Below are 57,671 nucleotides of genomic sequence, written 5' to 3'. Positions count from 1 at the left end.
AACTGCTCGAACGCCGGCAAAATCGGCGCTGGCGTGATCGGCTGCTTCGGCGTCGCATATTCCAGGCGTGTGGCCGCTTCCAGCAAGGCAACGGCTTCGGCGGGCTTTCCGGCCCGTTGCGCTATCCAGGCCGAGAGCGCCAGCCGGAGGATCTCTATCTCGGCAGCAAACATTTTTTCTCCTGCCCCTTCCGCTGCCGCCTGCAGGTGGCGCACGCGCTGCATGGCCTGTGCTGCCGCCTCGTCACGCCCCAGGTGCACGGCTCCGAGCCCCCGCGCAAACCACGTGACCGCCTCCGGCCACACGAACCGGTCCCAGTCGAGGTAGGCCGGCCTACGCGGAACGAATTCGGCGGCCTCCTCCCATGCTTTCCGTTCCAGCGCCACGCGGGCCTGCGTCTCGGCAAAGTGAAACGCCGCCTTGAAGGTCGGCTGTATGGTTCCGACGGCATGCAAGCGGCCGAGTTGCTTCACGGCGGCGGCATCGTCGCCGCGCTGGAGGTGTGCATAGATGAGGTAGCCCACCATGTGAGGGAATTCGTCCCAGACCACTTCATCCCGAAGGCCGGCAGGCCCGTCCAGAGCAGCAGCAGAAGCATCCATGTTCCCCAGAATGACGTTTTCCCATTCCCCGAGACGCACGTAGATATGGGTGGGCATGTGGAGGGCGTGGGGAATCCGGGGGGCCACCCGGCCATAGCTTCGGACGATCGCTCTCGACTCCCCCTCCCTCCCCTTCACGTCATTGGCGTGGATCATGTAGTGCATCGCGCCCGGATGTGCCGGATGCTCCTGAAGGACGGCCTTCAGGAGTTCAGCGGCACGCTCTTGATGCGTCAGCCCGCCATCGGCCGTGGCAAGATGGGCCAGGGCAAAAAACGCAGCACCTTCGGTATCGTCCGGCAAGAGCATGTGCAGGTTTGCCATCGCACGCTCCCATCTGCGTATCCGGCTCCAATAGTCGTCTGACTCGGGGTCCTCAAAGAAACCGGCCGTCGCGGCGAGGAACAGTTGCTCCCGCTCGGTGGGGACCTCCATCGCACCGGCCGCGAGCATGGCTTCGTATCCCCGCCGGAGCGCTTCAGGGCCGGGCCGCGTCGGCCACAGCGGCTGAAACAGCGTCATGGCCACCCCCCAGTGGGCCATCGCACAATCCGGATCCAGCTCCGCGACCCGCTCGAACCCTTCGCGGGCCTTCGGATACGTCATGTGATGCAACAGAGCAACCGCCCGGTCGAATTCCATCTGTGCCGCTTCCGAACAGGAAACGGGGAAATGTACGGTGCCCGGTTCCTGCGCCCGGAGAGCGCACGGCAAGGTAATCCAGGTGGCGAAAAGGAGGACGGAGATGCAAGATTTCATCGTCTGTTCGGGCTGATCGAGACGACGGCTTCGAATCCGCTGCGCCAGGGATACGACCTGGCCTCTACCGCGGTAACGCATCCAGGATCGTCGCGAAGTGCATTTCTGGCGGGCAATCGGGTACCCACAGGGCGTGAATCCGCCAGCACGATTTTCGGCAGGAGCACAATGTTAGCAAGACATGAACAGATCATGGCGGCTGCCTCCTGAATACCATGGGTCAGCATTCAGAAGTGACCACCCTATACGTGCCTTCCTGCCTATACAGCAGTATACATATCGTATTCCCCACATGCACGAGCATTGTGGGCAGGCGATACGGCAAGACCGGCAGCCAGCCGCGTTCCGGGTCGGGTTCTTCGCGCTCCACACGCCTTCCAGCGAACCGCCTCCAGCCGCCATAGATGGCCCCACCTCATTCCGGCATCGTGAGCAGCGCCGCATAGAGGTCGATGCCGTAAAAGAGGTTGGCCAGGCGGAGGTTCTCGTCGGGGGCGTGCTGGTTGTCGTCGTGGTTGGCGATGGGGACGATGACGAACGGCTTGCCGAGCACGTCGGAGAAGAGGTAGAGCGGGAGCGAGCCGCCGAGGGCGGGCACGAGGATGGGCGGCTCGTCGGCGGCAGCGGTCACCGCTTCGACGAGGCGCTCGGTGATGGGCTGGTCCATCGGCGTGCGCGCCGCCGGATAGCCGCCCTTCCGGTCCACGCGGACGATCTTCGGATACTGCAGGCGTGTGTCGAGGTCCGGCTCCTCATAGACGATGTGATAGCCTTCTTTGCGGAGGTGCGCCTCCACGAGGTCGAGCATGTGCCCGGGGTCGTTGCCTTTGACGAGGCGGATGCCAAGCGTGGCCGTGGCGGTCGCGGGGATGACGTTCCGCGCCAGCGCGCCCGTGTTGCCGCTCGAGAGGCCCCGGATGGTGAGCGAGGGGAGCATCAGGCGTTCGGCCAGCGGGGCATTGTGCGCCTCCGTCTCGGCCAGCCCGAGTTCGCGCCGGAGTTGATCGTCGTAGGCGGGCAGCGCGGCGAGGGCCCTTTTCTCGGCCTCGCTCAGCGGCGCGACGGTGTCGTAGAAGCCGTCGATGAGCACGTCGCCGTCCTCGGCTTTCATGCTCGCGAGGAGATGCGCCAGCCGGGCGCCGGGCACGGGCGCCCAGTTGCCGTAGTGGCCGCTGTGGAGCGAGCGCGTCGCCCCGTAGACCGTGATCTCCATCCCCGTGACGCCGCGCACGCCGAAGACGAGTTGGGGACGGCGGCTCTGATGCACCGGCCCGTCGCAGAAGAGCCATACGTCCACGTCGGCGTAGCGGTCGCCGAAGCGGGAGAGGTATTCGTCGAGATGCGGAGAGCCCATCTCCTCTTCGCCTTCGAAGAGAAGCTTGACGTTCGAGGTGAGTGTGAGACCGGCGGCTTCGAGCGCGTCGAGCGCGGGCAGGAGTGCGCCGAGGGGCGCCTTGTCGTCGCCGGCGCTGCGGGCATAAAGGTACCACCCGGGGTCGACGGCCTCGCCGGGCGCGGGCATCGGGCGGGGCGTGCCGCCCTGCTCCATGCTCGCCGTATAGAGCGTCGGCGTCCACGGGGCGTGCGTCCACCGCGTCGGGTCGGCGGGCTGTCCGTCGTAGTGCACATAGATGCCGATGGTGCGCGCGGCCCCCGGCGCGCGGCGCTCGCCGTACACGATGGGCGGCGCGCCCGGCACCGTCAGAAGCTCCACGTCGAAGCCGCGCGCGGAGAAGGCGTCGCGGATGAAACGCGCGTTCCGACGGATATTCACCGAGTCCGACCCGACGTTGGGCATCGAAAGCAGCTCGACGTAGTCGGCGAGGATCTCGGCGGCGTGCGCCGAGCGATAGGCACGGGCGGCCTCTACCCCCGTCCGTTGTGCGCGCGCGAGAACCGGAACCGTCAGCAAGGCCAGAAAGAGAAAGAGCCGTTTCATGGAAGGTGGGAGCATCTGAAACATTCGAAACGTTCGACGCTCAAAGTAGGCATCGAAGCCGTCCGGCACAACCGATTTTCCACCTCCTCTTCATTTAGGACCGTCGTATCTTTTTTGGAAAACGCTCGCCGTCGCTCGTGAAGCGCGTTATGTCCCAATCGACCCATCGCACCGTCCCCCCTTTCGTTGCGCTCCCGAGGGCGCACCGGATGGCGGCGTGGTGCCTGGCGGCGCTGATGCTGTTGCCCTACAATCCGCTGCCGCTCCTGTGGGCCGAGGCGAACGGCCCGCACGCCCCGGAGATGACGCATGAGGCGGGCATGGCGCACGAGACGGGCGCGCATCGCCACGGAGCGTATTGCCTGAGAACGTGCCGGAAGTGTCGGCATCATTCCAGCGCACCGCTTCATTCCAGCGCACCACTTCGCGCCGAGCGCCTTCCCGACGACGGCATCCCGACGACGGTCACCGGCATGGCCTGCCGGCGGGGCGCGCACGACGGACCGCAGCTCTGCGGATGTGGACCGAAGGACGACCACCAGCCGTACACCGCGCCCGTGGTGGACAAGTTCGTCGCCGCCGCACCCGCTTCCCCCGACGCCGCACCCGCCGCGCCGCGTCGTTTCGCCGCGCTTCGCGAGACGCCCCCCGAACGCCTCCCCTGCGACATTTTCCATCCGCCCCGGCGCCGCTCCTGATCCCGTCCCGCCCTTAGGCGGCGACGATGCTGTGCTTCTCCGAACGGGCCTCTCCGAAGCGGGGCGCGCCCCGCGTGGTTTCAGGCTCCGACCGTCTAACGGCGCCCTCCCATTCGCGCGCGTCTCCGGCTCGTTCCCCGTCATCATCTTTTCGAGGATTGGAAAATGGATACGTATATCTTTTCGAAAGCGCGTTTGGTCATTCTGTGGTTCTTTTTGATGCTCACCATACCGGCGGCATGGGCGCAGCGGCCCGGCGGGATTGCGGGCACGGTGGTCGATGAAAACGACGAGCCCGTCATCGGCGCGGGCGTGGTCATTGCCGGGACGCTCCGGGGGACGGCCACCGACGCCGAGGGGCGCTTCGAGATCGGCCCGCTCCGGCCCGGCGCGTACACGCTCGAAGCGCGGGCGCTCGGCTATCGCCCCGCCACGCAGACCGTGACGGTCGTCGCCGGGCAGACGGCTTCGGTCACGCTCCGGCTCCAGACCCGGCCCCTTTTGCTCGAAGGCATCGTGGTGTCGGCGCTCCGGCCCGACCTCGAACCCGTCGCCGAGATGGACGCCCGGCGCGTCCGCGAGACGCACGCCTCCGACGCGGGCGAGTTGATGCGGCTCCTCCCCGGCGTCAATGCCGCCCGGCGCGGCCCCATCGGCCTCGACCCGAACATCCGGGGGCTGTCCGAAACCGAGGTCGGCGCCTACATCGACGGCGTGCGGTTCTTCCCCGCCGGTCCGCTCCGCATGGATTCGCAGATCAGCCACTTCGACCCGAGTTCGATCGCGCGGGTCGAAGTGGTGAAAGGGCCGTACGCGCTCACGTGGGGCGCGGGCAACATGAGCGCCATCCGCGTGGAACGGCACGGCCTCAACCCCGCGCCCGGGCTGCACGGCATGCTTCAGAGCGGCTATAACGACAACGTGGGAGCTTTCGAGACGGCGGCCATGCTCTCGCAGGCACGCGGGCCGCTCTCGGTGTGGGCGCACGGCGCGTTCCGAGAAGGCAACGACTACCGGGCAGGCGACGGCGCGAAGATCCCGAGCGACTATCGTTCCGCCGAAGCGCGGGCGCGCCTCGGCTACCGCCTTGCCCCCAACGCCCGCCTCACCGTCGCCGGCGGCTATAACCGGCAGGACGACATCGACTATCCGGGCCGTCTCCTCGACGCCACGTTCTTCGATGCCACCGACCTCTCGACGAAGTATGAGATGACGCGCGCGTCCGGCGCACTCCGATCGTTCGAGGCCCAGCTGAGCTGGAACCGGGTCAAGCACGCGATGAACAACGACCACAAGCCGACGGCGCAGCCCGGCGTCTTCCCGAACGGCAGCCCTCGACCGCCCCTGTCGATCCGCGTCAGGGCCGAGACGAAGAACCTCGGCGGGCGGGCGGCGGCGCAGTTCGTCGCGCCGAGCCACGTGACGATCACCGTCGGCGGCGACTTTTACCGCGCCAACCGCGACGCGCGCCGTCCCTTCGAGGCCATTCGCCCGGACGGCTCGCGCTTCGTGCCGCCGTTTTACCGGAGCGATGAAGTATGGCCCGACGTGACGATCACCGACGGCGGCTTCTTCGTCAACGGCACGCAGACCGTGGGGGCCGTGGGCGTGGCCGCCACCGCCCGGCTCGACCTCGTCCATGCCGCCGCGGGGCGGGTGAGCGACGCCTACATGAGCATCGTCGGATCGGGGATTACGCGGGAGGACCTTACGCAGAACGAAGCCAACCTGAGCGGCGCGCTCACGCTGACGACGCATCCGGACGAGGCGTGGTCGGTGTCCTTCGGCGTCGGCTCGGTCGTCCGCACCGCCGATGCGCTCGAACGCTACTCCGACCGCATCCCGGCGAGCAAGGCGCAGACGAGCGCCGAGTTCATCGGCAATCCGACGCTCAAGCCCGAGCGCAGCACCCAGGCCGACCTGTGGCTGGAGGCGGCCTATCCCCGCGTGAGCCTCCACCTGAACGCGTTCGCCCGCCGCATGGACGACTACATCACGCTGGAGCCCACGGACGTCCCGCCGCTGCTTCCGCTCAGCCCGCCGACGGTCTTCCGCTATGTCAACGGCGAGGCGACGTTCTTCGGTCTCGAGGCGGCGGCGGCTTTCTCACTCACCGAGCCGCTCACGCTGAACCTCGGAGGCAGCTATCTGTGGGGCAAAGACGAGACGCTCGACGAGCCGGCGCTCGGCGTCACGCCGCCCGCCGCGAACGCCGCCCTCCGGTATGACGCTCCGAGCGGACGCTTCTTTGCCGAGGGAACGGCCCACTTCGTGGCGAAACAGACGCGAGCGGCCCTCACGCGCGGCGAACGCTCCACCGACGGCTATACGACCGCCGACGTGCGCGTGGGCCTCTCGCTTGCGCGCAACGTGTCGGTGCTCTTCGGCGTCAACAACCTCTTCGACACGCTGTACGCCAACCACCTCAATGCCGCCAACCCGTTCACGGGCGCGCGCCTGCCGGAACCGGGACGCGTCCTCTTCGCCAACGTGCGCCTCGCTTTCTGAGCGCCGGTGTCCCTTCGAAGCCGACCTCCCTGCGGGCCCGGCCCGGAGGACCGCTCCCTTTGCGGCGGCGGCCTCCGGGCGGGGTGATGCTCGGCTCGCCCCGACCTTGCCCTGCAAGGGATCAACCGGAGGGGAGATGCCCCGTGCACTCACGCTTCGTCCGAAAGTCCGAGGCGTTCGCGAAGCAGGGCCCGGAGCGCGGGAAGGGACTCGTGTTCGAGCACGTTGAGCGCCCGGATGCCCGAGAGCTTCTCGATGAGCGCGACGCCCGCCGCCGTGTTCGTGGCGATGCCCGTGACGAAGTCCGGCGGGTGCCCGAAGGCCGAGATGATGCCCACGACGGCGTACGGATCGGACGTGCACAGCACCGTGAGGCGGACGCTCTCGCCGAGGGCTTCGACGGCCACATCGCCGTTGTAGGGTTCGAGCGGGGAGGCCCCGGCTTCGATGACGGCCACGTCCGCCGTGGCGCGGGCCATGCGCGTGAGCAGTTGCCGGAGGTCCCGGCGGAAAGCTTCGGGCGGGCCGATGGTCGAAGGCTGCCCCACGTCCACGAAGTCGAAGATGGCGTCCGCCCCGGCGTCGCACATCGAGAGGACGTCGCGGTAGCGGCCCGCTCCGGTGAGCTTCGCCCCGACGACGCGCAGGCCCATGTTCTTCAACATGCGGATGAGAATGCGCGCCGCCGTCGTCTTTCCCGCCGACATGGAGGAGCCGATGAGGAGGATCGAAGGCGTCCGGAAGGGGGCCTCGGGCAGGCGCGCCACGTAGTCTTGCATCCGTCGCTTCCCGCCCTCGACGAGCACGTGCCCGCGATACCGGAGGCGGACGAGCGGCTGGAGGAAGATCGCCCGCGAGAGCCCTTTGCCGAAGAGCCCCGCGCCCGTGAGGAGGTGCATGAGACCGTCGGGACCGATGGACGCCCACGAGCCGGTGGTTTCGAGCGTGGCGAAGCGCTCGCCGAACGCGCCGACGACCACGTCGCCTTCGACCACGTCCGCCATGCGTCCGTTCTGTAGCTCGACGCGGTACGGATTGCTCAGCCGGTCGAGGACCTCGCCCGCCACGTAATCACCCCGCGCCCACTGTTCGCGCGGCAGCGGGCGGATCTCAAAGGGACGCTCGGCGAGATCCGAAATGCGGGTGAGGGACGTCAAAAACGGTCTTTTCATGAGGCAACCTCCCGACGCTTCGAGGCGCGCCCGTCGTCGGATGCGGCAGGGGGGATCGAGGGATGAAGGAGGAGAAGCGCGAGGAGGGCGCACCGTTCCGTCAGCCTGTCGCGGAAGGCGAACTCGTGGCGGGCGTGCGCGCCGTCGCCGACGGCGCCGAGGCCGTCGAGCGTGGCAGTAAAGAGGCTGGTGAGGTTGCCGTCGGAGCCGCCGCCGGCGCATCCCTCTTCGAGCGGGATGCCGAGCGTGCGCGCCGCCGCCTGCGCGGCGCGCCAGAGCGCCCGGTTGCGCGGCGTGCGCTCCATCGGCGGGCGTCCGATGCCGCCCTCGATGGTCAGCGTAGCGCCGGGCGTGGTCGGCTTCAGACGGCGAATGGCCGCCTCGACGCGGCGCGCCTCCTCGCGCGTGGGCACGCGCACGTCCACGACGGCCCGGCTCACCGGCGCGACCACGTTCGGCCGCTGTCCCCCGTCGATCAGCCCCACGTTGACCGTCACGCCGCGCGCGAGGTCGTTGAGCGCGTGGAGCTTCTGGATGACGTGCGACAGTTCGAGGATGGCGCTGACGCCCGCGCCGGGGTCGAGCCCGGCGTGCGCGCCCACCCCATGCACGTGGATGACGAAACGCCCGACGCCCTTGCGCGCCGTCTTCAGCTTGCCCGAGAGTCCGAGCGCGGGTTCGAGCACGTACACCCGCTCCACCCGCCGCGCGAGCATCCGGAGGTACGACCGCGACTCGACGCTGCCGATCTCTTCGTCCGAGTTGACAAAGACGACGGGTGTCACCGGGGGCGTGCGGCCGAGCGCGCGGAGCGCCCGAAGCGCGAAGACGATCATCGCCAGTCCGCCCTTCATATCGAAGACGCCCGGTCCCCGCACTTCGTTGCCCCGGACCTCGAAGGGCATCTCGCGGATGGTGTCGAGGGGCCACACGGTGTCGCAGTGGCCGAGGAGCAGTTGGGCGGGCCGATGCCGCGCGCGCCGTCGGGGTCGCGCGTAGAGGTGCCCGCCCGAACGCCCGCGCCCCGGGAGGCGGCGCACCTCGAAGTCGAGATCGGCCAGCGCGTCGGCCAGGAGGCGTTGCACCCCCGCCTGCGCCTCCGGCACGTTCGACGGCGACTCGGCGAGAACGAGCGCCTTCAGATAGTCGATCATCTCGTCCTCATGCTCGGCCAGACAGGCCCGTATGTCGCGCGCCGTCGTGTCCATCATCCGTGCCGCATACCTTCGGGCCTCGGGAAGGCGAAGCTCTCCCCTACGCTCCCGTACCGCCCCGGCGCGAGGTACACCGGCAGCGGCATGCGCCCGATGAGTTCATGGTCGCTCTGATCGAAGATGCGGAGGGCATCCTCGCGCACGTACGCCGCCGCCACCCGCCCCGTGATGAGGCCGAACGGACCGAAGCCGCCCACGATCTTCTCCAGCTCACACTCGAGGAAGAGATACCCGTCGCTCAAAAAAACGCCGTCGATCTTCTCGGCGGGAAACGTGGGAAGCGTATCCAGCCCGCGCCGCGCGCCGTCGTCGTGCCGGATCAAGGCCGCCAGCGCGGCGTGGACGACCTGCCGGGCCAGCGGATACGTGACCGTGAAAACGCCCTCGCGCAAGACGTTCCGATACGTGCGATGCTCCGGCGTGCACGCGAAGCCGAAATAGTTCGCCCACCCGATGGGCATGGCCTGATGCTTCGGCGCAAAGGTGTGCCCGCCCTCCGGGTCTTTCGTCCCCACCACCACGAGCGGGGCGACGGTGAAGACGCGCTCCCAGATGGGCAGATCCACATCGAGCGATACGAGGGGCGCTTGCGTTTCCATAGGTGCGCGGCACTTGAGTGTCGGAACGCCGAATGCGTTAACTTTCTGACGAACAACATCATACGGCGCAAAGGGGCAGGCTCGTGTCAGGCGGTCCCTACAATGCATGTGAGGGATCTTCGGACGCTCCCGGTCAGCTTATCCGGGCGGCCGCTCTTCTCCCGGCCGATAGGCGCGTTCGAGGTGGGCGCGGATCTCCGCTTCGTCCCGCCACACGGGTTTGCGCGCGTTCCTGACGAAGAGCCGCGCCTGATCGGCATAATGCGGGGACGCGGCGTCGAGGGTGGCGCTTCCGAACTGATGGATGCTCTCCGAGCGAACCCGCCCCTCGGCGTCCCAGGCCGCGAGGAGGATGTACGAGTCCCCCGCCATGCCGGCCAACCGCCCGTCCGGCTGAAGCGCGCCGTTGACGGCATGGAGCACGTCGGGGGCGCCGCCGAGCCCCAGGTCGACGTCGCCCCGCCGGAGCCGGTTGACGTCCTTCCACGGCGGCGTGAGCGTGCCGAAATGGGTCCGCAGATGCCCGGCCGCCCACCGCAAGCGGCGCATGAGCGTGTCCACCGGGACCGTGGTTCCATAAGCCTCGATGAACGGCTGAAAGGTGAGGACCGCCAGCGCAGTCCGCGTGTTGGCGGAGTCGGCGCGGAGGTCCCACGCGCGGAGTTCGGCGAGGGCCCGGCGGGTGAGCGTGTCCGGCGGAGCGGGAGCCTGAAGAAGCTGCCCTCGCATCCGCGCCACCCGGGACTCGGGCGCGTACGTCACATCGTATTTATACGCCGTGAAGTCATTCCACGTGATCGCGTCGTCGGCCCCGAAGAGCGCGAGCGCTCGGAGCCCCCGGTTCGTCATCTTGTCCGTCTCGATGCCGAAGGTGTGCGAAAACGCGCCGGGGTCGGGGTTGTCCGTGCCGAGGGTGGCGCGAAAGGGCGAGCTGTTCGTGCTCTGCACAAACCCCGAGGCCGGGTCGAGGACCTGCGGCAAAGCGTCGAACGGCAGCGTCTCGGTCCACAGCGTCTCGGAGGTGTCGCCGGGGAGGTAGGCGCGCCAGTCGTAGTTCTCCGAACGCATCGGAAGGCGGGCATTGTACACGTAAAAAATGCGGCCGTGACGGTCGGCATAGACCGTGTTGAACATGGGCACGGCGCGGGCCGCCATCGCCTGCCGCCACGCCTCGAAGGTGCGGGCCCTGTTCATCCGATACCACTGCTCCACCTGCCCGACCTCTCCGAAACCGGCGAAGCGAAGCGCATAGACCCCGTGCGGACGCCGCACGACCGGCCCGTAGACGGACCACAGCGCCTCCCGTTTGAACGTCCATGAGAACGGCCCCCACAGCTTCACCCGGATCGGCGCCTCGCGCTTCTCCAGCGTTCGCCATTCCCCGTCGAAACGATACCGGTCCGGGTTGTCGGGATCGACGTCGAGGACGTACACGTCGATGAGGTCGGGAGTGTTGACGGTGTGCGCCCACCCCAGGTCCGGGTTGTGGCCGTGGAGGATGAGGGGCGCGCCGGGGAAGGTGGCTCCGACCACGTCCCATCCCTCCTCGCTATGGAGGTGCGCCTCGTACCACGCCACCGGCCCCGTCCACGGCTGATGCGAGTTCACGGCGAGGAAGGTGCTTCCGTCCGTCGTCCGCGAGGGCGCCACGGCGAAAGCGTTCGAGCCGAGGTTGCGTTCCGAGAAACGGGTCCACGCCGCGGCTTCGGACCGGGGCGAGACGTCGCGTGCGCGCGCGTCGTCGAAGAGTGCGCGGAGGACCCGGTCGATGCCGAAGAAGAGCGGAAGCTTGTGCACGAAACCGGCCACGACGTCCCGGCCCGTGACGGGGTAAAGCGCCGGCAACGCGGCGTCCGGATGAAGGGCGGCGTAGTGGTTGAGGCCGTCGGCATAGGCCTGGCAGAGGGCGCGCGTCGTCGAGTCGAGCCGGGGATAGCCGTCGGCGACGACGTCCCACACGCGGAGGAGGCGCACCATGTAGTCGTTCGGCGCGGCCTCCGCCCCGTAGACCTCCGCGAGCCGTCCGCGGGCGGCCAGGAGCGCGCCCTGAAGGGTGGCGAAGTCGTCCTCGGCATGGGCATACGCCAGCCCGTACGCGGCGTCGGCGTCGGTCTTTCCAAAGATGTGCGGCACGCCCCAGGCGTCGCGGAGGATGCGAACGTCGTGCTTCGCGGCGGCGTCCGCGAGCCCCGGAGGCAGGGTCTCGCGGGCCGTCAGCCACATCAGCCCGGCGACGAGCACGAAAAGGAGAAGGAGCGTCCAGAGGATGCGTTTCATGAAGACGGACGTGCGGTGAGAGGGTCATCGAACGCGCCAAGATACGACGCCGCAAGCCTCCCCGTCCCGCCGCACACCCGGCATTCCGTGTTCCGCGAAGTTGCTTTCCCGGCCTTTCCCGCGTCTGTAATGCATATAATCCATACGCGCTCCGCGATGCGGCCTCATAATTTCCCCCCAACGCTCCTCTCCGCAGTCATGAAGTGGATAATCGTCGCCCTGCTTTTCGTGCTTCCGTACGCCTCGCACGCCCAGGCTGCAGATTCCCTTCACGCCCCGCCGAAGCGCAGGATTCCCTTTTCGTGAACTACGGCAAATACTTCACCTTCTCTTTTCTCGGGTCGTTGGGCGGGGGCTTGGCGGGGACGTTGGTCGGCACACGCATCTACAGAGAAGAAATTCGGAATGACTCTTTTTGGGGGCTGTACGTCGTTCCCTTTATCTTGTCCGGCCATATACTCGGCGGCATCGTGGGAGTCACGCTGGCGGGCCACGAGAGAAGGCGTATTTTTCTTTACGCGCTCGGGGGGCATCTCGCCTTCATCGGGGCCATCGCGCTCACGGCGCAGTTCCACGACCGGACGGCGGCTTCTCTCGGTCTCACGTACCTCGTGGGGATGCCGTTTTTCACGAGCGCCATCGCTTATTCCGTGGACAAAGCTTTCGCCCGGAGGCAGCGCCGGGTGCGCGTCGCCCCCGTGATGTCCTTCGGCAAGCATTCCTCGACGCTCGGCGTGCGGCTCACGTTCTGACGGGCCATTTCGCCCGCGTGGGCGGTCCCATCCGAAGCGCGCGCGGCGTATCTTGACCGGGCGAATGTTCCCCTCACAAATCCCGGAGACGATCATGCACGGCGGCGACCGTATTGCGGAAGTGCTCAAGGCGCAGGGCGTGCCGTTCCTTTTCACCCTGTGCGGCGGCCACATCTCCCCCATCCTCGTGGCGGCCAGGGCGCGCGGCATCCGCGTCGTGGACACGCGGCACGAGGCGACGGCCGTCTTCGCCGCCGACGCCGTGGCTCGCCTCACCGGCGCCCCCGGCGTGGCCGCCGTCACCGCCGGGCCGGGCGTGACGAACACCATCACGGCGGTGAAGAACGCGCAGATGGCGCAATCGCCGGTGGTGCTCCTCGGCGGGGCCGCCCCGACGGCCCTCAAGGGACGGGGCGCGCTTCAGGACATCGACCAGATGGCCCTCTTCACCTCCATCGTGAAATGGTCGAAGGCGGTGACGCGGGTGCGGGACCTCGCGCCCGCCGTGGAGACGGCTTTCCGCAAGGCACAGGAGGGCGTGCCCGGCCCGGTGTTCGTCGAGTGCCCGGTGGACCTGCTCTATGACGAGGCGCTCGTGCGCGGGTGGTACGGCGCCTCGAAGAGCAGCGGCTCGCTCTCGGGGAAGGCGCTCAACGCCTACCTGAAATGGCACGCCGACCGGCTCTTTGCCGGCAGTGAGAAGACGCCGCCGCCCGCGCCCGTGGTCGTGACGCCGCCCGCGCCGGACGAGGGCAAGGTCGCGAAGGTCGCGGCGGCGCTCCGGAAGGCCGAGCGTCCCGTGCTCATCGTCGGCAGCCAGGCCACGCTCGACGTCCCCGAGGTGAAGGCCGTGGCGGCGGCGCTCGAACGGATCGGCGCGCCGGTCTATCTCTCCGGCATGGCGCGCGGGCTCCTCGGCAAACGCCACCCCCTCCACATGCGCCACAAACGCCGTATGGCCCTCAAAGAGGCCGACTTCGTCCTCCTCGCGGGGGCGCCGTGCGACTTCCGCCTCGACTACGGCAACCACATTCGCCGGAGCGCTTTCCTCGCCTCGGCCAACCGGAGCCGCACCGACCTCAACAAGAACCGCCGCCCGAACCTCGGCGTCCTCGGCGATCCCGGCCTTTTCCTCCGTCGCCTCGCCGCACATTTTCCCGAGGCCGACCGGTGGCGCGTGTGGCGCGAGGCCCTCCGCGCCCGCGACGACGCCCGCGACGCCGAGATCCGCGAGCAGGCCGCCCATCCGACCGGGCGCATCAACCCGCTCCGCCTGTGCATGACGCTCGAAGACACCCTCGACGAGCGCGCCCTCCTCATCGGCGACGGCGGCGACTTCGTGGCGACGGCCTCGTACATCACCCGCCCGCCCGGTCCGCTCACGTGGCTCGACCCCGGCGCCTTCGGCACGCTCGGCGTCGGCGCGGGCTTCGCCCTCGGCGCAAAGCTCTGCCGCCCGGACGCCGAAGTGTGGGTCCTCTTCGGCGACGGCGCGCTCGGCTACAGCCTCGCCGAGTTCGACACGTTCGTCCGCCACGACCTGCCCGTGCTCGCGCTCGTGGGCAACGACGCCGGGTGGAGCCAGATCGCTCGCGAACAGGTGGAGGTGCTCAAGGACGACGTGGGCACGGTGCTCGCGCCCACCGACTACCACCGCGTCGCGGCGGGCTTCGGCGCGCAGGGCTACCGCCTCGACCGCGAGGACGCCATCGCCGCCACCCTCGCCGACGCGCGCACGGCGGCCGCCGCCGGACGCCCCGTGCTCGTCAACGCCCTCATCGGCCGCACCGACTTCCGCAAAGGCTCCATCTCGATGTGACGCGGGCGTTCGCGCCTTTGAACGTTCAAACGCCCCAACGTTCAACGCATCAATGCTTCGCGTACGCCTTCTCTCCGGCTTCGACGCGGAGCGCGAGATGGTTCTCGCGCGGGGGGAGCGGGCACGTGGCATACGGCGTGAAGGCGCACGGCGGGTTGTACGCCCGGTTGAAATCGATCACCACGCGGTCGTCGCCGGGAGCGGGTTCGTCCACCTTCAGATAGCGCCCGCCTCCGTAGGTCTCTCGCCCGTTCGTCTCGTCGGCGAAGAGGACGAAGTATTTCGGCTCGTCGCCGTCGCGGATGACGTCGAGGCGGCGCGTGCGGCCGTCTTTCTCGAAGACGAGCGCGCCGGGCGAGGGTTCGTCGAAGATGCGCCCCGTCACGTCGGCAATGGGGATGAGCTTCGGCGGGTCGTATGCTTCGAAGCGCCCCGGCACGCGCCACGCGCGGTCGGGGGGGAAGGTCTCGATGCCGTGGAAGGCGGTGCGCGTGGGACTCTCGCGGTCCTTGACGCGGATGCCGAGGCGGTCGCCCCGGCGGATGACGTGCCATGAGAGCGTGCCGTGCGTGAGGACGGTCGGCTCCGGCTCGGCGTCGGTGGCGAGGGCGGTCTCCGTCACGGGCGCGCCGTCGTGAAGCGCCTCCACGCCCGGCGCGATGCGCACGCGCACGGTGGTGTCGGCCACGAAAAAGACGCCGAGGTGCGCGGGCGCCTTCTCGGGAAAGACGACGTCGTTCGAGGGATCGCTTCCGAAGGAGTTCGCGCCCTCGTGGAGCCAGTGCAAGCCCACGAGCGTGAGCCATCCATCGGGCTGTGTGAGGTCGTCGAGGCGAGCCTCCCGGAAGGCGGCGAGGTCCGCGCGAAAAGCCGCCTCTTCGGCGGGGTCGGCGCTTCCGCCTGCACAACCTGCCGCGAGCATGGCCGCAAGAACGAGGGGCATCCATCGTGAGGATCGGAGCGGGGCGCGCCCGCCGCCGAAGGGCCGTGTGTTCATCGTCTTCCGTGGATCGGTGGGATTTTTCCGCAGAGCCGTCCCCATTAATATCACGAGAAACGCCGTGAAGGTCAACGTTGCCGCCTTCGCGCGCCTCGCCCGGCTGCCCTTCCCCGCCTTAAGAATCCCCGTTTACGGTCGATCCCATTCTGAGACGACTATACCGGCGACGTCCTCGCTGATTCCGCGGCGCTTTCGCAGGCGCGCCCCTCTCCCCCCCTAAAAACCCGAACGGAGCCTCATGAAACACCGGATCTTCGTCGTCGATGACGACCGGCACTACGCCCGCATGTTGAGCTATCGGCTGGATAAAAACCCCGACTATTCGGTCAAGGTCTTCGACAGCGGCGAGGAAGTGCTCCGGCATCTCCCCGGAGACCGGCCCGACCTCATGCTCCTCGACATCATGATGCCGGGGCTCGACGGCATCGAGGTGTTGCGCCGCGTCCGGGCACAGCATCCGGACGTGCACGTGGTCATGGTCTCCGCGCAGGGGGTGATCGACACGGCGGTGGAGGCGATGAAGCTCGGCGCGTACGACTACATCACCAAAGGGCAGGACGACCTCGTCAAGCTCGACCAGGTGGTGCGCAACGTGCTCGAAAAGGTTTCGATGAAGCGGGAGCTCGACACGCTCCGCAGCGAGGTTACGCGGCGATACGGCATGGGCGGCATGATCGGGGAGAGCGCGCCGATGCGGAGGGTCTACAAGCTGATCGAGAAGACGCTCCGGGGCGACATCACCGTGGCCATTCAGGGCGAGAGCGGCACCGGCAAGGAGCTCGTCGCCAGAGCCATTCACTACGGCTCGTCCCGCAAGAAAGGGCCCTTCGTGGTGGTCAACTGCGCGGCCATCCCGCGCGAGTTGATGGAGAGTGAGTTCTTCGGGCACGAGAAGGGCTCGTTCACCGGCGCGCATGCCCGAAAGATCGGCAAGTTCGAGCGCGCGCACGGCGGCACCATCTTCCTCGACGAGATTGGCGAGCTCGACCTCGACCTGCAGGCCAAGCTGCTCCGGGCGCTTCAGGAGGGTGAGCTTCAGCGCGTGGGCGGCAACGAGACCATCGACTTCGACGCCCGCGTCATCTCGGCCACCAACCGGGACATCGTGCAGATGATCCGCGACGGCAAGTTCCGCGAGGACCTGTATTACCGGCTTTTCCAGTTCCCCATTCCGTTGCCGCCGTTGCGCACGCGGGGGCAAGACATTCTCCTTCTGGCAAACTATTTCCTCCGGGAATATGCCAAGGCGCATCCCGAGTTCAAGGGCAAGCGGCTCTCGCCGGAAGCGCGCCGGGCCCTGCTCGACCATTCGTGGCCGGGCAACGTGCGCGAGCTCAAAAGCGCCGTCGAGCGCGCGATCCTTCTCTCCGACGGCGACGACCTCAGCGCTGCCGACCTGATGCTCAACAGCGGCAACGTCATCTCTCCGTGGAGTGAGCGGATGACCCTTGCCGAAGCGGCCGAGCGCAGCTTTGCGCCGGCGCAACCTCGACCCGCTCCCGATAGTACACACGGTGGCGACGGCGAGACCCGGCATGCCGTTTCCGGGATCGTCCTCGGGAACGACAGCGCCGACATCGTCTCGCTCGAAGAATTGAAGCAGCAAGCCGTCGAGCGGGCGTATCGCCTCTGCGAGGGCAACGTGGACCGCGCGGCGGTCGAGCTCGGCATTGGCCGGGCCACCATGTACCGGCTGCTCAAGAAATACCAGCTCATGCATTAGGCGACGGCGTTTCGCACCTCTCGTGCCCCGGGTTTGCGGCGCATCCGGCGAAGCCCGCGCCCCGACACGGATTACCATGCGCCTTACCCCCTACGAACGCGACGTTCAACGCGAAATCGAAAACTGGCAGCACCGGGACTCGTCCTTCGTGATGCAGGCCGTCAACTGGGCCATGCAGCCCGTGGACTGGGTCGTGCGGCAGATCGTCTCCCCGGACCTCGAAGATCAGGCCGGCGCCGCCGTCGAGCAGCTCCTTTCGATGCTCAACGATGCCTCCACGTGGACCTATGACGCCGCCGGCTTGCTCGAGAAGGCGCGTATGGAGGGTCTCGACGTCGAGCGCATCGAAGACCTGCGAGAGGCCGCGCTCGAAACGCTCGACCCGCTGGCGCGCGGCCTCTTCTCGCAACACGCCGTCATGGCCGCCGTCGAGGGCGGCGGCGCGGGGCTGGGCGGCATCGCTTTCATTGCCGCCGACATTCCGTTGCTCTTCACCATCAACCTCCGGCTCATCCAGCAGATCGGCGCGATCTACGGCTTTCCGATGCACGGCCCCGAATACCGACCGCTCGTGCTCTCCATCTTCAACGTCGCCGCCTCGGGCGGGAAGGAAGCCAAAAACGCCGCCCTCCGCGAGGTGAGCGTCGCCGCTGCCGCCGTGGCGAACGAACTGGCGTACAAGGGCCGGGTCAGCGGCACTTTCCGCGACCAGACCCGGCAGTTCCCCCGCGAGATCGCCAAGAACCTCCTCGGGCGCAAGCTCGCGCAGACCATCCCCATCGCAGGCGCGGCCGTCGGCGCGGGCGTCAACTACTGGTTCACCACCGAGACCGCCGAAACCGCCTACATGCTCTTCCGCGCGCTGTACATCGAGCACAAAGAACGGCTCTGACGGGGAATATTGGATGCATTTGCGCCTGTGTGCGGATCAAATGCGCGCGCGCCGGCGTGAACGAAGGGCGGGCGAAATTCGCCCGTTCGCGTGCCTGACCCGACCTCTGCGTGGTTCGGTCGGGCATTTTTGACGCCCATCCTCGGACGCACGTACGGCGACGCCGTGCGACGAACGCAAACTCCTCCGGTATGTCGCTTGTCGCTATCGTAGGCCGGCCCAACGTCGGCAAATCCACCTTCTTCAACCGGCTCACCGAGTCCCGCCACGCCATCGTGCACGACGAACCCGGCGTGACGCGCGACCGCGTGTACGGAGAAGCCGTGTGGAACGGCCGCACCTTCGAGGTGGTCGACACCGGCGGCTTCGTGTCGCGCTCGGCGGACCGTTTCGAGGCGGCCATCCGCGAGCAGGTTCACATCGCCCTCGAAGAAGCCGACCTCATCCTCTTCGTCGTCGACGTGACCACGGGCGTCACCGACCTCGATGAGGAGATGGCCGCGCTCCTCCGCAAATCCGACAAGCCCGTCCTCGTGCTCGCCAACAAGGCCGACAACGACCGGAGGCGCTGGGAAGCCGCCGCCTTCTACCAACTCGGCCTCGGCGAGGTCTACCCCGTCAGCTCCATCAACGGCTCCGGCACCGGCGACCTGCTCGACGCCGTCGTGACGGCCCTTCCGCCGGAGGAAAAGGTCGAGGAAGACGACGACCGCGTCCGCATCGCGCTCATCGGGCGGCCCAACGTCGGCAAGTCGTCGCTGACGAACGCGCTGCTCGGGCGCGACCGGTCCATCGTCACCGAGATCGGCGGCACCACGCGCGATGCCGTCGACGCCGCCTTTAAATATCAGGGGGAAGAGATCGTCCTCGTCGATACGGCGGGGTTGCGCAAGCGCAAGCGCATCCGGGAGAACGTCGAGTTTTACGCGCACCTCCGCACCGAACGCGCCATCCAGAGCTGCGACGTCGCCGTGCTCCTGCTCGACGCCACACAGGGCCTCGAGGCCCAGGACATCCGCGTGCTGCGGGAGGCCGAACAGATGAAGAAAGGCCTCGTCGTCGCCATCAACAAATGGGATCTCATCGAGAAGGACACGCACACGGCGCGGCAGTTCGAGAAGCTGGTGCACGAGCGGCTCAAAACGCTCGACTACGTCCCCGTCATCACCATCTCGGCCGTCACCAAACAGCGCATCTTCAAACTGCTCGACACGGTCCTCGCAGTGGCGCAGGAGCGCAAGCGGCGCATCCCCACGAGCGAGCTCAACGAGGTGATCCAGACCGCCATCGCCCGCCACCACCCGCCGACGTATCGCAACCAGTACGTCAAGATCAAATATGCCACCCAGGTCCGCGTCGATCCGCCGGTGTTCAGCTTCTTCTGCAACTATCCCCAGGGCATCCGGGAGCCCTACCGGCGCTATCTCGAAAACCAGCTCCGCGCCGCATTCGGCTTCACCGGCGTCCCGTTAACCATCGTTTTCAAACGCAAATAATCCTGCCAACGAAGGTTGACACCCGCGTCTCCTTTCCGGGACGACGCGAGACGACCCCACCGATCCCGTCTCTTTTTTCCGGCACAAAACGGACTTCTTCCCGTTTTCAAGAATTTTTGAAAATACCACATTTTTCAACAGGTCTTATCATCCGCCGTCGCCCATGGACGCCGGAAAAGCATTATCTTGAGGTCTGCTTGAGTCATTCAACCGAATCGCGCATATGCCCGGAATTCCCGCCAACACCGGCAAACCCAACGAGCGGAAGTTCAACTTCTGGGAGCGGATCTACCTCCCGGAAGCCTTGAAGGGACTCGGCTATTCGTTTCGCAAGATGACGAAAGAGCCGATGTACACGTTTCAGTATCCGGAAGAGCAGTGGTATCCACCGGACAACTACCGGGGGCGTCCGGTGCTGGTGGAAGAGGACGGGCGCCCGCGGTGCGTCTCGTGCAACCTGTGCGCCCGCGCCTGTCCCCCGATGGCCATCTCCATGCAGTCGCACGAGATCGACGGGCCGAAGGAGCGCGAGCCGGAGTGGTTCGAGATCAATATGCTCCGGTGCATCTACTGCGGTTTTTGCGAGGAGGTGTGCCCGGAGGAAGCCATCGTCATGTCGAAGGAATACGACCTGACGTTCCAGAGTCGCGACGAGGCCATCTTCGGGCTGGAACGCCTGTTGATGCCCGCCGAACGCCTCCGGGACCGGCTGGATTATCTGGAGGCGCAGCGCAACCGGCAACCCGGGCAGCACTGGGAGTTCCAGCCCGTCAACAACACGCACAGCCTCCGGAACCGCAGTTTTTTGAAATGGCTTGCCGCGCACGACGTGGAAGCGCTCGAAGCGGAGACCGCCGCTCCTTCCGCCTGAGGGTCCACGCCCGGACGAAAAGCCTATGGGAACGGATCGAGACACGTTGCGCGCGGCGCAACTCGATCAGCTTGCCTACCTGATCGATGAGTTGGAGGCGCAGAAGGCCCTCCTCTCTCGGATCCCGGACTGGGCGCTCGAAGGACGCCCGTACGAAGGGGAATGGTCCATCAAGGAGCAGTACGGCGCGCTGGCCGCCGCCGACGCCTCGGTGCACCTGCCTCAACTGCGGCGGATCATAGCGGAAGACACGCCGGCGCTCGAGGCTCCGGACCGGCAGGCGCTGATGACGTCCGAAGCCTGGAACGAGGCCGAGATCGGCGCGCTCCTCGAACGTGTGCAGGCCGCGCGCGCGGCGCTGACGGCGTTTCTCCGCACCCTGACGCCGGAACAGTGGGCGCGCACGGGAAGCGTCGGCGGCGTGCCGCAGGACGTGTACACGTACGTGCACGCCGTCATTCAACACGACGCCGACAGCCTTCGCGCCATCGGCTACCGGCTGCATGAGAGTCACCTGACGGCGCGCGCGAGCGATCTGCCGAAGTGATTCGCCTCCGTAACTTCCGCCGCCCGCTCCCGACGCACGGGAAAGGCGGCGAAAAGAACGCAGGCACTGTTCTTTTCCATTTTTCCATACGAAAAAGGCGCGCGCATCGTTAACGTTAGTGTGGGGCGGGACCGATCCTCGGGATCCGGCTCCAACCGTCTTTGGACAAAAAAGCAACGGTCGTGACATAGGAATGACGCCCGGATGCCTTAACTTAAAAGAACTTTCCGTTTCGACGATACGCTCGCTATGGCGCAAGCCGGTCTGACATACGAAGCTCTGGAGACTGCTTTCCGGCACCGCAACTTCAAACCGCTCTACTTCCTCTATGGAGAAGAGCGGTTTCTGATCGACACGTTGCAGAAGCTTCTGATCGAGCATGCGCTGGCCCCTCATGAGCGCGACTTCAACTTCGACCTCGTTTACGGCGCCGAAACCGACGCCGCCTCCGCGCTGTCGTTGTGCGCCGGTTTCCCGATGATGGCCGAGCGCCGGGTGGTGGTCATCCGCGACTTCGAGAAGCTCAAGGACAACCGCCGTTTCAAAGCCTATGCCGAGCACCCCAACCCTTCGGCGGTGGTCCTCCTCGTCTGCGGCGGCAAGCCGAACCTCTCGGCGCACCCGTACCGGGCGCTTCGGGCGCATGCGGCCTGGGCCGAGTTCAAGCCGCTCTACGAGAAACAGATGCCCGGGTGGATCGACCGGCAGGTGCGCGCCAAGGGGCATCGCATCGAGCCGCGCGCCGCACAGATGCTGGCCGAATACGTGGGCGCGGACCTGCGCGCAGCCGACAGCGAGATCGAGAAATTGATCACGTTCGCCGGAGGTCGCGAGACCCTCACCGGCGAAGACGTGATCGCCGCAACGGGGCAGACACGGGAGCACAACGTGTTCGAGCTCCAGCGCGCCATCGGCGAAGGGCGCTACCCCGACGCCATGCGCATAACGGAACGATTGTTGCGACAAGCTTCTAACAGTAGAGGAGAAGGTCTCATGATCGTTTCCGTACTGACAGCCTACTTCACGAAACTGTGGAAACTGACAGTATGCCAGACCCGCGGCATGAGCGACAAGGCGATGGCCGCGCGTATCGGGGTTTCTCCTTACTTTATAAAAGAGTACCTTTTCAGTCTAAAGCGCTACGGCCCGGGCGCGCTTGAACGGGCCTTTGCCACCCTCCTGGCGGCGGACTACGAACTCAAGGGAGGAGGCAGCCGAAACGAGCGTCTGGTGCTTGATCTGATGATGCGGCGGCTCGTCCGCCGGACCGGATCCGACACAGACGCCCCCGGCTGACACGATGAACCGGAATAAGAAAGGGTGCCTGCACTCTTTACCTGGAAAGCAGGAAGACATATGACGAATACACTCAAGCCCAAGAAGATCGGCAAAAAGACGCTCACCCTGAAAAGCTCGGCGACGGGCCAGACGGGGCAGAGCAATCCGAATAACCGGCACTACGAGACCCTTGCCCAGATGAGCGACGAAGATCTGATGTCGCAGTTTCAGGCGGGCACCGTCGAAGCCTTCGACATTCTCGTGAGCCGGTACAAGGATCCGCTGACGAACTATATTTATCGCTTCCTCGGGGATATGAAGGAATGCGAGGATCTGCTGCAGGAAACGTTCCTGCGGGTCTATCGCAACCGTCACTCGTATCGCCGCATCGCGAAGTACTCGACCTGGCTCTATACCATCGCCGGCAACCTGGCCCGCTCGGAGTATCGCAAGCGCAAACGGCGCCGTCTTTACTCCCTGCAGTCGGTGAACCGCGACGATGAGGAGTACGAGGTCGAAATTCCCGACGAAACCTTTGCGCCGGACAAGCACACCGAGAGCACCATCCAGGATCACTACATCCAGGAAGCGCTCAAGCAGATTCCGGAGGAGTTCCGCGAGGTCGTCGTCCTGCGCGACGTGCAGCAACTGGCCTATGAGGAGATTGCGGAAATCACGGGCCTGCCCATGGGCACGGTCAAGAGCCGCATCAACCGGGGCCGCACCAAGCTCCAGGCCCTGCTCAAGGACATCTACGCGCCTGCGGAAGAATAACACCTTTTGTCAACCTGACTCCAGCCTTCCCAAGGCCGGCGGCCCAGACGCTGCCGGCCTTTTTTTGTTTTTCCCGGGATCCTGGAATGCCTCCGGGCATATGTGGGAAAGGATGCGCCTGCGTGATGAATCGTAATCATCTTGCCTATGTCTCAAAGATACCACGCCGAAAAAGAGGACGGAGCATACGCCTGGCTGGACGAGTTCCTCTGTGAGTACGTAGACGGCACGATGGACCCCGCCGCCCGAATGGCGTTCGAAGAGTACCTCCGCGCCAACGCGCAACTCTGGGAGCACGTTCAACGCCTGTCCCGGGCGCGGCAGATGCTTTGTCGCTATGGGGCGTGCCGCGCGCCTCTCGGCTTCCAGAGCCGCCTGCGCAGCCGCCTCGCCTGCGAGATGGGCAGCGCCCACCACCCGGCGCTGCCCCGCATGGCCGAACGCCTCGGCGTTTATGCGACGTGGGCCTCCGCCATGATCGTCATGCTCATCGTCGGCATGCTGGCCGGAGCCACCCTCCTCTCCGAAGCCCCCCACCCCCGGAATACCGCCGAAGCCACCCTCTTTCCGGCACACAACACCACGCTTGCGGCCCGTCCCCGCACGATGACGCCTTTGTGGTGGGCCCGAGATGCTCAGGTTCGCCTGGCCCTTTCCGGCCCGGCGACGCCGCTCCCGGCTTACGCCCGGCCCGGCGGCTTCATGAACTACCCCGACCATCCCGATACCGCACAGGCCATGTCCATTATGCAAAGAAGCAATGGAGCGCCTTGACTTTCGCCGCCGCCTGCCGTATCGTTCCGCCCGCTTTCTTCCTATGACGAGGGCCCGTAGCTCAGCGGTTTAGAGCGCTCGCCTCACACGCGAGAGGTCACAGGTTCGAATCCCGTCGGGCCCACATGTAGTCCTTGCAAACGTTGTTTGCAAGGACTTTTTTTATTCTGTCCCGGCTCTCCCATCTGCCTCGAGTTTTGAAAAGCCGGTTAAGACATCCGGAGCCTGGTCGATTAATCCTATGCAGATAAGCCTCAAAAAATTAAAATTTTGACCTTTGTAGTTCTGACGTATGCATGGTTTAGCTTCCGATCGTGCGCATGCCCCACACCGGGATTCGCACGATCAATTATTGACACGCATCCGCGAATCTCTGATCACCTCTTCTCACGCACAGGCGGAGATGCTCGACGAAACGGCGCGCCAGCTTCGCACGCTCAACGAGACCGTTTCGGAAAATCTTTCGATGCTGAAAGATGCCTTTGTGCTGACGGAACAAGCATTGAGCATCTCGGCGAAAGGCGCCGCAAACATTCACCGGCTCTCAGAGTCGGTCGAGACCCTTCATGGGATCAACGACAGTCTACATCAGGCCGTGACCATCTTGCAGGAGATCCGGGAGAAATCCGGCGTCATCCACGACATTGCCCGAAAATCGAACATCGTCTCCATCAATGCCACGATTGAGGCCATGCGGGCAGGTCTGGAGGGACGCGCCTTCGGCGTGGTGGCCGAGGCGGTGGCGGATCTGGCGCGGCAAAGCGGGCAGGCTGCTCTGGATATCAGCGAGAGCGTTGCGCACGGGCTGACGACCATGCAGCAAATCGCCAAAGAAACACGGGAGCACCTCAGCCAAAACCAGGAAGTCTCACAGGCGGCTTCTTCTGCCTTCAACGAATTGTCGAACGGAATCGCGGGCATCTCCTCTCAACTTCAAACCCTCGTCACTTCATCGATGGGGCAACACGAGGATACGGCCCGGCTTACCCGTTCCGTACGCCGACGCAGCGAGGAAGGGGGGCGCATTACGTCCGATCTCATCGGCCTCATCACCGGCGTTCACGTCGTTGACCTTTCCCCCGGAGACGTGATCCATCAACTCGACTCTTTCACCATCATCGACGTGCGCACCCCCGAAGAGCACGCGCAGGAGTATGCGCCTTTGCCCAACGCGCTGTGCCATCCCATCGGCGAGGACTTGCCCGCGCGCCTGGAGTCTTTGCCCCGAGAGGACGCCTATCTGTTCGTATGCCGCTCCGGGGGACGCTCTACTCGGGCCGCACGCCTTGCCCAGCAGATGGGCTTCCGGCAGGTCTTCAACCTGGCGGGAGGCATGCAACGCATGGCCGAAGAAGGCTATACGAAGAAGCTCGCGTAAGCGCCGCACCGCCGCTTACCGTCGGTGCACGAAGATGAACTCCCCGCCCTCGTCGCCCGTGTTGTGCACGACGCCGAACTGCGGGACCTGAGAGAGCGGGCTGTTGTTGATCACCGGCTCGCGGAGGGTGTCGAAGAGGCGCCGCGCCGTCAGGAAAGGCGCGCGGTTCTCCCGTAAGGTCTTGATCAGATAGCGCACGAACACACTTTTGTCCGGCACCACGTTCAGCGTTCCGCTCGTCATCGCCTTGCGGCTGGGAATCCGGAACAGTTCCTCGATGGCCCGGTCGGCGCCGGTGAAGGCTTGCCGTGTTTTGAAGATCCCGCCGCTGAAGCACGCATCGGAGATGAGCAGGGTGTGCCGGGTCTGAATGCCGTTGATGTAATCGCGGATGGTGCCGTTCGAGAGCCAGTTCGCCCGAAAGCCCTTTTCGGCGTCCGCCGGCAGCCAGAAGCCCTGCTTCATCCGCTCGTCCCAGTACCCGTGCCCGGCATAGAAGACCAGCAGGTTGTCCTCCGGCTTGACCTGATCCACCAGCCGATCCAGCGCATTGGTGATCTCCGCCTTCGAGGGATCGCGGAGGAAGATCACGTTCTGCGGATCGAAGGTATAGTTCTCCGTCAGCGTCCGGATGACGTTTTGGGCATCCTGCACGGGAAACGTCAGGTCCTCGATGGTCGCTCCGGAATACTTTTCGACGGCGATGACGAGCGCAAAATAGCGGCCCGCCTCCGAAGCCTCGGACGTCTCCGTGTTCGCAGGCGTGCCGAAGTCCCGGTTTGCGCCGGCCTCACCCGCAAGGCCGCCAGCCGGCGCCGGCGTGGGAGGGCGACTGACGGACACGTTCCGATAGGCGATCCGCGTGTGTTCGAGCTCGTCGTTTCCGAAGACGACGAAGCCCACATGCCCCTTGCGCTCGAAAGCGGCGCCTTCGAGCGAGGCGCGCACCATCACCCGCCCATCCACCGCCACCGTGACGGCGGCATCGGTCAGCGCGACGGTATACCGTTGCGTTTGCCCCGCTTGCACGATTTGCTCCGACGGCTCGTAATAAAGCTCCGTGTCGAGCCAATTCCCGTAAAAGCCGGTTCGGAACCAGAAATCCTGATCGCTCGGCGAAACGCGGATGGTGAGCGCGTCCGGCCCCGGCGCACCCCACGGAACCCGGTTGTGTGAGAACGCGAGGATCAGTTCCTGCCCCGCCGTCTCCAGAAGCGCGTCGAAGCTGAGCAAAAAAGTATTCGAGCTGTTGAGATCGTAGACCTCCTCGGCGCTCCAGACGGTGATCGGGCGATACGGAAGCGAAAAGCCGTCTTTGAAGACCTGGAGGCCCGGCTCCTCACGGTCGGGCGAAAAGTCGGCGGGACCGAGCGGTTTTTGCCCGGCGTCATAGACGGTGTAATATTGCCGAGCGTCGGCGTTTGCCACATAGACCCCGAGCACGCGCCCGGCTTTCTTGAAGCGCCAGGCGTGCGTTTCATAGGTGCCCTGCTCCCAGGTGATCCCGGGTTCGAGCGCGCCGTAATGCTGCTCCTGCCCCTCGAAGTCGATCCAGTAGACCTCCACCGGGGTCTCGGTGGCGTTTAAGAAGGTGATCGTGACGGGGGTCTCGCTGGAGATCGAGCGCACCTGCGCGAAAACGGAGGGGGCCCACAGCGCCGCACACACGAGGAACAGGCCGAGCGCCCGGGTCGCCGCGCGTCGTCGAATCGAGAGAGAGAACATGGCTCGTACCTTTGCTTTGATGAATGACGACGCGATCCTTTCGTACGTGTATCGACCGGTTCCGGCATACCGGCCCGTCCCGCTCATTTTCGGTGGACGACGTACGCCTGCTGGGTGGTGTACCACGCGCCCGCCTCCTGCGGCGTGAAGTCGCGGGTGGCGCCTCCGGTTGCCTGCAAGATCAACTGCGCGAGCGGATCGTCCGCGCCGCCCCGGATGCCGCCCTGCATGAGACTGCTCAGGTCGATGGGGGTCGTAGTCGCGAAGACCTTGATGATGTCCTTCGTGTAGGGGCGCGTCCGGCCCGGTATCTGGAGGTTCGAGATGCGGATCTCCCGGCTTCTCGTTCCGGCCTTGAGCCGCTCGCCCGCGCCCGGCGGCCACGGATAGAACGGCTGTATGGCTCCCGTCGAGAAGAGGGCGATCCCCGTGATGAAGAGGTCCTCATCGGACCGGTTCTCGAACGCATACCACAGATCGGCTCCTTCGACGGCCTCGTTCCGGGGCAGGTCCGCGTCGGCGTCCGGGTTCTCGATGCGCAGGTGAAGCGCCACCCGTTCTTCCGGCGCGGCATCGTCGAGCGCGAGCACGTTGAACCATTTCGCCCATTGCCCCACCTGTTTCACAAGATGTTCCAGGGCTTCCGGCTCATCGACCGGGACCGGTTCGGAAAAGACGATCTCGTTCTGCCGGAGATGCACGTTTCCGTCGCGCTCATACAGACGCAGGTCGAAATCCTCACTGCCTTCCGGCACGGCTTCGATGTGGCTCAAGCCGTCGAGCGAGTCCTTGAGCGCCTTCAGGAGCGGCGAGGCGGCGAGGCCTTCGTACCGGAGTTTCATCCGGAGATCGGGATAGACGTGCGCCCGTTCGACCGCCCGCGCCGCCTCCGGCACCGGCCCACCCGAGCGCACCTCGGCCTCCGACGTAAACGGCCCCACGTGCGTCACCCGCACCCGCGCCAGCGCGCGGTTCGGCTCCGAGAAGCGCTTCACGCCCGGCGCGTAGACCTCGAAGACGGAGCCCGCCGTCATGCCATGGACCTGCCCCGCCTTCAGCACGACGCGCCCGCCCTCGCCCGGAGCGGCCCGCACGTACGGCTCGGCCAGTCGCGCCTCACGGCTGAAAACGTAATGATCGGACGAGGTGCCTTCGAGCTGGGGCTGCTGGTTGGCGAAGACCGTGTTCACACGTCCCTGCACGACGTCGCGCAGATCGGTGTAGGTCATCGAGGAGTCGGCTTCGTTGAGCGTTTCGGTGAGAAAATAGGTCATCGCCCCGAAGGCCTTCCCGTCTTTTTTGAACTCCTTCGACTGCTGATCGGCGCGCGCGCCGGAGAGGAGGACGTAGTTCATGCCGGGGGCGGCGAGGCCGTCGGCGGCGGGCGTCCCCCGCGATCTGCTCGGCGGCGTCGGGTGGAGCAGGCTGTCGCGCACGACGCGGCGGGAACGACCGCCTTCGAGGTCGCGGGAGGCCGTGCCGGAATAGCAGCTGTCGAGAATGAGCGTCACGAACGCGCCCGGCGGAAGTTTGCCCAGACGCTCGTTGATCTCGTCGTCGCGGATGTCGCGCGCGCCGGCGCGGTCGCTGTCCACCGGCACGATGGTCTCGTCGATGCCGTCGAGCTCATCCCCGTTCTGATCGTCGAGGCGGGAGCCGTGGCCGCTGTAATGGAACACGACGATGTCGCCCGGCTGCGCGACGCTCGCCAGCCGGTCGAGCTCAGCCAGGATGCGCGCGCGGGTGGCCGCCTCGTTGAGGAGCACCGTCACGTGCTCCGGCGGAAAATCGAACCGCGTGGTGAGCAACGCCCGCATCCGCTCCACGTCGTTGACGGCCCCTTCGAGTTGAGAGAATCTGGTGAGGTTGGGATACGTGTTGATGCCCACGAGCAAGGCCCACTCCGTAGGAGCCTCTCCCGGCGGGCGTCCCCGGGCGGCTCCCGATGGGCCCGCCGTCGCGCGTGCGCTCACCGTCGCCGCCACGGACGAGGATCCCCCGACGGATTCGCCGGCGGGCGTTCCTTCGCTTCCGCCGCAGGCGAGCACGCCTGCCCCCAGACAACCCATGGCCACGGCGCGGCGCGCCCGGAAAAAGAGCCTTCGTATGTTCATTGCCTTCCCCATAAAAGGAGAAACGACGGAGCGGCCCGCAAAGGACCACTCCGTGATCTCCGGTTCTTTTCCCGCTCACGGGCCGGTGGTGCCGCTGCCCTCGCCGCCGCGCGCGCCCCGGCACTCCGAAGCCAGGTCGCCCATGATGGCGACGTACGCGAACGAGACGTGCACCGCGCTCGGCTGCACCGTCAGGTCCACCGCGCCGCCGTTCGGGATTTCAAAGCGTTCCCCGCCGAAGACCGATGCCGGGTCCACACAGAGCACCACGTCCTGCCCGTCGGCCTGAAAAGTGACCACCTGTCCGGGGTCGGGGGAGATGGGGTCCGGCGAGAAGGAGCCGTCGGCGGCAATGGTGACGACCACCGGCCCCTCCGAGGCGCCTGCCGAGGGGTCCTCCACCGCCTGGAGCTCGGGAGAAGGAGCCGTCTGGGAAGCCGCCGTGTCGGGCTCGCCGCTCCGGGCACAGGCCGCCACGAGCACGAGTGAGAACAGCAGGAGGAGGGATCTTCTTTGAAACAGGATCATGATGCGTTCCGGTCTGCCGGGCCTCCGCCGTATGCGGCGATGCGACCCGAGGTTCGAGAAGGTAAATGGAGGGTGAGGGATGGCGACTGTTTTCCGGGTGACGTCTATTCCCGGCCGGGGGAGGAGGCATGCTGCTCCGCCAGCCGCTGGTATCGTGGGGTCTGTCGAAGGTCGTCGAGCCAGGCAGAGAAGGCCAGCACCGCCGGGCTGTAGCCTTCGCGGAGCGCCGCTTCGATGTACGGCCATGCGCGGGCGCGCTCGCCCATGATTTCGTAGGCTTTCCCGATGGAGAGCAGCGTTTCGGCGGGAAGATCCGGCACGGCGAGCAGGCGGCCGATGACGGCGTGGGCGGAGTCCCGCGCGCCGAGACGCGCATAATCGGCGGCGAGGAAGCCGAGCGTCTCGGCATCGTGCGCGTTGACTTCCAGCCGTTCGAGGGCCAGCGTTGCCGCGCGCCGCCAGGCCCGGCGGGCCGCCTCGGCGTCTGCGGACCAGTAAGCGGCGTCGCCCAGATCGCGCCACGCGGCATAATCGGTCTCCCGCAAGGCGACGGCGCGCTCGTACGTGCGCGCCGCCTCGGCGAAGCGATCCTGCGAATAATAGACGCCCGCCAGATTAAGGTAGGCGACGCTCGTGGCGCGCGCAGCCTTCGGATTGACCCGCGTCGCCTGCTCGTACCACGCGATGGCCTCGTCCAGCCGCCCCAGGCGGTTGTATTGCACCCCCACGTTGTTGTAGCCCCACGGGTTGTCGGGCTGAAGCGCGATGACCTCCTCGAAGCGGGGGATGGCCTCCGCATGGCGACCCATGCGATGATAGAATTGCCCCAGCGAATTGTGATAGAGCCAGTATGAGGGCTTCAGGGCTATCGCCCTCCGATAGCTCTCCTCGGCCTTGTCCCGTTTGTCCTGCCGGGCGTATACCTGTCCGAGTTCGTGATAGGCCGCAGCGTTGTTCGGCTCCAGCGCGAGCGCGCGAAGATACGCCAGTTCCGCCTTCTCATAGCGCCCCGTCTCATAATAAATCATGCCGAGCGTGATGTGGACCGGCGCGAGTTCATCGTCGAGGGCCACGGCTCGTTCGCCGTTCCGGACGGCGAGCGCCACCAGAGGCGGGTCGTTCTTCGTCTGATATTTGCGGAGAAAGGCTTCCCCGAGTCCGGCGTACGCCAGAGCATACGCCGAGTCCTCCCTGACGGCCAGATCGAACAGGCTGATGGCCGCGTCGAGGTTGCTCTCGTCTTCGAAGTGCTGCAGGTAGCCGAGCGCCTGTGTATAAAAATCATAGGCCACGGGAAAGGCGGTCCGGCCGGCCATCAACGCCCTCTCGGCGGCGGGCTTCAGTTCTACCTCCAGCAGGCCCGCCAGCGTCACCACGACGCCGTCCTGGAGATCCGCGATGTCCATCAGAGGCGTGTCGAGCTGGCGACTCGCCAGCACCCGTTCCGCCTTCGGGTCGACCAGCTGGAGGGTGATGCGCACGCCGCGCTCCGAGCGCTGGACGCTGCCGGAGACGACGAGGTTGACGCCGAAGCGCTCCGAGGCGGCCGCGGTGCCCAGCATCCCCGCCTGCAGCACGTCGCGGGCGGGGACGACCGAGAGCGCCTCCTGAAACTGCTCCAGTTCGGTGAGCTTGCTCGTCACGGTATAGACGAGCCCGTCGATGAAGGCCTGGTTGGCCGGATCGCCGCCGACGTTGTCGAACGGGAGCACGGCCAGGAAGCGTTGCGCGGGCATGGCCGGGCCGCCGAGTCCCGGGATCGCCTGCCGGAGCCAGGGCGACGCCAGCGCCAGCGCCGCCAGAAGCACGGCCACGCCGATCCCCCCACGCAGCCGCCGCCCCGAGCGCGTCGCAGGCGTCGCCGTCGGGGAGCCGCTGCGCAGGCCGGAACGCCGCTCGCCTATCGAAGGCCAGGCGCTCCGATCCCCTTCCGAAGCGCCCTGCCGGAGCACGCTCAGGTCTGCCAGCACATCGACCAGAGCCGTGTACCGGTGCGCGCGATCCTTCTCCAGACACATCATCACGAGGTGTTCCAGTTCCTCCGGCAAGGCCGGGTTCACCGAACGCATGGGAGGCGGGTCTTCGTTCAGAATCGCATAGATGACCGCCTGATCGTACGCGCCCTTGAACGGGCGCTCGCCCGTGAACATTTCGTAGAGCACCACCCCGAGCGCCCAGATGTCGGTGCGGTGATCGACCACCTCGCCGCGCGCCTGTTCGGGGCTCATGTAGGCGACGGTCCCCATCGTCGTGCCGGTCCGCGTCAGCGCGACGTCCTGCACCTTGGCCAGCCCGAAGTCGACAATCTTCACGAGGCCGTCCGCCTCGGTGGGGCCCGGGGCGCGCACGATGATGTTCGCCGGCTTGACGTCCCGGTGCACGATGCCGTGCGCGTGCGCCGCCGCCAGCCCGCGCGCGATCTGCACGGCATAATCGAGCGCTTCGTCGAGCGGCAACGGCCCGCGCGCGATCTTCTCCCGAAGGGTCTCCCCTTCGTAGAGGGTCATCGCGATGTACAGATGCCCGTCCGCCTCGCCGACCTCGTGGATGGCGCCGACGTTGGGATGGTCGAGCACGGCGGCGGCGTGCGCCTCGTGCAGGAAACGCGTCTTGGCCTGCGCATCGCCGCTCATGTACGAGGTCAGAAACTTGAGCGCGACGGTGCGCCCGAGCTTCGTGTCATAGGCACGATAGACCTCGCCCATGCCGCCGCCTCCGAGCCGTTCGCGCACCTCGTACCGGGCGATGCGCTGGCCCGTCCGCAGCCCCGAGCCGGACGCCTCCGGAGCCTGCGGCGGCAACGACGGCAACGGACGGAGATCACGGAGGAACGCGCTCGCGTGCACGTACGCCTCCAGCAACTGCTCCACCTCTTCACGAAGGGCCGAGTCCTCACCGGAAGCCTCGGCGAGCCGGGCCGCGCGCGCCTCCGGATCCAGGTCAACGACCTCATGGAAGAGGCGCTGCACCCGTTCCCACCGCTCCGGCGACAGAGATGCCTTCATGATGCGTCGGTCTGATCACCCACGGCAACGACGACCCTCACAGCCAATGGGCCGAACCCTTCGGGTGTGCGAGGCGACGTCAACGATGGACTCGCGTGAAAAAAGATCTGCTCTCCGGACGATCCCCGCAGGGGCCGGGACCACAACCAGACCGGTTTCGCCTTCCTCTGGGTGCGATGTGGCGACCGCACGCTCGCTCCTAACATAACCATACAAACCATTGTTTCACAATACCGGGCGCTTCGAAACGTCCGTTCCGGAAGCAGGAACCGACTTCCGGAGACCCGCTCTTGCTTTTCTCGATGCCTGTTCTCATTCTGTCGCATACCGCCCCGGGCACACCGGCTCCCGAACCGGTAAAGCCCGCCCGATGCCGGCCGATACCCGTTCCGAAATCATTTTCCGAACCGAACCCCTGAAAAGCCCATGGGCTGGCTCAAACACGTCCTCATCGACCTCGCGGTCACCGTCGTCATCGTCATCGCCGCCGTGACGGGGGCCGTGTGGGCGCAGTGGGTCGTCTGGATATATACACCGTTTATGCTGCTCTTGAAGCTCATCGGCGTCTTCGGCGCGGGCGTCACGGCGCAGTTCAAACGCGCCGGCGCCGAGGTTCCGGTGTGGTTTTATCACGCGCTTTACGCCGTCAACGTGGGGGTCTTGCTCGTCTATGGATGGCGACTCGTCGGGGCCGGGTGGGCTCTGATCTGGATCCTGTCCGTGGCCGCCGAGAGGCGCGCGCGATCAACGGTTGGCCAATCGAAAAAGGCGTCACGCTAAAGCGTCTCCTCCCCCCTGTCGCGCGCGCCCTCATCCCGGTTCTCCGCACGCGCTCATCCCTCAAGAGCGCGGACCGGGGCGGGAGACCGGCCGGGGCGTCTTTGCGCGAAACGCCGCCCGTGACCCGCAAGGGATCGACCGGCGTTGGCGTCAGGCCCCCGCCGCCGCTTCGAGGAACGCCACGGCCCTCGCCTCCGCCCAGTGCGTGCCGTCTCCGTTCGGACGGACGAAGCCGACGTGCCCGCCGCGCTCCGGCACTTCGAGGTGAAAGAAGGGGTGCGCCCGCGCCGCCTCGGCAGGATAACAGGCGGGCCCGAGGAAAGGGTCGTCGGCGGCGTTGACGAGGAGCGCGGGGATGCGGATGCCGGAGAGATAACGGTTCGCGCTGCACTGCCGGTAATAGTCGTCCGCGTCGCGGAAGCCGTGGACGGGCGCGGTGAAGGCGTCGTCGAAGGCGAAGAACGTGCGGGCGGCTTCGAGGCGGGCGAGGTCGAACGCGCCGGGGAAACGCGCGGCTTTCTCGCGGGCTTTGGCGAGGAGCGAACGGCGGAAATAGGTCATGTACACCCGACGCGAGGGCTTCGCCAGCTCGACGGCTCCGGCGGCGAGGTCGACCGGCGCGGAGAAGGCGACGGCCCCTCGGATGCGCCGGTCGAGAGCTTCGCCGCGTTCGCCGACGTATTTGAGCGTCAGGTTGCCGCCGAGGCTGAAGCCGACGAGCGCGAGGGCGGCATATCCGTGCCGGTCGAGCGCATGACGGACGACGAGGTCGAGGTCGCCGGTCTCGCCGCTGTGGTAGGCGCGGAGGAGGCGGTTCGGCTCGCCGCTGCATCCCCGGTAGTTCCACGCGAGCACATCCCATCCGGCGCGGAGGAGCGCCCGTGCCATGGCGCGCACGTACACGCGGTCCGAGCTGCCTTCGAGGCCGTGGGAGAGGACGGCCACGCGCTGCGCGCCGCCCTTCGCCCAGTCGAGATCGAGAAAGTCGGCGTCCGGCGTGTCGATGCGCTCGCGGGTGTACGCCGGTCCCGTCACGCGGCGAAGCCGCCCGCCGTAGAGCGTCTGCACGTGCGCGTTTCGGAGCCAGAACGGAGGGCGGTATTCGGAAGGCGTCAGCAGGGGCATCGAAGCGGGGAGGGCAGACGGGACGGGCTTGCCGAGCGGAAACGGCACGGTGGTTGTCGATAGGCCGAACCGGCCGTTTTCCACCCGGTTCCTCGCCCGTCGTATCGTTCCGGGTCTCGATAGATCGTCCGCCCGGCCTTTGTGATACCGGATCGGGCGAGCCGCACGCGGCGGCGGGGGAAAAGGACGGTTCGGTTTTATTCACGGAAGAAAAAAGGGTTCGGCATGAAGCGCAGCGGTTGGATGTTCTTGATCGTATGGATGGTGATGGGGAGCGCGGCGTTCACGGCGGCGGCGCAGCAGACGCGGCACGTGGCCGTCACGGGCGACGACGCGGGGAACGACTGCCTCGACGCCGAACGTCCGTGCGCCACCGTGGCGTACGCCCTCGACGCGGCCTTGCCCGGCGATACGGTGGCGCTCGGCGCGGGGACCTTCTTCGAGGGAGACCTGACGATCCGCACCGACCTCACGCTGCGCGGCGTGGGCGCGGACCTGACGATCCTCGACGCCGACCCGTCGAACGGCGGCGCGGCCCCGCGCACGGCGATGATCGCGCCGATGGTGGCGCTGCTCCGGGCCGGAGAACGGGTCGCGTACAAGGGCGCTTCCGCCGGGCACGACCACGTCGTCCTCGTCGAGGCGGGCGTCACGGCCCACATCGAGGACCTGACGATCCGGGACGGCGGCGACCTCTTCACGGACAACGAACAGGGCGGCGGCGTATGGAACGCGGGCACGCTCACGCTCAGCCGGGTGGTCGTCCGCGACAACGTGGCGTCGGTCGCCACCGACTTCAACGCGCAGCCGAGGGGCGGCGGCCTCTGGAACGGCGGCACGCTGACGATCCTCGAAAGCCTCATCGAGAACAACGCGGCATCGGGCTTCCTCCTCGAAGGCGGTGCGGGCGGCGGCCTCTGGAACGAGGGCACGCTCCTCCTCGAACGAAGCACCGTCTCGACGAATCAGGCCACGGACGTACAGGATGCCTGTTATGGCGGCGGCATCTATAATGCGGGCACGGCCACCATCCGAAACAGCACCCTCAGCGGCAACACGCTGTCGTGCTTCGAGGGAGGCGCGGGCGGCGGCCTCCGCAACACGGGCGTCGCGACCGTCGAAGCCGCCACGATCACCGGAAACGCCGTCGGCCTGGGATGGGATGCCGCCACGGCGCACGGCGGCGGCATCGCTTCCTTCAGCGGCACGGTCACGCTTCGCGGAAGCCTCGTCGCGGGCAATACGGCCGAGCGCGACGACGCCTCGGCGGACTGCACCGGCACGCTCGTCTCGGACGGCGGCAACGTGGTCGGCAGCGGCGCCGGATGCCCGGCGGACGCCGCCGACACGACCGTCGCGCCCGAGAGTGTCTTCTCGTCGGTCCTCGGCCCGCTCGCCGACAACGGCGGTCCCACGCCCACGCACGCGCTCCTCGCCGACAGCCCCGCCGTGGACGCCGGGTCGTGCGTCGATACGGCCGGCGCGGCCCTCACCGAAGATCAGCGCGGCTTCACCCGCCGCGACGGCCTATGCGACGCCGGAGCCTACGAGTACGGCGCCGAGACGACGCCGCCCGTCACGGTGACGGTCGGTCCGGACGTCTCGCCGGTCGTCGTCCCGGCCACGGGCGGGCGCATCACGTACACGCTCGAAGTGACGAGCGCCTCCGCCGAGACCGAGACGGTCGACCTCTGGGTCGTGATCACCGGGCCGGGCGTGTCCGTCACCCGGGGGCCGGTCTCGTGGACGCTCGCGCCGGGCGAGACGCTCACACGCGCACTCCGGCAGAACGTGCCCTCCGGCGCACCGTCGGGAAGCTATACGCTCGCAGCCTTCATCGGCGACTTCCCGCAGGCCGAAGACAGCCATGCGTTCGCGTGGGAGAAGTCCGCTTCGAAAGGGCGCGTCCTCGCCGACGGCACGGGATGGGAAACCGATCTCGCGCCGACGATGACGCGGGCCGACTCGGGCGCCGGGACGAAGCCGGACACGTTCGCGCTGGAGGAGAATTACCCGAACCCGTTCAACCCTTCCACGAACATCGGCTATACCTTGCCCGAAGCGGCCTCCGTGCGCCTCGCGGTCTTCGACGTGCTCGGCCGGGAGGTGGCGGTGCTCGTCGCGGGCGCGCAGCCGGCAGGGCGGCACGCCGTCACGTGGTCGGCGGACGCGCTTCCGAGCGGGCTGTACCTCTATCGTCTCGAAGCCGGTTCGTTCGTCGAGACGCGGACGATGATGCTCGCGAAGTGAGGAACGCCCCCGCGTTTCCGGCTTGATTCGTGTCTCTCGCCCGCTCCCCGGGGCCAGGGACCTCAGCCGTCGCGAAGGCCGATCACGCCCATCATGCGTCCGGTGACGCCGCCTTCGGCGCGGTGCGAGAAGAAGTCGTTCGTCTCGGCAAAGGTGCAGTGCACCGACCCCTCGACGGCGTCGCGCGGAAGCCCCGCCCCGACAAGTTGTGCGGCGAGCGCGGCCTGGAGGTCGACGTGCGGTCTGTCTTTCCCCGGGAAACGGCGCACGAAGGCGGGCGCGAACCGTTCGGCGACCTCCGGCCCCACCTCGAAGTGTTGGGCCGAGATGCACGGCCCGACGTAAGCGCGCATTCGCGCGGGTGAAGCGCCGAGAGCCCTCATGGCCTCGACCGTCTCCGGCACGATGCCCGCGGCGGCTCCGCGCCACCCGGCGTGGCACGCCCCCACGACGCCCGCGCCGACGTCGGCGAGGAGGACGGCGGCGCAATCGGCGGCGGTGATGCACAGGAGCACGCCGGGCGCGGCGGTCACGAGCCCGTCGAAGCCGGGATAGAGGCCGGGCGCGTCCACGGGGCGCACCTCCGCGCCGTGCACCTGTCCGGCGATGGCGAGCGCGTCCGGGGCGAAGCCGAGCGCTTCGGCGAGCCGTCGGCGGTTCTCGCGAACGCAGGCCGCGTCGTCGGCGGTGCTCAGGCCGAGGTTGAGCGAGGCGTACGGCGGCCCGCTCACACCGCCGTGCCGCGTGGTGAAGGCGGCGCAAAGGCCGGGGAGACCGGCGAAAACGCCGGGGCGAAGGAGCCTCGGGCGCTTCATGCCGCCGCCTCCGCAAGCGCCTCGCGATAGGCCTCTTTGAGCAGGCACTGGAAATGATACACGCCTGCCTCGCATTCGACCGAGAAGCGGCCCCGGTCGTACGCCCGCGACCGGAGGCCGCGCTGAACGTGTTCGCAGATCTCGATGTCCTCCGCCTGCACCCTGTCGCTGAAGGCGAGGTCGCTCTCGATGGCCCGGCGCGCCTCGGGCGAGGTCACGTCGTCGTACAAATAATCGAAAACCACCCGGCACCGATCGGGGGCGAGAGGCACGACGAGGTTCACCTGAAGGCGTCCCGGCAGCATGTTGAGCATCATGTTTGGAAAGAGGAAATAATAAAACGCCTCTCCTTCGGCGGTCCCGTACGATTGCGCGCCGTCGCGGATGGGGCTGTATTGGAGCGAGTGATATCGCGCCGTCTCGGTGACGTATGCCCGGTAGTCGAGCACGCGGCACAACTCGGGATGGACGAGCGGGATGTGATAGCCTTCGAGGTAGTTGTCGACGTACACTTTCCAGTTGCAGGCGAGGTCGTACGTGACGCGGCGGAAGAAGGTCTTCGTGCCGGGGCGCATGGGCGCGATGCGCCCGGCGATGCCGTCGAGGAGGACGTCGAGCGGCGGGCCGCCGTCGGCGAGACGGACAAAGAGCAGGCCCTCCCACACGGCGAGCGTCACGGGCACGAGGCCGTAGTCGTCCCTGTCGAAGAGGTCGGTTCGGTCGAAGCGGGGCACGCCGCGGAGGGCGCCGTCGAGGCGGTAGGTCCATCCGTGATACCGGCACTGAAGCACGCCTTTGCGGAGCCGTCCGCACGGTTCCATGGCGAGAGGGCCGCCGCGATGCCGGCACACGTTATAAAAAGCCTGCAACGCCCCCGCCTGGTCCCGGACGATGATCACGGGGTTCTCGGCCACGTCGGCGCACACGAAGTCGCCGGGGTTGGGGACCTGACTTTCGTGCCCCACGTACTGCCACCACCGGGCGAAGAGGGCGTCGCGTTCGAAGGGATGAAACGCGGGGTCGGTGTACCACCGCGCAGGGATGGTCTCGGCGCGTGCGAGCGGCGCGATGCGGAGAGCTTCGGCGGAGAGGTCGGGCAGGGTGCGCGGGTCGATCATGGGGGTCGGTCGGCTCGTTTCGGACGCCCCGCAAGTTAGGGCGTTTCCGGGTTCGGCGCACGATCCGCCGCGCACCCTTTTCTCCGATGCCGCGCGTCCGTTGCGCTTGCGACTCACACCACGAGGTCCACGTAGTCCCGGAGGTCGGAATTGAGTTCGAGCAGGTCTTGAAGGAGCGAGTCCGGATCGGAGTAACCAATGATGCGCTCTTCGATCAGCCGGGGCCAGATGGGATCCTGGGCGCAGGTCTTCCACGAGATCGGGCGACTACTGGCGAAGCCGAGGCCGTTGGCGGCCTTGTTGGCGGCCTTAACGATGTAGATCAGTTGCTTCGTGGACGGATCCACGTCGTCGAGATGGAGGTCCCGATGGTGGAGGGCGATGACCGTCGTCAGCGCTTCGGGGAAGCGAAGGCGGCGCGTCAGATAGACCCCCGTTTCGACGTGATCGTAGCCGAACCACGAGCGTTCAAGTTCGAGAAACTCCTCCTCGGAGCCGTCGCCGCGTCGGTCGCTGCCGTAGAGGCTGACGGCCACGTCGGGATGGTTGTAGAGCAGGATGAGCTTGCCAAAGTCGTGGAGGAGCGCCGCTGTATAGGCATCGCCGAGGCGATCCTGAAGGTCGGGGTGGGCGCACTCGGTCTCGGTCTCATGCGCGATCAGGTGCCGGGCAAGGAAAGCCGTGGCGACGCTGTGACGGACGAGGTTGAGGAAAGGCAGCGCGGTGTTGGCGTCGAGCGAGTCGTGCACCTCGTTCATCCCCATGCTCATCACGATGCCGGTGACGGAGACGGTGCCGAGGATCACCACGGCCCGCCGCACACTCTTGATGTCGCCGCGCTGGCCGTAATACGCCGAGTTGACCACGCGCAGGAGCCGGGCAACCACGGCGGGGTCATTTTCCACCATATGGATGACCTGCTTCATCTGCGGGCCTTCCGGTTGGTGCATCAGTTCCATTGCTTCGAGCAGCGTCTGCGGCATCGACGGGCATTTCAGTTCGAGCGCACCGAGCGCAGCGGCTTTGTTTTCCTTTCGAATGACGTTCATTGGCTTGAGACTCTCTCCCGGACACACTGATTAATGACCTTGGGCAGGGGGCGAACCGAGGCAGAGCGGCAAAAAGCTGAGCGGAGAACGCGCCCGCAAGCCAAGAAATACACAGACGACAGAGAAGGCCGGCGCACCGATGGGACCACTACTGCCAGGGTTCATGCGGTAGTATCGTCCCCCCGAAAGGAATCTGAAGCGGATTTTTATGCGGCGTCTTCGGAAGCCGCACCGGCTCGGAGCGCCGCGCGCGCCACGGCGTCGGGGAAGGGACGGCGGGTCCACTGCGTATAGGCGGCGGCGGCCTGCCCGACGAGCATGTCGAGGCCGCCGAGCGTCGTCGCGCCGCGCGCGGCGGCTTCGCGGAGGAGGCGGGTCGTCTCGGGGGTATAGACGAGGTCGTACACGAGCTGCCCCGGCCCGAAGTCGGTGAGATGAGGCCACGGGGTGCGCGTCACGTCCGGATGCATGCCCACGGGCGTGGCATGGACGAGGAGGCGGCTCGTGCGCACGGCCTCCTTCGCCCCGGCCCACGCGACGGCCCGGAGCGCTCCCCCGGCGTCGTGTGCGGCGAACGCTTCGAGAAGCCGAGAAGCCTTCGCCGGATCGCGGGCGACCACCGCCAGGCGCGCGGGGGCGAAGGTCGTCAGCAACGCATAGACCACCGCCCGCGCCGCGCCGCCCGCGCCGAGCACCGTCATCGGCGCCCCCCGCAGCCGGTCGGCGTACGGGCGCAGCGGCGCGAGGAAGCCCGCCACGTCGGTGTTGTCGCCGTGGAGCCGGACCGCACCCGCCTCGCGACGGCAGACGATGGTGTTCACCGCCCCGACGGCCTCGGCCTCCGGCGAAAGCGTATCCATCATCGGCACGACCGCCTGTTTGTGCGGGATCGTCACGTTCGCCCCGGCCACGCCGAGCGCGCGCACCCCCGCCACCGCCGCCGCGAGATCTTCGCGCGCCACGCGGGCGGCCACATACACCATGCGCACCCCTTGATGCCGGAAGGCGGCATTGTGGATCAGCGGCGAGCGCGAGTGCGCAACCGGATCGCCGAGGAGCAGGACGAGGCGCGTCTTTGCGTCGATGGGCATGGGCGAAAGAAAAGGCGGAGCAGGCGGGCATCATACGTAATAATTCCCCTCTCCCGCAACGTGTCTCTTGCGCGTGGCGGCACGGCGGCGTACCATAGGCGCGGCGATCCGTTCCCCGAGCCGATCCCGCTCCCTCCCGCTCTTCGACCTCTCCAAAGCATGACGTACGTTCGCTCTCTCCGCGGGCTCGGCTCCGGCGACGCATACCCGCCCGACACGATCATGAACCTGAGCCCCGTCGACGGGCGGCCCGTCGAGATCGTGCTCGACCTCGAACGCCTCCGCGCCGAGCAGCCGAACGCGGCGTGGCATCACCCCGGGCGGCCCGACATGTGGCGCTTCGGCGCGCTCCTCCCGCTCGACGTCGCCGACCCCGAAGACCGGCGACACATCGTCGCGCTCGGCGAGGGCGGCACGCCGGTGCTCGACTACGACGATCATCCACTGGCGAAGCGGGCGGGCTTTCACCTTCAGATCAAAGACGAGGGCGCGCCCGGCCATAACCCCACCCGGAGCTTCAAGGATCGCGGCATGGCAATGGTCGTCTCGATGGCGCGGAAGCTCGGCCTCCGGAAGCTGGCCGTCCCCACACAGGGCAACGCGGGCGATGCGCTCGCCGCCTACGGGTCGGCCGCGGGGCTGGAGGTCGCCGTCGTCATGCCCGAAGACACCGACGCGCCGATCCTCGAAAGCGTGGCGCGCCTGGCCCGGCAGTCCCCGAACGTTCACTTCGACGTGGTCGCGGGCACCATCCGAGAGGCGGGCGCGCTCATGCGGGAGAAATACCTCTCCGACGGTTTTTTCAGCGTCGCCACGTTTCAGGAGCCGGGATGGCGCATCGAGGGGAAGAAGACGATGGGGCTCGAACTGGCCGAGCCGCCCCCCGGCGAGACGCAGTGGTCGCTCCCCGACGTGATCGTGTACCCGACCGGCGGCGGGACGGGCATCCTCGGCATGTGGAAGGCGTTCGACGAACTCGAAGCGCTCGGCCTCATCGACGCGCGACGCCCGCGCATCGTGAGCGTGCAAAGTGCGAGCACGCCCCCGGTGGTGCGGGCCTTCGAGGCGCATGCGGCGGACGCCGCGCCGGTGGAGCCGGGCGAGACCATCGCCACGGGCCTGAACGTGGCCGGCGGCGTGGGCCATTTCCGCGTGCTCGACATCCTCTATCGGAGCCGCGGCCACGCCGTCGCCGTCACCGACGCCGAGATCGCGGCGGCGCTCCGCGAGACGGTGCGGGCGAAGGGGTGGAGCATCTGCCCCGAAGGCGCGGCGTGCCTGGCCGCCCTCGGCCCCCTCGTCGAACGCGAGGTCATTCGCCCCGGCGACCACGTCGTCGTCTTCAACACCGCCGCGCTCGAAAAATACAGCCCTTCCGTGCGGCGCATCCCCGCCTGAAGCCGCCGCCCCTCAAAACCGATAGCCCACATCGATCTTGAAGGCGTAGGAGCCAAAGGGACGGCGGCTCATCATCGTGAGCACCACCGGACCGATGAGCGTCTTCGCGCCGAACTGGAGTCCGAAGCCGCCGTGGAAGGCGGAAGGTTCGAGCCGCCACGTCCATCGCTCCATGACGCGCGCGGCGTTCCACTGGAACGAGGTGTACAGGTTGCTTCGCACCTCGAACTGGAGCCCCAGGCCCGCCATCTGCATGTTTCGCCCGGCCAGTTGCTGGATCTCGAAGCCGAGGAGCGGGAGCTGGCGATCCTGCCACAGCCCGAAGGCTGAAGATCCGCCCACTCCGGATCCGCCGAGATAGAAGCGGTAGTGGAGCGGCGTGTTCGCGCCGGCATTGTGCCCGACCCCGAAGCGTCCGAAGAGCGTGAGGCGTCCGGTGAGGGGCGCGCGCACCTGTCCGAGCAGCGTGTGGTGGGAGAACGTCACGCCGCTCCCCCACCGCCGATCGAAGAACGCTGAGAGCGCCGTCACCTGAAGGCCTCGTGCGGGGAAGTCCGGGTGGTCGAAGGTGTCGAAGAGGAGGAGCACATTGACGCCGAGGAGGCCGCGCCTCAGGTTGAGCGCGTCGAGACGTCCCACGGACTGATCGGCGTTGAAGAACTCGCCCCGGAGGCCGCCGGAGAGCAAGAGGGGACGGGCGGGAACGAGGTCGAGCGAGACGGCGGCCACCCGCGACTCGGTGCGAAGGCTGAGCGTGCGCACGTTGTTCTCGAAGATGTCGAACGGCACGTCGGCGAAGAGCGCGGTGAAGCGCAGGTCGAGGTCGGGGCGGCGGCGCAGCGGATAGGCAAAGACGAGGTTCGTGCGAAAGACCTCGCCGAGCCGCACGTCCACGCCGAGCCGCGAGCCGAAGCGAAGTCGGTTGCGGAAGAACGCGCTCACGAGGAGGGCAGCCTTGAGGTGGGTCTCGTATCGGAGGCTCACGCCGAGGTGCTCGCCCGGGTCTTCGGCGGCCTCGATGACGAGCGTCTGCCCGCCGGGATCGTCGCCGGGGTCGAGTTGATAGACCACGTAATCGAAAAGCCGAAGCGCATAGATGTTGTGGACGATCTCCTCGATGTCGTCCACGGTGAGGAAGGCGGGGAGGTGGAGGCGGAGCAGTCCACGCACCTGTTTTTCGAGATCGGGCGAGAGGTTTCGGATGTCGATGCGGTCGATGCGAAGCGAGTCGGGGAGGACGGGCGGCGGAAGGTGTGGCGGGGAGGCGGCAGGGGCGGCCAGCGGCTGGAGGGCGCGGCGCGCGAGGCGGGCGGCGTCCTCGCCCCGGCGTATGATCTCCGGCGCGGCGTCATAGCTGAAGCTGTCGAAGCCGCTCATGTCCGGATGGATGACGAGGTCGCAGTAGTTTTCCTGGATGCGCGTCGAGACGCCGATCTGAAAATTGGCGACCTGCCGGAGCACTTCCACGAGCGAGTGGAGGCTGTCGGCAGGCAGCAGGCGGTCGCTCACGTCCACGCAGATGACCCGGTCGGCGCCGAGGGCGCGGGCGTCCTCGGCGGGCAGGTTGCGCACGACGCCGCCGTCGATGAAGGTGCGTCCCTGAAACGTGACGGGAGCGAAGACGCTCGGGATGGCGATGCTGGCGCGGATGGCGCGGGGCAGGAAGCCGTGTTCGAGGCGGACGCCCTCCCCCGTTTCGAGGTCGGTGGCCACACAGGCGAACGGGCGAGGCAACGCGCGAAAGTCGCGCACGTTGCGGACCGGCAGCAGGAGGCGCGTCAGCAGCATGGAGATCTGCTGCCCGGCCACGAGCCCGCGCGGCAATTGCACGCGGCGGCCGCTCAGCGGGAGCGTGAGCGCATAGCGCCCCTGCGGCAGGCGCCGGTCGATGGGGGGCAGGCGGCGCAACGTCACGTCTCCGAAGAGCGCGTTCCAGTCCTGCTCGAGCACCATCTTTTCAATGCTCGCAGGCGAATAGCCGACGGCGTACAGCCCTCCGACGATGCTGCCCATGCTCGTGCCCGTCACCACGTCGACCGGCACGCCGGCTTCTTCGAGCACCTTCAGCACGCCGATGTGGGCGAAGCCCTTCGCCCCGCCTCCGCTGAACGCCACGCCGATGGTGGGCCGGCCTCTCCCCGCGATCCGCTCCGGCATCTGTGCGACCGCGGGCGTCACGCCCCACACGGCGCACAGCCCCATCACCGTCGCCAGAAGGAGGTTTCGCCCCCGGCAGCGCAAAACATCGCGGGACGTCTTCACAGGCGTGCTCACAGGCAATGATGGACCCTCCGTTCCCGGTCTCCGTCTTTTCTTCGAAAGACGCTCTGCCGGGCGTTTTTTCCGTGCGGCAACAGGCTTGTATCGCGCGGCGGTTGTGCGTATTCTTTTCGGCATAAATGTTCCCTTGAAGCCCCGTCATCGCTCACGTGCTCAAACAACCACCGTCAGGAGGAACCGCTCATGGCCCATGAAAGCTTTCTCGCGCAAGTAGACCTCATGTTCGAAAAGGCGGCTGCGCATACGAAGCACCCCGTCGGCTTGCTGAGTCAGATCAAGATATGCAATAGCGTCTATCATATGACTTTTCCGCTCAAACGGGATGACGGCTCCATCGACACGATCCAGGCGTACCGGGCCGAGCACAGTCATCACAAGCTGCCGGTCAAGGGCGGGATCCGATATGCCTCGGCGGTGAACGAGGATGAGGTGATGGCGCTGGCCTCGCTGATGACGTACAAGTGCGCCATCGTCAACGTGCCTTTCGGAGGAGCCAAAGGGGGCGTCAAAATCGACCGGCGCAAGTATTCGGAAGCGGAAATCGAGCGCGTCACGCGGCGATACACGTACGAGTTGATCCGGAAGAACTTCATCGGGCCGGGCGTGGACGTGCCCGCGCCGGACTACGGCACCGGCCCGCGCGAGATGGCATGGATCCTCGACACGTACAACACCATCAGTTCGGACACGCTCGATGCGCTGGCCTGTGTGACGGGCAAGCCCGTGGGACAGGGCGGCGTGCGCGGGCGCACCGAGGCAACGGGCCGCGGCGTCTTCTTCGGCATCCGCGAGGCGTGCAGCTATGCCGACGACATGGCCGCCCTCGGCCTCCAGCCGGGCCTCGGCGACAAGACCGTGGTGGTGCAGGGACTGGGCAACGTCGGCTACCACGCCGCCAAGTTCATGCAGGAGGGCGGAGCCACCATCGTCGCGCTGGCCGAGTATGAAGGCGCCATCTATAACCCCGAGGGGCTCGACGTCGAAGCCGTGGCGGCGCACCGCAAGGAAACGGGCTCGATCCTCGACTTCCCCGGCGCGCAGAACCTCGAGCGAAGCGCCGACGCGCTCGAACTGCCGTGCGACATCCTGATCCCGGCAGCGCTCGAAGGGCAGATCACCTCCGACAACGCCCTGTGCATCCAGGCGAAGATCATCGGAGAAGCCGCCAACGGCCCCGTCACCGCCGCCGCCGACGCGATCCTGCTTGAAAAGAACGTCCTCATCATTCCCGACGTGTACCTCAACGCAGGCGGTGTGACGGTCTCGTACTTCGAATGGCTGCGCAACCTCTCGCACGTTCGTTTCGGGCGCATGAGCCGTCGCTTCGAGCAAAGCATCAATGAGAAACTCATGCGCGCCGTGGAGCAGGTGACCGGCAAGAAGTTCGCCCCGGAGATGTTCGAAGAGGTGGCCCACGGCGCCGACGAGGTGGACCTGGTCAACTCGGGCCTCGAAGAGACGATGATCGACGCCTATGGCGAGATCCGGGAGCTCCGGAAGCGGCACGGGGTGGACCTGCGCACGGCGGCGTTCATCAATGCCATCGACAAAGTGGCCGTCTCGTACCTTGAAATGGGTATTTTTCCGTAATCCCGGAATCGCTTTCAGACCTTCGCGCCGGGCGCTCCCTTTGCCCTCACAGCGGGCGCGGACGGCCGTTGCGTTCGGCAGCCCGCGCATACACGGCGGCGAAGGGGCCCCGGGGATGCGCCTCGACCCGCTCCTCCGTCGTCGTCTCGAGGGAGTCGAGAACGGATTCCAGGCGCGCCTCATAGGTTTCGAGATAGGTGTCGAGTTGACGCCGATAGGCTTCCATGGCCGTGTCGAAGCTCTCGCGGCCCGCATGGCGGGCGAGTTCTCCGGAAGCGGCCCGGGCGCGCGCAAGGACCTCGTTCATGGCTTGCCGTACGGCGAGGCGCATCGAGTCGTGCGTGGCGGGCGACACGCGCCGGAGCATGGCCAGACGCCGGAGCGTCGCCAGGGAGGCGAGGGCTTTCCCCCGGGCCGCTTCCTGGAACGCGAGGATGCTCTTTTGCACCTGCCCCATGGCGATCCGATGCGCCGGGTCGAGCTGCGGGTCGGGCGCTTCACGGGCGGCGCCGGAGTCCGCGCGCATCATGTCCATGGCGTGATGTTGGACCTCATCGCGCTTTCGGATGACGCGAGCGAGGGTCTCTGCCCATAGCGCCCGTTTCTGCCGCTCCAGCTTCCGGATCGCCGCGAAGAACTGCTTGAGGTCCTCTTCCCGCATCAGCTGCTTTGCCTCACGGTCGATGGTGATCCGCAGGCCGTCCTCAAAGCTGAGGTGCACGTGCTCGCTCAGCTTTTGCCGGAGTTCGGGATCATCCGGAAACACCCGGCGGATCTCCTCCGCAAAAACGCTCATGTCGGCGTCGGCGGGGGCGAGGGGTGAGGCTATCGGTTCGGGAGGCGCCGTCGGCGCGGGCGTGGCGGCTGCCGAAGCGCGCGCGGGGGGCGGCGTGCTCCCGATCTCGCCGTTCCTCGTCGGGGCTTCGTCCGTAACGGGCGTATCGGCCTCGGCCAGCGTATAGTCCGAAGGGGGCGCGTGGTCATCCTGGCCGAGCCAGTTCGTCTTGAATTGATCGATCAGACCGGAAGCACGCTCGCCGCCCAGAACCATCGTAATGAGGCGATCACCAACCATGTTCAGGGAGGTTGCCAGGACGTCTCCCCGCGCCTGATAATAGAACAGGTAACCCGCCATGGCGATGACGATGAGGAAGGCAATCAAGCCGTATTCACGCCAAAAATTCCGCATCGTGGAGTGCCTGTCGAAGTCGTATTGAGCCTCGGTTGGTGTGCGTCGCAGCAGCGAAAAGGTTGCGCGCCGGAGCAGGGAAAGGGCCGGGCGAACAGCGGGTAAACGCGCGAGGAATGCGTTTTAGTGTGCCATTTTAGTGTGCCATTGTGAGGGATTCGTCTCGTATGGCTTTTACGGACCTTTTCATCTGAAGGAGATGATACAGATCATGTCCGGCGAGGATCCGGAGCATCTGCCCGGCAGAGAGCGGCACGTTCGCCTCCCGGTGGCGGGCCGTGCGCGTCAGGGCTTCGGGCGGGAGCGCGCGCCACAGGTCGAGATTGATCGTCCGGAGCATCTGAAAACGGTTGAGCAGGTCGCGCAGGTCGGTGTCGTTGTGCCGTTGCCCGGCCACCCATCGATCCTGATCGACCGGCATGAGCACCGGAGTCTCGTCGAGGAGGGTGGTGCGGATGCGAAAGCCGAAGACCCACTCCGTGTCGACGAGGTGACCGAAGATTTCGCACGGCGTCCACTGATCGGCGAAGGGGCGTTTCCGGAGCACGTCCCCCGGATAGGCAGCCACGATCATCGCCAGCACGTCGGGGGTCTGGGCCAGCACGCCGAGCGGCTCGCGGTCGCCGAGCAGGTCGAGCTGCCGGGTCCAGAAGTCGTATCCGGCGGGCGGGGTCAAGGGTGCGTCGTTCATGGCTCGTTCCTCCGGGAGAAGCTGTTGCCGCAGTATAGCATGAGCGGGATGAACATGCTATGTCATACGAGCGGGGGCGGGCATAAAAAAAGCCGAACCCGAGGGTCCGGCTTTTGAACGGCGGAGAGGGAGGGATTCGAACCCTCGGTACCCCGATTAGAGGTACGCCGGTTTAGCAAACCGGTGGTTTCAGCCACTCACCCACCTCTCCGGAGAGACTGCCAACGTCGTTGGACCGGCAAATATAAAGTGCCGCATTAGAACGCGCAACACGGAGGCTGGTTCGCCCGGCGACATTCTCCATGAAGAATACGCGACGAGGCGAGACGGCTCATTTGAGGAGGAGCATGGTGCGCGTCCGGCTGAACGAACCCGCTTCGAGACGGTAGAGGTAGAGGCCGCTCGGCACGGCGTCGGCGCGCCAGACGGCGCTGTGCCGGCCCGCCGCCGTGAGGCCGTCGACCAGCGTGGCCACCTCACGGCCGAGCGCGTCGTAGACCTTCAGCCGCACGTGCGCGGCTTCGGGCAGCGCGTACGTGATGCGCGTCGATGGGTTGAACGGGTTCGGATACGCCTCCGAGAGGGCGAAAGCGCGCGGCGTCCCGGCGGCAAGCGCGGCCTCGAGGCGGGCGGGGGCCTCGGGCGCGACGCGGCGCGGGGTCGCTTGCTCCACCGTGCCGTCGTAGTGCACCACGATGGCGCCGTTGACCGCCAGGCCGTCCGAGATCACCGTGCTCGTGCCGTCGGGCCAGTTCACCTGCACCTCTTTGATCAGATCGGCATTGTCCAGACCAAAGAAGAGGTCGAAGCCGTTCTGGGCCGAGAAGCAGCTGCTGCCCCGCTGCGTCTGATAGAGGTTCCACGACTGGTCTGCGCCGAAGCCCACCTGGAGGCTCACCCGCGCGCCGATGGCGTCCTTGCTCACGTGGACGCCGTCGCCGACGGGGCGCACCTTGAAGAAATTGGGGACGGGGTCCCAGCCCTCGAACTTGAACAGCCGGTTGGGTTGTTGGATCTCGTCATCGTCCGGGTCGAAGGCGGGGCCGCCGTTGACGACGGCCACTTCGAGCAGCCCGTCCCCGTCGACGTCGACGAAGGCGGTGCCGTGCGTGCGGTAGGGATAGGTGGGATAGTTGGCCGTCGTGCGCGCGTTGACGGGAGCCTCGAAATCGATGTTCGCCGTCCAGTCCTCATAGACCGGGTCCGCGCCGACGGCGGACGCGCTCAGAAAAAACTGATCGTTCGTGCCCAGCGAAGGGCCGCCGTTGCCGATGTAGATGTCCGGCACGCCGTCGGCATTGACGTCGCCGATCTGGCTGCCCATGACGCCCTGATTTTTGGCCGAGACGTAGTTGACGTTGATGCCGGCTTCCCGGGCCACGTTTCGAAAGCCGGTCCCCGCGTCGTTGAGGAAGAGGGCGTGTCCTTCCTCGTAGGGACTGCCGGGTTCCGGCCCGTCATTGCGCATAAAGAGTATCAGGTCTTCCCAGCTGTCGTTGTTGAAATCCGCCGCGCAACTGACAAAGGAAAGCTTGGGATACGAGAGGTCTTCACCCTCGGGCGAAAACTCCGCCGTCACGTCTTCGAACTGAAGCGTGCCGGTCTCCACGAGCAGGTTGCGCCACAGGAAGTTGGACGTGTTGTAATTGTTCTCGAGCAGGTCGCAGTCGCCGTCGTTGTCGATGTCGATGAACGTGGAGTGACGGGTGCTTTTGGCTTTGGTCAAGCCGACGAGCGGCGCGATGTAGCTGAACGTGCCGTCGCCGTTGTTCCGGTAGAGGAGGTTTTGCCCGGTGGAATAGGAGCCGAGGAGGTTCTGCGGGACGGGCGCGGCGTCGCCGGGCGATTGCAGGATCTCCGGGCCGTCCATGCCCGTGCCGTTCCAGATGTTGACGCTGACGAAGAGGTCCACGTCGCCGTCGTGGTCCACGTCGCACCAGTCGGCATTGGCGCTGGCGGTTTCGATGGGGTCGCCGTTGAGGTCGAGCGGCCCCTGGACGCCGGCTTCCGCCGAGACGTCCTCAAACCGAAGACGCCCCTCCTCCACGAACATGTTCTTGAACAGATAGTCGAGCCCGATGCCTTCGTTGGCGCCGGTGGTGATGAACAGGTCGTAGTCGCCGTCGTTGTCATAGTCGGCGGTGGAAGCGCCCCAGGCCAGCGCGTCTTTGAGCAGGATCTGCGTGAGGAGGAACTGCGTGCGCCCGGCCCGCTCCACGTTGCGCAGGATGAACGACTCGTCGCCGGGGTTTCCGACGAAGAAGTCGATGCGCCCGTCGAGGTCGAAGTCGGCGCCGACGAGGGCGCGGCCGCGTGCGAAGTGCCCGCCGAAGTCCCCCTGGAAGCGGCTCTCGACGGCAATGTCCTGAACCTGAACCTGGGCCCGGGCGGCTTCGGGCGCGGCCCATAAACCGATCCACCCGAACAGGAGCCACAGGGGGGCGGGAAAGAAGCGCGTGGAGCGAGAGAGAAGACCGGAAGGCATGGGTAGAGGGCTCATGATAGAATACACGACAGGGGCACAAGCTTCATGCCCGGTTCTTTAGTGGCCCGGCGTTCCCGTCATTTAGAACGGCACATCTTTGAGCGGGCAACGCCGGCGGCGAAGGGGGAGGAGTCACTATTCCCTGTAAATAGCGATTTTACCGGAAAATAACAAGATGCGCAAAGGGGGTCATCCTTTCTTAACCCTTTCTTTCTCAGGCCCGAAATCGCCGCCCGTCGCCCGCTCATTGCTTGATTTGAGACGCCAACCGGGCCATGCTGTCCCGGAGCTCGGCCGCGCGCTCGAACTCCAGGTTTTCAGCGGCTTCGCGCATCTCGCGTTCGAGCTGCGCAAGGAGGTCCCGCTTCTGATCGTCGCTCAGGTATTTGGCGACGGGGTCGGCGATGATGGCGTGCTCGTCCGGCCCGGCGTAATAATGCGCGCCGGGGCCGCCGGCTTCGTCGTATTTTTCTTCGGCGATGACGGTGCCTCGGAGGATCTGCTCGCGGCTTTTGTAGACGGTCTTCGGCGTGATGCCGTGCGCCTCGTTATAGGCGAGTTGGAGGGCGCGCCGGCGGTTCGTCTCGTCCATCATGCGCTGCATCGAGCCGGTGACGGTGTCGCCGTAGAGGATGATCTTGGCCTCGGCGTTCCGGGCGGCGCGCCCGGCCGTCTGGATGAGCGAGCGGTCGCTGCGCAGGAAGCCCTCCTTGTCGGCGTCGAGGATGGCCACGAGCGCCACCTCGGGCAGGTCGAGCCCCTCGCGCAGGAGGTTGACGCCGATGAGCACGTCGAAGTCGCCCAGGCGCAGGTTGCGGAGGATCTCCACCCGCTGGAGCGCGTCGATGTCGGAATGGAGATAGCGCACGCGGACGCCGAACGAGTCGAGGTAGTCGGTCAGGTCCTCGGCCATGCGTTTGGTGAGCGTGGTCACGAGCACGCGCGCGCCCCGCTCGACGACCCCCCGGATCTCGTCGAGAAGGTCGTCGATCTGATTTTCGGTGGGACGCACCTCCACCTCGGGGTCGGGGATGCCGGTGGGGCGGATCACCTGTTCGACGAAGACGCCGCCGCTTTTTTCGAGTTCGTAGTCGCCGGGGGTGGCGCTGACGAAGATGACCCGGTGGTGCGCCGCCTCGAACTCCTCGAACGTCATCGGGCGGTTGTCGAGGGCCGAGGGAAGACGGAAGCCGTGCTCGACGAGCGTCAGCTTGCGGGCGCGGTCGCCGTTGTACATGGCGCGCACCTGCGGGATCGTCACGTGGCTCTCATCGACGACGAGCAGGAAGTCGTCGGGGAAATAGTCGAACAGGCAATAGGGACGTTCGCCGGGTTTGCGGTCGGAGAGGTGGCGCGAATAGTTTTCGATGCCGGCGCAATAGCCCACCTCTTTCATCATCTCGAGGTCGAAGAGCGTCCGTTGCTCCAGCCGTTGCGCCTCCACGACGCGCCCCTCGTTGCGAAGCACGGCCAGCCGCCAGCGAAGCTCCTCCTCGATGGAGGCGACGGCCCGCTCCATCCGATCCGGCGGCGTGACGAAGATTTTGGCCGGATAGATCGTGAGCATCGTCTCCTCGCGGAGCGCTCGCCCGGTGGCCGGATCGATGACGCTGATCTTCTCCACCTCGTCGCCCCAGAACGTGATGCGATAGGCGAGGTCCTCCAGGTACGCCGGGAAGACGTCCACCACGTCGCCGCGCACGCGGAAGGCGCCGGGCTCGAACGCGACGTCGTTGCGGGTATAATAGATCTGCACGAGGTCGCGAAGCAGCTCGTTGCGGACGATCTCTTGCCCCTGCCGGACCTGCACGATCTGCGAGCGGTATTCTTCGGGCGAGCCGAGGCCGTAGATGCACGAGACCGAGGCGACCACGATCACGTCGGGCCGCCCGGAGATGAGCGAACTCGTGGCCCGCAGCCGCAGCCGGTCGATCCGGTCGTTGATGGCCATGTCCTTCTCGATGTATGTGTCGGAGTGGACGATGTAGGCCTCGGGCTGGTAATAGTCGTAGTACGAAATGAAAAATTCGACGGCGTTGTCGGGGAAGAACTGGGTGAACTCGGCATAGAGCTGGGCGGCGAGCGTCTTGTTGTGACTCATCACCAGCGTGGGGCGGTTCAGGTTCTGGATGACGTGGCTGACGGAGAAGGTCTTTCCCGTACCCGTCGCGCCGAGGAGCGTCTGGTATTTATCGCCGCGGCGCAGGCCCTCGGTGAGTTCCGCGATGGCGCGCGGCTGATCGCCCGTAGGCTCGAAGTCGGAGACGATCCTGAAGCGATGGTCGGCGTCGGAAAGGGACATGGCGATGGGGCTGGTGGACGTAGCGAGCCTTGAACCCGCCAAGTTAGGCGCAGGTTGCGTCGACCCCGTGTCATACGCCGGGCCGGGCGCCGCGACGCGCGCGACAAACGCAGCGGCTTCCGCGCCCGTCCGCGTCTTCACGGTGGAAACCGAGCGCATTCCCGTGTTGGCCTCGTATATTGGGAGGCCCGCATCCGAAGCCCCGGCTTTTTCGTAGTCTGCCGTCTTCAAGGAGGAAACGTCCGTATGCAGATCGAACAGCGATATTTCATCCCGGGAGAGGGATGGCAGTCCTCCGGCGCGCCCGCGCTCGGCGCGGCGGCGGACTGGGTGCTCGTCTTCGGCAGCCGCGAGCGCGTGGCCGACGCGCGTCTCTTCAGGCAGGTGCGGGCGTGGTATCCGGAGGCGCACCTCATGCTCGGTTCGACCTCCGGCGAGATCCTCGACACGGAGGTGAGCGACGACCGCCTCACGGTGACGGCGGTGCGCTTCGCCCACACGCGGATCCGCGCCACGAGCATCCGCATCGACGACGTGGCGGACAGCTTTGCGGCGGGCCGGATGCTGGCCGAGCGCCTCGCCGCGCCGGAGCTGGCGCTCGTCTTCGTGGTCTCGGACGGCCACTTCGTCAACGGCAGCGCGCTGGCGCAGGGCTTCAACCGGCGGCTCCCGCCCGGCGTGCTGCTCACCGGCGGCCTCGCCGGCGACGGCGTACGCTTCGAGCGCACCCTCGTCGGCCTCGACGCGCTCCCGACCGAAGGGGTCATCGCCGCCGTGGGCTTCTATGGGGATCGCCTCCGCGTGGGCTTCGGGTCTTCGGGCGGATGGGCGCCCTTCGGCCCCGTCCGGCGCATCACCCGCTCCGAGGCGAACGTCCTCTACGAACTCGACGGGCGTTCGGCGCTGGCGCTCTACAAGCGGTACCTCGGCGAGCTGGCCGAGGGGCTGCCCGGCGCCGCCCTCCGCTTTCCCCTGTGCATCTGGACGCCCGACGGCGACCGCACGCTCGTCCGGACCATCCTCTCCATCGACGAGGAGAACCAGAGCATGACCTTCGCCGGCGACGTGCCCACGGGCGCGCGCGCCCGCTTCATGCGCGCCTCCTACGAGGACCTGGTCGACGGCGCGGCCTATGCCGCCGAGCACTGCGTGCGCGACAGCCGCATCGAGAACGCCGAGCTGGCCATCTGCGTGAGCTGCTGGGGACGCAAGCTCGTCCTCGGCCAGCGCACCGAAGAGGAGACGGAGGTCGTGCGCGAGATGCTCGGGACCCAGCCCGTCATCACCGGCTTCTATTCGTACGGCGAACTGGCCCCGCCCGAGTCCGCCGAATGGTGCGAGTTGCACAACCAGACGATGACCATCACCATCATGAAAGAAATCGAATAATCCGGGAGAACGGGACGATGCGCGAGGAGGCCCACGAGATCACCCATCGGCTGCTCAAACGGCAGATCCGGAAGCTGCTCGGCGAGGCGACGGAGATCCCGCCCGCCTGGCGCAGGTTCGTGCGCGCGGTCAACGAGACGTACGAACAGCACGACGCCGACCGCAAGCTCCTCCAGCGCTCGATGGACATCAGCTCCGAGGAACTGATCGAGGCCAACGACCGGCTCTTCCGGGAGTTGGAAAAGCAGGCGCTCGTGCTCAAGCAACTCAACGACTCGATCCGCGCCCTCGAACTCGACGACTTCGACCACGACCTCGTCGGGGAGGATGTCCTCTCGGTGGCCCGCATCCTCAACGAGCAGATCGCCCTGCGCAACCGGGCCGAAAAGCTGCTGCGCGAGCGGGAAGAGGGGTTGCGCCTGATCCTCGAGAGCGCGAAGGACTACGCCATCTATACCCTCGATCCGGACGGGCGCATCACCACCTGGAACGCCGGCGCCGCGCGCATCCAGGGCTTCTCGGCCGAAGAGGTCCTCGGCGCGCATTTCTCCCGTTTCTATACCGAACAGGACGTGGCGCTCGGCCTGCCCGACCAGCTCTTCGAGGAGGCCGTCTATGCCGGGCGCAGCGAGACGCAGGGCTGGCGCATGCGCAAAGACGGCACCCTCTTCTGGGCCGACGTGACGCTGACGGCGCTCCGGGAAGAGAGCGGCATGCTGAAGGGCTTCGTCAAGATCGCCCGCGACATCACCGACCGCAAACAGGCGGAGGACACACTCAAACGGGCCAAGGCCGCCGCCGAAGCCGCCAACCGCGCCAAGAGCATGTTCGTGGCCCACATGAGCCACGAGATCCGCACGCCGCTCAACGCCATCATCGGCATGACGAGCCTGCTCCTCGACACGTCGCTGAGCGTGGAGCAGCGGGGCGGGGTCGAGACCATCCGCGCCAGCGGCGAGGCCCTCCTCGCCATCATCAACGACATCCTCGACTTCTCCAAGATCGAAGCGGGCAAGCTGGCGCTCGACGTGCAGCCGTTCGACCTCCGGCGGTGCGTCGAGGAGACGCTCGACCTCTTCGCCGCCCGCGCCGCGAAGAAGGGCATCGAACTGGCGTATCTGTTCGACGACGGGATGCCTGCCCGCATCGAAGGCGACGTAACGCGGGTGCGGCAGGTGCTCGTCAACCTCGTGAGCAACGCCGTCAAGTTCACCGAGCGCGGCGAGGTGGTGATCGCGGTGCGGGGACATCGCGAGGGCGACGTCGTCCGGCTCCGCTTCGCCGTGCGCGACACCGGCATCGGCATCCCGGCCGATCGGCGCGGGCGGCTGTTCAAGGCGTTCTCGCAGCTCGACCCGACAGACACGAGGAAGCACGGCGGCACCGGGCTCGGGCTGGCCATCTCGAAGCGCCTCGTCGAAGCCATGGGCGGGACGATCTGGGTCGAGAGTGCCGAGGGCGCGGGGGCGACGTTCTGCTTCACGCTGCCGGCGCGGCCGGCCCCGGGGGACGAGCCGACGCCCGCGCCGGTGCTCGCGGGGCGGCGGGCGCTGGTGGTGGACGACAGCGCCGTGGCCCGGGAGATGCTGGCGCAGTGGCTGAGCGCCTGGGGCATGCTCCCGGCGACGGCGGACACGGGCGAGGCGGCGCTGGCGCGGTATGCCGCCGAAGGCCCCTTCGAGGTCGCCCTCGTTGATGCGCAGATGCCGGAGATGGACGGCGCCTCGCCGGCCAAGCGACTGTGCGAGGCCTTCGGCGCAACGCCGATCATCCTGCTGACCTCCCTTTCGACGCTGGAGACGATGAAAAATGACGGGGTCGCCTGCCGGCACGCCTCGCTCGCCAAACCGCTCAAACGCCGCCAACTGCACGACGCCCTCGTCGCGGTCTTCGCGCCGAAACCGGGGGACGGCGCTCTGCCGTCGAGGCAGAGCCCGCTGCCCGAAAGCCGGAAACTGGCCGAGCGACATCCGCTCCGCATCCTGCTCGCCGAAGACAACCTCATCAACCAGCAGGTGGCGCTTCAACTGCTCGAACACCTGGGCTATCGCGTCGATGCAGTGGCCAACGGTCTCGAGGTCATCGAGGCGCTGGAGCGGCAGCCCTACGATGTGGTGCTCATGGACGTGCAGATGCCGGAAATGGACGGCCTGGAGGCCGCGCAACGCATCCGACGCACCTTTGCCGAAGACCGGCAGCCGTACATCGTGGCGCTCACGGCCAACGCCATGCAGGAAGACCGGGAACGCTGCCTCGCCGCAGGCATGGACGATTATCTGAGCAAGCCGATGCGCGTGCCGGATCTGACGCGCCGCCTGCAGGCCGTCTCCCCTTCCGTCGACGGGGGACGACCCTGTGAGCGAGAACGCCGGTGAGTCCCCCGACGGCGAACCCCGCGTCGCGTTTCCCGTTTCCCCTTTTCTGCAGTACTTTGCGCGGCGATCCCTTCACGCACCCGCTCCCCGCATGGCAAGCTGGCTCTGGTCCGTTTCCCCCGAGAACTATCCGGTGTTCGTCAAGACCCGCACGTTCGCGTTGCGTCGGGTGGGACGGCCCCGGCTGGCGATGATCCGCCCCGGCGACCGCATCTTCGCCTATCTCTCCGGCCTCAAGGTCATCGCGGGGATGTTCGAGGCGGTGGGGACGGCCTTCGAGGACGCGACGCCGCTCGTGCGAGGCGGGCATTATCCGCACCGCCTTCGCGTCCGCCCGCTCGTGACGCTCTCGGAGGAGGCGTGGGTCTCGTACGAAGCCTTCCACGACAAGCTCGAAGTCACGCGCGACTACGACGGCGACTTCCGGGCCGTCGTGCAACAGGTCGTTCACCCTCTTCCGGCGATCGATGCGAAGGTGCTCGAGTTTCTGGTGCGCGTGCGCGAGGCGACGGATCTGGAGCAGATGTTCGAGGCGTACGAGGCGTACCGGGAGGCGCGTGCGGAGACGCCCGAGGTGAGGGAGTCGGCGGCGCGGTATGCGCCCGCGACGGCGTTCGACCGGGCGGCGGCCCTCGAAGCGCTGATCGCATACGTCGAGGCGCGGGGGTTCGTGTACGAGCCGTGGCAGGTGGCGGCGTACGTGACGGCGCTCCGCACGAAACCTTTCGTCATCCTCGCGGGCGTGACGGGCGTCGGGAAGTCGCGGCTGCCCGCGCTCGTCGAGGAAGCCACCGGCGGATCGGCGCGGCTCGTGCCCGTGCGCCCCGACTGGACCGACAGCGCCGACGTGCTCGGCTACGTGGACCTTCAGGGGGCGTTCCGCCCCGGCGCAGTGCTCGCCGTCGCCCGCGAGGCCATGGACCGACCGGAGCGGCATCTGACGTGCATCGTCGATGAGATGAACCTGGCCCCGGTCGAGCACTATTTCGCCGAGGTGCTCAGCCGCATCGAGGACCGGCGGCCCGCGCCCGAAGGCGGCTTCGAGAGCCCGCCGCTGCTCGAAGCCCACCTCGCCCCCGCCGCCGGCGCATGGGCCGGCGTCCGTCTCGCGCCGAACGTCGCGCTCGTCGGCACGGTGAACATGGACGAGAGCGCCCACGGCTTCAGCCGCAAGGTGCTCGACCGTGCCTTCACGCTCGAACTCTCCGACGTGGACCTTGCCGCGCGGCCGTCCGCCGCCACGCCTCCCGAGCCTGCCCGGTGGCCCGCCCCGGCGTGGCACCCGAGGGCCGCCCGCCTG

41 protein-coding genes and 2 tRNA genes (1 of these 43 running past the window's edge) are annotated in these 57,671 nt (G+C 66.8%); 21 read left to right on the top strand and 22 right to left on the bottom strand.

Features of this window, described 5'->3' with window-relative positions:
* Positions 1–1,361, bottom strand: the 5' portion of a protein-coding gene (locus AC1HIY_RS03890) for a tetratricopeptide repeat protein (protein ID WP_479575396.1). 229 nt of this gene lie to the left of the window's left edge; only the first 1,361 of its 1,590 coding nucleotides appear in the window; its start codon is at positions 1,359–1,361; the stop codon falls past the left edge of the window.
* Between the two features lie 415 nt (positions 1,362–1,776).
* Positions 1,777–3,300, bottom strand: a complete 1,524-nt coding sequence (locus AC1HIY_RS03885) for a M20/M25/M40 family metallo-hydrolase (protein ID WP_479575395.1) — start codon at positions 3,298–3,300, stop codon at positions 1,777–1,779.
* 149 nt (positions 3,301–3,449) lie between these two features.
* Between AC1HIY_RS03885 and AC1HIY_RS03880 the strand changes: the two genes are divergently transcribed.
* Together AC1HIY_RS03880 and AC1HIY_RS03875 are read left to right on the top strand one after the other, a co-directional pair.
* Positions 3,450–3,998, top strand: coding sequence for a hypothetical protein (locus AC1HIY_RS03880; protein WP_479575394.1), 549 nt, complete (start codon positions 3,450–3,452; stop codon positions 3,996–3,998).
* 219 nt (positions 3,999–4,217) lie between these two features.
* Entirely contained in the window at positions 4,218–6,506 is a 2,289-nt protein-coding gene (locus AC1HIY_RS03875; protein WP_479575393.1) for a TonB-dependent receptor domain-containing protein, read from the top strand.
* 149 nt (positions 6,507–6,655) lie between these two features.
* Here AC1HIY_RS03875 and AC1HIY_RS03870 read toward each other — a convergent pair whose 3' ends face one another.
* The 4 genes from AC1HIY_RS03870 to AC1HIY_RS03855 form a co-directional block, all read right to left on the bottom strand.
* A complete protein-coding gene (locus AC1HIY_RS03870) occupies positions 6,656–7,678 on the bottom strand; it encodes a hypothetical protein (protein WP_479575392.1) in 1,023 nt (340 codons plus the stop codon).
* A complete protein-coding gene (locus AC1HIY_RS03865; RefSeq protein ID WP_479575391.1) occupies positions 7,675–8,889 on the bottom strand; it encodes a M20 family metallopeptidase in 1,215 nt (404 codons plus the stop codon). Before AC1HIY_RS03865 ends, AC1HIY_RS03870 begins: the two co-directional genes overlap by 4 nt.
* Complete coding sequence (locus AC1HIY_RS03860; RefSeq protein ID WP_479575390.1) at positions 8,886–9,491, bottom strand: flavin reductase; 606 nt, start codon at positions 9,489–9,491, stop codon at positions 8,886–8,888. Before AC1HIY_RS03860 ends, AC1HIY_RS03865 begins: the two co-directional genes overlap by 4 nt.
* A gap of 138 nt (positions 9,492–9,629) precedes the next feature.
* The gene (locus AC1HIY_RS03855; RefSeq protein WP_479575389.1) at positions 9,630–11,768 is read right to left on the bottom strand and encodes an acylase; all 2,139 of its coding nucleotides are present in this window, start codon (positions 11,766–11,768) and stop codon (positions 9,630–9,632) included.
* A 443-nt stretch (positions 11,769–12,211) separates the two neighbouring features.
* Between AC1HIY_RS03855 and AC1HIY_RS03850 the strand changes: the two genes are divergently transcribed.
* Complete coding sequence (locus tag AC1HIY_RS03850; RefSeq protein WP_479575388.1) at positions 12,212–12,520, top strand: hypothetical protein; 309 nt, start codon at positions 12,212–12,214, stop codon at positions 12,518–12,520.
* Positions 12,521–12,614: 94 nt separating this feature from the next.
* Positions 12,615–14,339: a thiamine pyrophosphate-binding protein gene (locus AC1HIY_RS03845; RefSeq protein WP_479575407.1), complete on the top strand. Its 1,725-nt coding sequence runs from the start codon at positions 12,615–12,617 to the stop codon at positions 14,337–14,339.
* A 49-nt stretch (positions 14,340–14,388) separates the two neighbouring features.
* On the opposite strand, the gene AC1HIY_RS03840 is transcribed toward AC1HIY_RS03845, so the two are convergent.
* Positions 14,389–15,336: a DUF1684 domain-containing protein gene (locus tag AC1HIY_RS03840; RefSeq protein ID WP_479575387.1), complete on the bottom strand. Its 948-nt coding sequence runs from the start codon at positions 15,334–15,336 to the stop codon at positions 14,389–14,391.
* Positions 15,337–15,577: 241 nt separating this feature from the next.
* Between AC1HIY_RS03840 and AC1HIY_RS03835 the strand changes: the two genes are divergently transcribed.
* The 10 genes from AC1HIY_RS03835 to AC1HIY_RS03790 all read left to right on the top strand — a co-directional run bounded on the left by AC1HIY_RS03835 (position 15,578) and on the right by AC1HIY_RS03790 (position 25,072).
* Positions 15,578–17,062 (top strand): sigma-54-dependent transcriptional regulator, encoded by a 1,485-nt coding sequence (locus AC1HIY_RS03835; protein WP_479575386.1) that lies wholly within the window; start codon positions 15,578–15,580, stop codon positions 17,060–17,062.
* Positions 17,063–17,138: 76 nt separating this feature from the next.
* Complete coding sequence (locus AC1HIY_RS03830; protein ID WP_479575385.1) at positions 17,139–17,954, top strand: EcsC family protein; 816 nt, start codon at positions 17,139–17,141, stop codon at positions 17,952–17,954.
* A 191-nt stretch (positions 17,955–18,145) separates the two neighbouring features.
* A complete protein-coding gene (gene der, locus AC1HIY_RS03825) occupies positions 18,146–19,450 on the top strand; it encodes a ribosome biogenesis GTPase Der (protein WP_479575384.1) in 1,305 nt (434 codons plus the stop codon).
* Positions 19,451–19,673: 223 nt separating this feature from the next.
* Positions 19,674–20,321 carry a NuoI/complex I 23 kDa subunit family protein gene (locus AC1HIY_RS03820; RefSeq protein ID WP_479575383.1) on the top strand — a complete coding sequence of 216 codons (648 nt, stop codon included), beginning with the start codon at positions 19,674–19,676 and terminating at the stop codon, positions 20,319–20,321.
* Positions 20,322–20,346: 25 nt separating this feature from the next.
* Positions 20,347–20,868, top strand: coding sequence for a DinB family protein (locus AC1HIY_RS03815; protein ID WP_479575382.1), 522 nt, complete (start codon positions 20,347–20,349; stop codon positions 20,866–20,868).
* Between the two features lie 249 nt (positions 20,869–21,117).
* Positions 21,118–22,164, top strand: a complete 1,047-nt coding sequence (holA, locus tag AC1HIY_RS03810) for a DNA polymerase III subunit delta (RefSeq protein WP_479575381.1) — start codon at positions 21,118–21,120, stop codon at positions 22,162–22,164.
* A gap of 180 nt (positions 22,165–22,344) precedes the next feature.
* Positions 22,345–22,920, top strand: coding sequence for an RNA polymerase sigma factor (locus AC1HIY_RS03805; protein WP_479575406.1), 576 nt, complete (start codon positions 22,345–22,347; stop codon positions 22,918–22,920).
* A gap of 147 nt (positions 22,921–23,067) precedes the next feature.
* Positions 23,068–23,694, top strand: a complete 627-nt coding sequence (locus AC1HIY_RS03800; RefSeq protein ID WP_479575380.1) for an anti-sigma factor family protein — start codon at positions 23,068–23,070, stop codon at positions 23,692–23,694.
* Positions 23,695–23,744: 50 nt separating this feature from the next.
* Positions 23,745–23,818, top strand: a tRNA-Val gene (locus AC1HIY_RS03795).
* 279 nt (positions 23,819–24,097) lie between these two features.
* Positions 24,098–25,072, top strand: coding sequence for a methyl-accepting chemotaxis protein (locus AC1HIY_RS03790; RefSeq protein ID WP_479575379.1), 975 nt, complete (start codon positions 24,098–24,100; stop codon positions 25,070–25,072).
* Positions 25,073–25,087: 15 nt separating this feature from the next.
* On the opposite strand, the gene AC1HIY_RS03785 is transcribed toward AC1HIY_RS03790, so the two are convergent.
* The 4 genes from AC1HIY_RS03785 to AC1HIY_RS03770 form a co-directional block, all read right to left on the bottom strand.
* A complete protein-coding gene (locus tag AC1HIY_RS03785; RefSeq protein WP_479575378.1) occupies positions 25,088–26,797 on the bottom strand; it encodes a caspase family protein in 1,710 nt (569 codons plus the stop codon).
* 83 nt (positions 26,798–26,880) lie between these two features.
* Complete coding sequence (locus AC1HIY_RS03780) at positions 26,881–28,911, bottom strand: caspase family protein (protein WP_479575377.1); 2,031 nt, start codon at positions 28,909–28,911, stop codon at positions 26,881–26,883.
* Positions 28,912–28,986: 75 nt separating this feature from the next.
* Positions 28,987–29,439, bottom strand: coding sequence for a hypothetical protein (locus AC1HIY_RS03775; protein ID WP_479575376.1), 453 nt, complete (start codon positions 29,437–29,439; stop codon positions 28,987–28,989).
* A 104-nt stretch (positions 29,440–29,543) separates the two neighbouring features.
* Complete coding sequence (locus AC1HIY_RS03770; RefSeq protein WP_479575375.1) at positions 29,544–32,444, bottom strand: protein kinase domain-containing protein; 2,901 nt, start codon at positions 32,442–32,444, stop codon at positions 29,544–29,546.
* Positions 32,445–32,870: 426 nt separating this feature from the next.
* Between AC1HIY_RS03770 and AC1HIY_RS03765 the strand changes: the two genes are divergently transcribed.
* Positions 32,871–33,224, top strand: a complete 354-nt coding sequence (locus AC1HIY_RS03765) for a hypothetical protein (protein ID WP_479575374.1) — start codon at positions 32,871–32,873, stop codon at positions 33,222–33,224.
* Between the two features lie 150 nt (positions 33,225–33,374).
* Here the strand turns inward: AC1HIY_RS03765 and AC1HIY_RS03760 are convergent, their stop codons facing one another.
* Positions 33,375–34,397 (bottom strand): YheT family hydrolase, encoded by a 1,023-nt coding sequence (locus AC1HIY_RS03760; protein WP_479575373.1) that lies wholly within the window; start codon positions 34,395–34,397, stop codon positions 33,375–33,377.
* Positions 34,398–34,592: 195 nt separating this feature from the next.
* Here AC1HIY_RS03760 and AC1HIY_RS03755 point away from each other — a divergent pair, with 195 nt between their 5' ends.
* Positions 34,593–36,599: a choice-of-anchor Q domain-containing protein gene (locus AC1HIY_RS03755; RefSeq protein ID WP_479575372.1), complete on the top strand. Its 2,007-nt coding sequence runs from the start codon at positions 34,593–34,595 to the stop codon at positions 36,597–36,599.
* A gap of 62 nt (positions 36,600–36,661) precedes the next feature.
* Here AC1HIY_RS03755 and pgeF read toward each other — a convergent pair whose 3' ends face one another.
* From pgeF to AC1HIY_RS03735, 4 genes are all read right to left on the bottom strand, one after another.
* Positions 36,662–37,414 (bottom strand): peptidoglycan editing factor PgeF, encoded by a 753-nt coding sequence (gene pgeF, locus AC1HIY_RS03750; RefSeq protein ID WP_479575371.1) that lies wholly within the window; start codon positions 37,412–37,414, stop codon positions 36,662–36,664.
* Entirely contained in the window at positions 37,411–38,532 is a 1,122-nt protein-coding gene (locus AC1HIY_RS03745) for an aromatic ring-hydroxylating oxygenase subunit alpha (RefSeq protein ID WP_479575370.1), read from the bottom strand. Before AC1HIY_RS03745 ends, pgeF begins: the two co-directional genes overlap by 4 nt.
* 113 nt (positions 38,533–38,645) lie before the next feature.
* Entirely contained in the window at positions 38,646–39,581 is a 936-nt protein-coding gene (locus AC1HIY_RS03740; RefSeq protein ID WP_479575369.1) for an HDOD domain-containing protein, read from the bottom strand.
* Positions 39,582–39,787: 206 nt separating this feature from the next.
* On the bottom strand, positions 39,788–40,672 hold the full coding sequence (locus tag AC1HIY_RS03735) for a shikimate dehydrogenase (protein WP_479575368.1): 885 nt from the start codon (positions 40,670–40,672) through the stop codon (positions 39,788–39,790).
* 159 nt (positions 40,673–40,831) lie between these two features.
* Here AC1HIY_RS03735 and AC1HIY_RS03730 point away from each other — a divergent pair, with 159 nt between their 5' ends.
* Entirely contained in the window at positions 40,832–42,070 is a 1,239-nt protein-coding gene (locus tag AC1HIY_RS03730; protein ID WP_479575367.1) for a threonine synthase, read from the top strand.
* A gap of 12 nt (positions 42,071–42,082) precedes the next feature.
* Here the strand turns inward: AC1HIY_RS03730 and AC1HIY_RS03725 are convergent, their stop codons facing one another.
* Entirely contained in the window at positions 42,083–44,332 is a 2,250-nt protein-coding gene (locus AC1HIY_RS03725) for a patatin-like phospholipase family protein (RefSeq protein WP_479575366.1), read from the bottom strand.
* Between the two features lie 201 nt (positions 44,333–44,533).
* On the opposite strand from AC1HIY_RS03725, the gene AC1HIY_RS03720 reads away from it, so the two are divergent.
* The gene (locus tag AC1HIY_RS03720) at positions 44,534–45,940 is read left to right on the top strand and encodes a Glu/Leu/Phe/Val family dehydrogenase (RefSeq protein ID WP_479575365.1); all 1,407 of its coding nucleotides are present in this window, start codon (positions 44,534–44,536) and stop codon (positions 45,938–45,940) included.
* 46 nt (positions 45,941–45,986) lie between these two features.
* Here AC1HIY_RS03720 and AC1HIY_RS03715 read toward each other — a convergent pair whose 3' ends face one another.
* From AC1HIY_RS03715 to uvrB, 5 genes are all read right to left on the bottom strand, one after another.
* Positions 45,987–47,129, bottom strand: a complete 1,143-nt coding sequence (locus tag AC1HIY_RS03715; protein ID WP_479575364.1) for a hypothetical protein — start codon at positions 47,127–47,129, stop codon at positions 45,987–45,989.
* Positions 47,130–47,265: 136 nt separating this feature from the next.
* Positions 47,266–47,820, bottom strand: a complete 555-nt coding sequence (locus AC1HIY_RS03710; RefSeq protein ID WP_479575363.1) for a DinB family protein — start codon at positions 47,818–47,820, stop codon at positions 47,266–47,268.
* 121 nt (positions 47,821–47,941) lie between these two features.
* A tRNA-Ser gene (locus AC1HIY_RS03705) sits at positions 47,942–48,031 on the bottom strand.
* A gap of 120 nt (positions 48,032–48,151) precedes the next feature.
* Entirely contained in the window at positions 48,152–50,305 is a 2,154-nt protein-coding gene (locus AC1HIY_RS03700) for an FG-GAP-like repeat-containing protein (RefSeq protein ID WP_479575362.1), read from the bottom strand.
* A gap of 244 nt (positions 50,306–50,549) precedes the next feature.
* Positions 50,550–52,607 (bottom strand): excinuclease ABC subunit UvrB, encoded by a 2,058-nt coding sequence (uvrB, locus tag AC1HIY_RS03695; protein ID WP_479575361.1) that lies wholly within the window; start codon positions 52,605–52,607, stop codon positions 50,550–50,552.
* 246 nt (positions 52,608–52,853) lie between these two features.
* On the opposite strand from uvrB, the gene AC1HIY_RS03690 reads away from it, so the two are divergent.
* From AC1HIY_RS03690 to AC1HIY_RS03680, 3 genes are all read left to right on the top strand, one after another.
* Positions 52,854–53,996 (top strand): FIST signal transduction protein, encoded by a 1,143-nt coding sequence (locus tag AC1HIY_RS03690; protein ID WP_479575360.1) that lies wholly within the window; start codon positions 52,854–52,856, stop codon positions 53,994–53,996.
* Positions 53,997–54,013: 17 nt separating this feature from the next.
* Entirely contained in the window at positions 54,014–56,371 is a 2,358-nt protein-coding gene (locus tag AC1HIY_RS03685) for a response regulator (protein ID WP_479575359.1), read from the top strand.
* 91 nt (positions 56,372–56,462) lie between these two features.
* On the top strand, positions 56,463–57,671 hold a 1,209-nt coding region (locus tag AC1HIY_RS03680), incomplete at its 3' end, for an AAA family ATPase (RefSeq protein ID WP_479575358.1).

The organism is Rhodocaloribacter sp., assembly GCF_056451265.1.
Note: the sequence above shows the minus strand (reverse complement) of the source record. Positions and strands in the feature narration are given on the sequence as shown.

What these genes read in the sequence shown, in the direction of transcription:
- AC1HIY_RS03885 (WP_479575395.1), bottom strand. Translation starts at nt 3,300, where the DNA reads ATGAAACGGCTCTTTCTCTTTCTGGCCTTGCTGACGGTTCCGGTTCTC.
- AC1HIY_RS03880 (WP_479575394.1), top strand. Translation starts at nt 3,450, where the DNA reads ATGTCCCAATCGACCCATCGCACCGTCCCCCCTTTCGTTGCGCTCCCG.
- AC1HIY_RS03875 (WP_479575393.1), top strand. Translation starts at nt 4,218, where the DNA reads ATGCTCACCATACCGGCGGCATGGGCGCAGCGGCCCGGCGGGATTGCG.
- AC1HIY_RS03870 (WP_479575392.1), bottom strand. Translation starts at nt 7,678, where the DNA reads ATGAAAAGACCGTTTTTGACGTCCCTCACCCGCATTTCGGATCTCGCC.
- AC1HIY_RS03865 (WP_479575391.1), bottom strand. Translation starts at nt 8,889, where the DNA reads ATGATGGACACGACGGCGCGCGACATACGGGCCTGTCTGGCCGAGCAT.
- AC1HIY_RS03860 (WP_479575390.1), bottom strand. Translation starts at nt 9,491, where the DNA reads ATGGAAACGCAAGCGCCCCTCGTATCGCTCGATGTGGATCTGCCCATC.
- AC1HIY_RS03855 (WP_479575389.1), bottom strand. Translation starts at nt 11,768, where the DNA reads ATGAAACGCATCCTCTGGACGCTCCTTCTCCTTTTCGTGCTCGTCGCC.
- AC1HIY_RS03845 (WP_479575407.1), top strand. Translation starts at nt 12,615, where the DNA reads ATGCACGGCGGCGACCGTATTGCGGAAGTGCTCAAGGCGCAGGGCGTG.
- AC1HIY_RS03840 (WP_479575387.1), bottom strand. Translation starts at nt 15,336, where the DNA reads ATGAACACACGGCCCTTCGGCGGCGGGCGCGCCCCGCTCCGATCCTCA.
- AC1HIY_RS03835 (WP_479575386.1), top strand. Translation starts at nt 15,578, where the DNA reads ATGAAACACCGGATCTTCGTCGTCGATGACGACCGGCACTACGCCCGC.
- AC1HIY_RS03830 (WP_479575385.1), top strand. Translation starts at nt 17,139, where the DNA reads ATGCGCCTTACCCCCTACGAACGCGACGTTCAACGCGAAATCGAAAAC.
- der (WP_479575384.1), top strand. Translation starts at nt 18,146, where the DNA reads ATGTCGCTTGTCGCTATCGTAGGCCGGCCCAACGTCGGCAAATCCACC.
- AC1HIY_RS03820 (WP_479575383.1), top strand. Translation starts at nt 19,674, where the DNA reads ATGCCCGGAATTCCCGCCAACACCGGCAAACCCAACGAGCGGAAGTTC.
- AC1HIY_RS03815 (WP_479575382.1), top strand. Translation starts at nt 20,347, where the DNA reads ATGGGAACGGATCGAGACACGTTGCGCGCGGCGCAACTCGATCAGCTT.
- holA (WP_479575381.1), top strand. Translation starts at nt 21,118, where the DNA reads ATGGCGCAAGCCGGTCTGACATACGAAGCTCTGGAGACTGCTTTCCGG.
- AC1HIY_RS03805 (WP_479575406.1), top strand. Translation starts at nt 22,345, where the DNA reads ATGAGCGACGAAGATCTGATGTCGCAGTTTCAGGCGGGCACCGTCGAA.
- AC1HIY_RS03800 (WP_479575380.1), top strand. Translation starts at nt 23,068, where the DNA reads ATGTCTCAAAGATACCACGCCGAAAAAGAGGACGGAGCATACGCCTGG.
- AC1HIY_RS03790 (WP_479575379.1), top strand. Translation starts at nt 24,098, where the DNA reads ATGCTCGACGAAACGGCGCGCCAGCTTCGCACGCTCAACGAGACCGTT.
- AC1HIY_RS03785 (WP_479575378.1), bottom strand. Translation starts at nt 26,797, where the DNA reads ATGTTCTCTCTCTCGATTCGACGACGCGCGGCGACCCGGGCGCTCGGC.
- AC1HIY_RS03780 (WP_479575377.1), bottom strand. Translation starts at nt 28,911, where the DNA reads ATGAACATACGAAGGCTCTTTTTCCGGGCGCGCCGCGCCGTGGCCATG.
- AC1HIY_RS03775 (WP_479575376.1), bottom strand. Translation starts at nt 29,439, where the DNA reads ATGATCCTGTTTCAAAGAAGATCCCTCCTCCTGCTGTTCTCACTCGTG.
- AC1HIY_RS03770 (WP_479575375.1), bottom strand. Translation starts at nt 32,444, where the DNA reads ATGAAGGCATCTCTGTCGCCGGAGCGGTGGGAACGGGTGCAGCGCCTC.
- AC1HIY_RS03765 (WP_479575374.1), top strand. Translation starts at nt 32,871, where the DNA reads ATGGGCTGGCTCAAACACGTCCTCATCGACCTCGCGGTCACCGTCGTC.
- AC1HIY_RS03755 (WP_479575372.1), top strand. Translation starts at nt 34,593, where the DNA reads ATGTTCTTGATCGTATGGATGGTGATGGGGAGCGCGGCGTTCACGGCG.
- pgeF (WP_479575371.1), bottom strand. Translation starts at nt 37,414, where the DNA reads ATGAAGCGCCCGAGGCTCCTTCGCCCCGGCGTTTTCGCCGGTCTCCCC.
- AC1HIY_RS03745 (WP_479575370.1), bottom strand. Translation starts at nt 38,532, where the DNA reads ATGATCGACCCGCGCACCCTGCCCGACCTCTCCGCCGAAGCTCTCCGC.
- AC1HIY_RS03740 (WP_479575369.1), bottom strand. Translation starts at nt 39,581, where the DNA reads ATGAACGTCATTCGAAAGGAAAACAAAGCCGCTGCGCTCGGTGCGCTC.
- AC1HIY_RS03735 (WP_479575368.1), bottom strand. Translation starts at nt 40,672, where the DNA reads ATGCCCATCGACGCAAAGACGCGCCTCGTCCTGCTCCTCGGCGATCCG.
- AC1HIY_RS03730 (WP_479575367.1), top strand. Translation starts at nt 40,832, where the DNA reads ATGACGTACGTTCGCTCTCTCCGCGGGCTCGGCTCCGGCGACGCATAC.
- AC1HIY_RS03720 (WP_479575365.1), top strand. Translation starts at nt 44,534, where the DNA reads ATGGCCCATGAAAGCTTTCTCGCGCAAGTAGACCTCATGTTCGAAAAG.
- AC1HIY_RS03715 (WP_479575364.1), bottom strand. Translation starts at nt 47,129, where the DNA reads ATGCGGAATTTTTGGCGTGAATACGGCTTGATTGCCTTCCTCATCGTC.
- AC1HIY_RS03710 (WP_479575363.1), bottom strand. Translation starts at nt 47,820, where the DNA reads ATGAACGACGCACCCTTGACCCCGCCCGCCGGATACGACTTCTGGACC.
- AC1HIY_RS03700 (WP_479575362.1), bottom strand. Translation starts at nt 50,305, where the DNA reads ATGCCTTCCGGTCTTCTCTCTCGCTCCACGCGCTTCTTTCCCGCCCCC.
- uvrB (WP_479575361.1), bottom strand. Translation starts at nt 52,607, where the DNA reads ATGTCCCTTTCCGACGCCGACCATCGCTTCAGGATCGTCTCCGACTTC.
- AC1HIY_RS03690 (WP_479575360.1), top strand. Translation starts at nt 52,854, where the DNA reads ATGCAGATCGAACAGCGATATTTCATCCCGGGAGAGGGATGGCAGTCC.
- AC1HIY_RS03685 (WP_479575359.1), top strand. Translation starts at nt 54,014, where the DNA reads ATGCGCGAGGAGGCCCACGAGATCACCCATCGGCTGCTCAAACGGCAG.